Origin of the sequence: uncultured Bradyrhizobium sp. (assembly GCF_947648125.1) — a bacterium.
GTDB lineage: Bacteria > Pseudomonadota > Alphaproteobacteria > Rhizobiales > Xanthobacteraceae > Bradyrhizobium.
This window is the reverse complement of record NZ_CANSMR010000007.1, coordinates 283,367-327,963: the sequence shown is the minus strand read 5'-3', so window position 1 is coordinate 327,963 and position 44,597 is coordinate 283,367. Positions and strand designations below refer to the sequence as shown.

43 protein-coding genes, 1 tRNA gene and 1 riboswitch (1 of these 45 cut by a window edge) are annotated in these 44,597 nt (G+C 65.3%); of the genes, 10 read left to right on the top strand and 34 right to left on the bottom strand.

All coding sequences use genetic code 11. The features are described from left to right. Window positions 1-268 precede the first annotated feature (268 nt). The 9 genes from Q0030_RS16220 to Q0030_RS16180 all read right to left on the bottom strand — a co-directional run bounded on the left by Q0030_RS16220 (window position 269) and on the right by Q0030_RS16180 (window position 11,977). Window positions 269-1,249 carry a FecR domain-containing protein gene (locus tag Q0030_RS16220; RefSeq protein ID WP_298368784.1) on the bottom strand — a complete coding sequence of 327 codons (981 nt, stop codon included), beginning with the start codon at window positions 1,247-1,249 and terminating at the stop codon, window positions 269-271. Between the two features lie 62 nt (window positions 1,250-1,311). Further along, window positions 1,312-1,854, bottom strand: coding sequence for a sigma-70 family RNA polymerase sigma factor (locus tag Q0030_RS16215; protein ID WP_298368782.1), 543 nt, complete (start codon window positions 1,852-1,854; stop codon window positions 1,312-1,314). Further along, window positions 1,851-2,576, bottom strand: a complete 726-nt coding sequence (locus Q0030_RS16210) for an STN domain-containing protein (protein WP_298368779.1) — start codon at window positions 2,574-2,576, stop codon at window positions 1,851-1,853. The genes Q0030_RS16215 and Q0030_RS16210 overlap by 4 nt, the downstream gene beginning before the upstream one ends. Window positions 2,577-2,706: 130 nt before the next feature. Beyond that, entirely contained in the window at window positions 2,707-4,191 is a 1,485-nt protein-coding gene (locus Q0030_RS16205; RefSeq protein ID WP_298368776.1) for a PepSY-associated TM helix domain-containing protein, read from the bottom strand. Window positions 4,192-4,193: 2 nt separating this feature from the next. After that, the gene (locus Q0030_RS16200) at window positions 4,194-6,473 is read right to left on the bottom strand and encodes a TonB-dependent siderophore receptor (protein WP_298368773.1); all 2,280 of its coding nucleotides are present in this window, start codon (window positions 6,471-6,473) and stop codon (window positions 4,194-4,196) included. Between the two features lie 105 nt (window positions 6,474-6,578). Next, a riboswitch (cobalamin riboswitch) is annotated at window positions 6,579-6,775 on the bottom strand. A 225-nt stretch (window positions 6,776-7,000) separates the two neighbouring features. Continuing rightward, a complete protein-coding gene (locus Q0030_RS16195) occupies window positions 7,001-7,930 on the bottom strand; it encodes a GTP-binding protein (protein WP_298368771.1) in 930 nt (309 codons plus the stop codon). Window position 7,931: 1 nt separating this feature from the next. After that, window positions 7,932-9,449, bottom strand: coding sequence for an amidohydrolase family protein (locus tag Q0030_RS16190; RefSeq protein ID WP_298368768.1), 1,518 nt, complete (start codon window positions 9,447-9,449; stop codon window positions 7,932-7,934). 126 nt (window positions 9,450-9,575) lie between these two features. Beyond that, window positions 9,576-9,968, bottom strand: a complete 393-nt coding sequence (locus Q0030_RS16185; RefSeq protein ID WP_298368765.1) for a hypothetical protein — start codon at window positions 9,966-9,968, stop codon at window positions 9,576-9,578. Window positions 9,969-10,120: 152 nt separating this feature from the next. Continuing rightward, a complete protein-coding gene (locus Q0030_RS16180) occupies window positions 10,121-11,977 on the bottom strand; it encodes an ABC transporter ATP-binding protein/permease (protein ID WP_298368762.1) in 1,857 nt (618 codons plus the stop codon). Between the two features lie 193 nt (window positions 11,978-12,170). On the opposite strand from Q0030_RS16180, the gene rpmE reads away from it, so the two are divergent. Beyond that, the gene (gene rpmE, locus Q0030_RS16175; RefSeq protein WP_016845230.1) at window positions 12,171-12,398 is read left to right on the top strand and encodes a 50S ribosomal protein L31; all 228 of its coding nucleotides are present in this window, start codon (window positions 12,171-12,173) and stop codon (window positions 12,396-12,398) included. A gap of 558 nt (window positions 12,399-12,956) precedes the next feature. On the opposite strand, the gene Q0030_RS16170 is transcribed toward rpmE, so the two are convergent. The 3 genes from Q0030_RS16170 to Q0030_RS16160 form a co-directional block, all read right to left on the bottom strand. Then, window positions 12,957-13,265, bottom strand: a complete 309-nt coding sequence (locus Q0030_RS16170; RefSeq protein WP_298368760.1) for a hypothetical protein — start codon at window positions 13,263-13,265, stop codon at window positions 12,957-12,959. Window positions 13,266-13,414: 149 nt separating this feature from the next. After that, window positions 13,415-13,645 carry a DUF1127 domain-containing protein gene (locus Q0030_RS16165; protein WP_298368757.1) on the bottom strand — a complete coding sequence of 77 codons (231 nt, stop codon included), beginning with the start codon at window positions 13,643-13,645 and terminating at the stop codon, window positions 13,415-13,417. A gap of 553 nt (window positions 13,646-14,198) precedes the next feature. Continuing rightward, on the bottom strand, window positions 14,199-14,537 hold the full coding sequence (locus tag Q0030_RS16160; RefSeq protein ID WP_298368755.1) for a hypothetical protein: 339 nt from the start codon (window positions 14,535-14,537) through the stop codon (window positions 14,199-14,201). A 292-nt stretch (window positions 14,538-14,829) separates the two neighbouring features. On the opposite strand from Q0030_RS16160, the gene Q0030_RS16155 reads away from it, so the two are divergent. Beyond that, window positions 14,830-16,020 (top strand): helix-turn-helix transcriptional regulator, encoded by a 1,191-nt coding sequence (locus Q0030_RS16155; RefSeq protein WP_298368752.1) that lies wholly within the window; start codon window positions 14,830-14,832, stop codon window positions 16,018-16,020. Window positions 16,021-16,062: 42 nt separating this feature from the next. On the opposite strand, the gene Q0030_RS16150 is transcribed toward Q0030_RS16155, so the two are convergent. Together Q0030_RS16150 and Q0030_RS16145 are read right to left on the bottom strand one after the other, a co-directional pair. Further along, window positions 16,063-16,680: a LysE family translocator gene (locus Q0030_RS16150; protein WP_298368749.1), complete on the bottom strand. Its 618-nt coding sequence runs from the start codon at window positions 16,678-16,680 to the stop codon at window positions 16,063-16,065. 168 nt (window positions 16,681-16,848) lie between these two features. Then, complete coding sequence (locus tag Q0030_RS16145) at window positions 16,849-17,475, bottom strand: FMN-binding negative transcriptional regulator (protein WP_298368747.1); 627 nt, start codon at window positions 17,473-17,475, stop codon at window positions 16,849-16,851. 98 nt (window positions 17,476-17,573) lie between these two features. Here Q0030_RS16145 and Q0030_RS16140 point away from each other — a divergent pair, with 98 nt between their 5' ends. Continuing rightward, window positions 17,574-19,133 carry a PLP-dependent aminotransferase family protein gene (locus Q0030_RS16140; protein ID WP_298368825.1) on the top strand — a complete coding sequence of 520 codons (1,560 nt, stop codon included), beginning with the start codon at window positions 17,574-17,576 and terminating at the stop codon, window positions 19,131-19,133. Here Q0030_RS16140 and Q0030_RS16135 read toward each other — a convergent pair. Both Q0030_RS16135 and Q0030_RS16130 read right to left on the bottom strand, forming a co-directional pair. Continuing rightward, the gene (locus tag Q0030_RS16135; protein WP_092123179.1) at window positions 19,111-19,623 is read right to left on the bottom strand and encodes a DUF1465 family protein; all 513 of its coding nucleotides are present in this window, start codon (window positions 19,621-19,623) and stop codon (window positions 19,111-19,113) included. The genes Q0030_RS16140 and Q0030_RS16135 overlap by 23 nt on opposite strands. Window positions 19,624-20,096: 473 nt before the next feature. Next, window positions 20,097-20,288 carry a DUF1192 domain-containing protein gene (locus tag Q0030_RS16130; RefSeq protein WP_139486805.1) on the bottom strand — a complete coding sequence of 64 codons (192 nt, stop codon included), beginning with the start codon at window positions 20,286-20,288 and terminating at the stop codon, window positions 20,097-20,099. Between the two features lie 120 nt (window positions 20,289-20,408). Between Q0030_RS16130 and Q0030_RS16125 the strand changes: the two genes are divergently transcribed. The 3 genes from Q0030_RS16125 (at window position 20,409) to Q0030_RS16115 (ending at window position 24,662) form a co-directional block, all read left to right on the top strand. Next, window positions 20,409-20,597, top strand: a complete 189-nt coding sequence (locus Q0030_RS16125; RefSeq protein WP_298368739.1) for a hypothetical protein — start codon at window positions 20,409-20,411, stop codon at window positions 20,595-20,597. A 69-nt stretch (window positions 20,598-20,666) separates the two neighbouring features. Then, complete coding sequence (locus Q0030_RS16120; protein WP_298368736.1) at window positions 20,667-21,665, top strand: NAD(P)H-quinone oxidoreductase; 999 nt, start codon at window positions 20,667-20,669, stop codon at window positions 21,663-21,665. 120 nt (window positions 21,666-21,785) lie between these two features. Further along, window positions 21,786-24,662 carry an EAL domain-containing protein gene (locus tag Q0030_RS16115; protein WP_050422740.1) on the top strand — a complete coding sequence of 959 codons (2,877 nt, stop codon included), beginning with the start codon at window positions 21,786-21,788 and terminating at the stop codon, window positions 24,660-24,662. 215 nt (window positions 24,663-24,877) lie between these two features. Here the strand turns inward: Q0030_RS16115 and Q0030_RS16110 are convergent, their stop codons facing one another. Then, complete coding sequence (locus Q0030_RS16110) at window positions 24,878-25,135, bottom strand: hypothetical protein (RefSeq protein WP_298368731.1); 258 nt, start codon at window positions 25,133-25,135, stop codon at window positions 24,878-24,880. A 122-nt stretch (window positions 25,136-25,257) separates the two neighbouring features. On the opposite strand from Q0030_RS16110, the gene Q0030_RS16105 reads away from it, so the two are divergent. Next, the gene (locus tag Q0030_RS16105) at window positions 25,258-26,751 is read left to right on the top strand and encodes a sensor domain-containing diguanylate cyclase (RefSeq protein WP_298368729.1); all 1,494 of its coding nucleotides are present in this window, start codon (window positions 25,258-25,260) and stop codon (window positions 26,749-26,751) included. 213 nt (window positions 26,752-26,964) lie between these two features. Here the strand turns inward: Q0030_RS16105 and Q0030_RS16100 are convergent, their stop codons facing one another. From Q0030_RS16100 to glf, 11 genes are all read right to left on the bottom strand, one after another. Further along, the gene (locus Q0030_RS16100) at window positions 26,965-29,025 is read right to left on the bottom strand and encodes a DEAD/DEAH box helicase (protein WP_298368726.1); all 2,061 of its coding nucleotides are present in this window, start codon (window positions 29,023-29,025) and stop codon (window positions 26,965-26,967) included. A 155-nt stretch (window positions 29,026-29,180) separates the two neighbouring features. Beyond that, entirely contained in the window at window positions 29,181-29,774 is a 594-nt protein-coding gene (locus Q0030_RS16095) for an N-acetyltransferase (RefSeq protein WP_298368724.1), read from the bottom strand. Further along, entirely contained in the window at window positions 29,774-30,601 is an 828-nt protein-coding gene (locus Q0030_RS16090; protein WP_298368721.1) for an ABC transporter ATP-binding protein, read from the bottom strand. Before Q0030_RS16090 ends, Q0030_RS16095 begins: the two co-directional genes overlap by 1 nt. A 12-nt stretch (window positions 30,602-30,613) precedes the next feature. Beyond that, window positions 30,614-31,411 (bottom strand): ABC transporter permease, encoded by a 798-nt coding sequence (locus Q0030_RS16085; RefSeq protein WP_298368718.1) that lies wholly within the window; start codon window positions 31,409-31,411, stop codon window positions 30,614-30,616. A gap of 23 nt (window positions 31,412-31,434) precedes the next feature. Then, complete coding sequence (locus Q0030_RS16080) at window positions 31,435-32,898, bottom strand: hypothetical protein (RefSeq protein WP_298368716.1); 1,464 nt, start codon at window positions 32,896-32,898, stop codon at window positions 31,435-31,437. Window positions 32,899-33,481: 583 nt separating this feature from the next. After that, window positions 33,482-33,829 carry a hypothetical protein gene (locus tag Q0030_RS16075; RefSeq protein ID WP_298368713.1) on the bottom strand — a complete coding sequence of 116 codons (348 nt, stop codon included), beginning with the start codon at window positions 33,827-33,829 and terminating at the stop codon, window positions 33,482-33,484. Window positions 33,830-34,054: 225 nt separating this feature from the next. Further along, on the bottom strand, window positions 34,055-34,555 hold the full coding sequence (locus tag Q0030_RS16070; protein ID WP_298368712.1) for an SRPBCC family protein: 501 nt from the start codon (window positions 34,553-34,555) through the stop codon (window positions 34,055-34,057). Beyond that, on the bottom strand, window positions 34,552-34,878 hold the full coding sequence (locus Q0030_RS16065; protein WP_298368710.1) for a metalloregulator ArsR/SmtB family transcription factor: 327 nt from the start codon (window positions 34,876-34,878) through the stop codon (window positions 34,552-34,554). Before Q0030_RS16065 ends, Q0030_RS16070 begins: the two co-directional genes overlap by 4 nt. A gap of 145 nt (window positions 34,879-35,023) precedes the next feature. Continuing rightward, a complete protein-coding gene (locus tag Q0030_RS16060) occupies window positions 35,024-36,325 on the bottom strand; it encodes a sorbosone dehydrogenase family protein (RefSeq protein WP_298368709.1) in 1,302 nt (433 codons plus the stop codon). A 546-nt stretch (window positions 36,326-36,871) separates the two neighbouring features. Beyond that, complete coding sequence (locus Q0030_RS16055; RefSeq protein ID WP_298368706.1) at window positions 36,872-38,143, bottom strand: serine hydrolase domain-containing protein; 1,272 nt, start codon at window positions 38,141-38,143, stop codon at window positions 36,872-36,874. 63 nt (window positions 38,144-38,206) lie between these two features. Next, window positions 38,207-39,415 (bottom strand): UDP-galactopyranose mutase, encoded by a 1,209-nt coding sequence (gene glf / locus Q0030_RS16050; RefSeq protein ID WP_298368704.1) that lies wholly within the window; start codon window positions 39,413-39,415, stop codon window positions 38,207-38,209. A gap of 210 nt (window positions 39,416-39,625) precedes the next feature. On the opposite strand from glf, the gene Q0030_RS16045 reads away from it, so the two are divergent. Continuing rightward, the gene (locus Q0030_RS16045; protein ID WP_298368700.1) at window positions 39,626-40,858 is read left to right on the top strand and encodes a hypothetical protein; all 1,233 of its coding nucleotides are present in this window, start codon (window positions 39,626-39,628) and stop codon (window positions 40,856-40,858) included. A gap of 105 nt (window positions 40,859-40,963) precedes the next feature. Here Q0030_RS16045 and Q0030_RS16040 read toward each other — a convergent pair whose 3' ends face one another. Beyond that, complete coding sequence (locus Q0030_RS16040; protein WP_298368697.1) at window positions 40,964-41,512, bottom strand: DUF488 domain-containing protein; 549 nt, start codon at window positions 41,510-41,512, stop codon at window positions 40,964-40,966. A 12-nt stretch (window positions 41,513-41,524) separates the two neighbouring features. Next, window positions 41,525-41,734: a DUF2945 domain-containing protein gene (locus tag Q0030_RS16035; protein ID WP_298368695.1), complete on the bottom strand. Its 210-nt coding sequence runs from the start codon at window positions 41,732-41,734 to the stop codon at window positions 41,525-41,527. A gap of 134 nt (window positions 41,735-41,868) precedes the next feature. Between Q0030_RS16035 and Q0030_RS16030 the strand changes: the two genes are divergently transcribed. Beyond that, window positions 41,869-42,366, top strand: coding sequence for a hypothetical protein (locus tag Q0030_RS16030; protein ID WP_298368693.1), 498 nt, complete (start codon window positions 41,869-41,871; stop codon window positions 42,364-42,366). Continuing rightward, window positions 42,359-42,568, top strand: coding sequence for a hypothetical protein (locus Q0030_RS16025; RefSeq protein ID WP_076865413.1), 210 nt, complete (start codon window positions 42,359-42,361; stop codon window positions 42,566-42,568). The genes Q0030_RS16030 and Q0030_RS16025 overlap by 8 nt, the downstream gene beginning before the upstream one ends. A 280-nt stretch (window positions 42,569-42,848) precedes the next feature. Here the strand turns inward: Q0030_RS16025 and Q0030_RS16020 are convergent. From Q0030_RS16020 to Q0030_RS16005, 4 genes are all read right to left on the bottom strand, one after another. Next, window positions 42,849-42,924 (bottom strand) — tRNA-Phe (locus tag Q0030_RS16020). 140 nt (window positions 42,925-43,064) lie between these two features. Continuing rightward, window positions 43,065-43,247: a DNA gyrase inhibitor YacG gene (gene yacG / locus Q0030_RS16015; RefSeq protein WP_298368685.1), complete on the bottom strand. Its 183-nt coding sequence runs from the start codon at window positions 43,245-43,247 to the stop codon at window positions 43,065-43,067. 256 nt (window positions 43,248-43,503) lie between these two features. Beyond that, window positions 43,504-44,133: a Maf-like protein gene (locus Q0030_RS16010; protein WP_092123132.1), complete on the bottom strand. Its 630-nt coding sequence runs from the start codon at window positions 44,131-44,133 to the stop codon at window positions 43,504-43,506. A 194-nt stretch (window positions 44,134-44,327) separates the two neighbouring features. After that, window positions 44,328-44,597, bottom strand: partial view of a low molecular weight phosphatase family protein gene (locus tag Q0030_RS16005; RefSeq protein WP_298368681.1) — the 3' portion only. 195 nt of this gene lie beyond the right edge of the window; the window shows 270 of its 465 coding nt (coding positions 196-465); its start codon lies off the right edge, out of view — the gene reads right to left on this strand; it ends in the stop codon at window positions 44,328-44,330.

Sequence of the window (44,597 nt, the reverse complement as noted above, 5' to 3'; positions counted from 1 at the left end):
TCCGCTGCCGCGGCGGCGCGACCCGACGCGGATCGAGGCGAGGACGGCGGGTGGCGCGCTGACGAGACGGCATAGGATGTTCCCCGGGAACGACGGACGGAGGGATGCGCAGATCCGATCTGCGCAGATGCTCGTCACACGGCTTGACCGCATGTCAGGCTTCTCGTCCCCAAGGACGCCATTTGATCGGCGGGACCGAACGACAAAATCGCGACCTGCATCACAATTGCTGCGCACAGGCGATATGCGCTTTCACGGCCGCTCGACATCAGCTCAGCAGCACGATGCCGCCGGGCAGATGCCGCGCCTTCGCGCCGAAAATTTGCTGGAACATGGCGAGGATGCCATCGACATTGTCGATCCGGAACCGGCCGTTGACGAGACGGCGTTCCAATTCCGCGTTCGTCACCATGACCTTGCCCGATCGGTAACGGTTGATTTCCGTCACGACGTTGCCGAGCGGAGCGTCATGAAAGATCAGCATTCCGTCGCGCCAGGCTGTCACCTCGGCCGGATCGACCGACATCGGCGCGGCGAGACCACGCGCTGCATAACTGACCTGCTGCCCCGCACGCAGCGCCGCGACGGAGCCGTGACGGGCGACCTGCACCTCGCCATCGAGACATGTCACGCAGGTGCTGCGCGGCTCATGACGGACGTTGAACTGCGCCTGGCGCGCACTCATCTCGCCGTCGCCGGCAACCACGCGAACTTCGCGGCTCGCCGAAGCCGCTGCGATCACGGCTTCCCCGGTCAGGATCTCGATGCGATCGAGGCTCGCCTCGCCCGACTGAACATTGACGCTGGTTCCGGTGTTCAGCGTCACCTTCACACCGCCATCGATCGTGAGCTTGCGCTGCTCGCCGGCAGCGGTGCGATAATCCGCCATCACATCCTGCAGCGATGGCCACAGTTGCAGCGGCGGCGACACCACGAGATATGCAGCGGCCGACGTCGCCAGCGCGCCGCCGAGCACCGCCCGCCGCGTCATGCGTGGCTGCCGTCTGATGTCCGCCAGCATGGAATCGCCGCGCCGCTTCAACAGGTTGGCGCCGGCCGGGCCGAGCTGATCCCACAGCAGGCTGGCCTGTGCGAGCGCCTCCGAATGAGCGGTGCTCTGGCCTCCCCAGTGCCTGGTTTCCTCGATGTCCCGCCGGGTGGCCTGACCCGAACCAAGCCGCTGGACGCGTGCAAGCGCCTCGCTCTCGATCGCGGTCAGCTCCTCCGACGGTTCGTCGCTACGTGTCATCGATCGGGCGTTTCTCTTGGCAGCACTTCCATCCAAATACGCAACACTCTGACGCTCTCCTATCAGGACGTTTCCCGCGGTGCCGGACCGAAACGCCTTGTGACCTTTTTATTAAACCGCCTGGCGCAATGCTCGAGCGCGGCTTTCAGCTCAAGTTCCACCAAACGCTGCGAAACCCCGAGGCGCGCGGCGATTTCCCGCAGCGGCGTGCCTTCCAGGCGGGATGCGAGCAGGATCGTCCGGCGGCGCGGCGTGAGTTCCTCGAGCACCTGCTCCAGGTGTGCAATCTGCTCCCGGGATTCGACCTCGCGCTCCGGCCCGGGCGCCGCGTCGGCGATCTCGAGCATCGGCTGCACCTCGAATCGCTTGATCCGGCGCGTCTCCTGGCGCTCCCGGCTGATCGCAAGATTGAGCGCGCTGCGCAGCAGATAGCCGATCGGGCTGTCCACCACGCCCGGGCCGTTCTTGTCGCGAAGATGCAGCCACGTCTCGTGAAGGGTTTCGCGGGCTCTCTCGTCGCCGAGACGCCGTGCGAGGCGGCGCCGAAGCTCGTCGTAGCGCTCGACGAGCACCTGCCGAAGCGTGGTCGAAGTGGTTTCCGTCATCGCGCGACCAACCCCGGGCGCCTCGGGTCACGCGCAGCACAGTCGCCGGTCTCGGAAGGCGGCCGCGGCGAAACCGCCATCATGACGGGCTGCGGCATGTCCGGTGGCGGCGGCCGGCCGATCACGACGGCACGCAACATGGCGGCGATCGCCTGGTCACGCGCGCTGTCATCGGTCGAGCCGAGCAGCTGGGGCTGCAGCACCTCGCCGGCATGCCCGATCCAGAATTTGAACTTGATCCGATAGCCGCCCGGCGCGGTCAGCGCGGAACGGCAGAATGCCTCCTCGATACTGCTCTGGACGGACGCGAGATAAGGCATGAAACCGTGTATCGACGCCGTCTGCGGCGTAGTGGCCGCAGGCACAATCGTGAAGGCGTTGGCCGCGGCATAGACCGCGACCAGACCGGTGCCTTCGAGCAGGCGCTGCAACGCCATGTCGGGCGTCATCGATCCCTTGACGGCCTGCGCGCGGCGGCCCCCGGCCAGGGTGGCGTCGTACACGACCTGACGCCCCGTGGCCGCACTGTAGTTATCGAGTGCGGAGACCAGCGGCTGGCTGCCAATATCGAAATCAACCGTTGCCGGTGTCGGAACTGATTCAAGGCTTGCGGCCATCGTTACCGTCTGGATATTCCCGGCAACGAGAGTGCCTATGACCAGGCCAAGAAGGCGCTGCCACATCCGATCATGCTTCGAGCGCAGCCCGATCTTCCGACCCATTGAACAAAGTGAATGAGGCGCCGCCTTGATCCTCAAGCCCCAGCCGAACGGCACGATCTATCGGTGATCGCCAAAGCCGTTCGTCAAACCCCGCGGCAGGCGCAACATAGAAACAGATTGTGACAATCTGCTAACAAGGGCGGAGACCTCGCGCGGGCCGCACCTTGCGCGGCCGCAGCCGGCGCCAGCCGATCACGATACCGCTGATCGAGACGATCGTGCCGACCGCCGACAGCAGCCAGACCACGACGTCACGCGCCGACGAGATGCGCAGCAGAACGGGGAAATCCAGACTGTGTAGCGCATTGAACAACCAGCGATAGGACCGGCGGCTGTCGTCGCTGCGGTCGAGGATCTCGGCGGTGACCGGAGAGATGTGCAGCCAGGTGTGGGCGGGATCGTCGAAGCCGATCCGCAGCACGGGAAGCTCGCGCACGTGGTGCAGCGTGTACCAGTAGGCGTCTGGTTCATCGAGCTGTCGCGCCGATATCATCGCAGCTTTCGGCATCGCGCCCCGCGCGGCGGCGGCGATCTCGTCCGGCGAGAGCGTCACGGGCGCGCCGGTCGCGGGATCGACGAGGCTGCGACGGCCGCCGCTAGCGTCGAGGACCATCAGCCGGCGTCCGTCGATCCAGACGAAGCGCGCCTCCACTGCCGATACCTGCGGCGGCGACGGCAAGCCGGCGACGATATCGGGTGTATCATGGCCGCTGTACCCGACCGCGATCTCGCGCGTGAGGCCGCGGCCGGAGAACGCGCCGCCGGGATTGAGCGACAACCAGCCGCTGAATATCCAGGTGAAGACGAAGATGCCGCCGACGAGGCCGGCGATATGATGCCAGGCCATCCAGCCGCGATAGGGCGAGACGGCGCCATTAGCGTAACGGCGCGTCAGCCGCAGGCGAAGGATGCCGATCCAGAAGCCGGTGACCGCGACGACGAGGCAGATACCGGAGATCCACAGCACCACGTCCCGCCACAGCGGACCATCCTTGCGCAACACGGTCGGATAGATCCAGTGCGGGATCGAGCCGAGCCAATTCCAGATGCGTTCCTGCCGCGTGGTGTCGAGCGCGATCTCGCCGGTGCGCGAGGAGACATAGAACTCGGTGCCGTCAGCGTCGCCGAGGCCGATCAAATAGAGCGGCCGCAATGAATCGAAGCGCGCGGTGACCGACCATTGATCGCGCGTCACCGTATCGAGCAGTTGCGGCTGCACAGCACGCGGGTGATGCCGGGCAACGGCAAGCGCCTGATCCGGCGTGATCCGGTCGATGACGCTGCCGTCGATCGCCGAGATGGTGACGGCGCCGCCCTTCCAGCCGGTCACGCGATAGACCGGAACGTCGTCCATCATCGAGAGCCGGAGATCGCGTGGATAATGCTCCGTGCCCGCGATCGCCATCGCGCGATCAGGAGCGACCTGCACTTTGTTCCAGAGAATGACAGGGAGCGCGGACAGGCGCTCGCTGTCGGTGAGGCTCGGAAAGGCCACGTACATCATGACGAGGCCGGAGATGAACCACATCGCAAAGAAGAGACACGTCGCAATGCCGATCCAGCGATGGACGACATAGAGCCACCGCCGCGCTCGCCAGATCAGAGCGTTACGCATGGTCAGAACTTCACATTGACGGACAATTCGGCGGTGCGCGGCATCCCGAGCAGCCACTGCCCCGTCCCGTTCGACGTCACCGCGTAGACCTTGTCGAACAGATTGTAGAGGCGGAACGCAACCGTGGTGCGGTCATCGGGCTTCCACCTGATGCCGCCATTGACCACGTTATAGCCCGGCCGTAGCTGGGTGTTGGCGAGATCGGAGTACATCGCACCGACGATCTGTACGCCGCCATAGACCGACCAGTTGGGCGCGAAGTCCCAGGTCAGCCAGACGTTCGAGACCTGCTGCGGCACGTTCACCGGGACATTGCCGTTGTAGCTGACGACCTTCCCCCCGACCACCTGGCTGTTGTTGTCGTATCTCGCACGCAACAGCGCGAGATTGGCGTCGACGCGCCAGCCATCGTTCAGCGCGAGCCCGATTGATCCTTCGACCCCGCGGGATGATTGCTGTCCGATCTGCAGCGCCAGGCCGGCAGCGGGATTGCTGGGATCTGGAATGGTCAGGCCGGTCTTGACGATCTCGTAAGCAGCCAGCGTCCACTCGCCGCGTCCGTCCCAGAACGACTGCTTGACCCCGATCTCGGTCTGCTTGCCGGTCGCGAGCTGGAAGGTTTTCTGCGAGGTCGACAGCGAGATCAGGTTGCTGACCGGATCGACGCCGACGGCATACTGGCCATAGAACGCCAGATTTTTGATCGGCTCATAGACGAGGCCGGTGCGCCAGCTGGTGCCCGACAGCGAAACGCCAAAGCTATTCCCTGGTGTCCTGTAGTCGGTGCGATCGATATCGGGACGATCATATCTGACGCCGGTGACGAGCGACAATTGATCGGTCAGCGACAGCCGGTCTTCGGCGAACAACGCGTACTGATTGACGATCGAATTGAAGCCGGGCGTGGTCGGAGACGTCGTCGCGAAGAACGAGCCGGGATCGAAGACGTAAGGATTGACCGACGATGCGCCGCTATAGGGCGAGTTGTTGGTGTGGGTAAAATCGATGTGGTTGACGTCGAACCCGGCAACAAACTGGTTCGCCAGTCCGAAGACGTGACCGTTGAAGGTCGCATCCATCCGGTTGCCGACCTGCTTCTGGTCGTGGAATATCTCGATATAGTTGTTGCGGTCGAGCAGCTGGGTCTTCGAATTCCAGGTGTAGTTCTCGATGTCGCGCCAGTGCCGTTCGCTGGTCAAGTAATAGACGGTGTTGTTGACCTTGATGCCGTCGGCGACGTCCCACTCGGTCTTGAACTGGGTCCAGCTGTCCTGGTAGCGGATCGCGCTGTCCAACGCGTTATAGTTCTTGAAGCGCAGCGCGTCCTGGATCGAACCGTTGATCAGCGGCGTGCCGAAATAGCGCGATGGGCTGCGGTCGCCATAATCCTCGGAGAGCGTTAAGGCGAGACTGTCCGATGCCTGCACCCGCACGGCGGCGGAAACCACCGCATTCGAGGTCTTGTCGCGATCGACCCAGCCGTCCGACATGTTGCCGGTGGCGTTGATGCGGTACGACACATTGGGATTGATCGGACCGGTGCTGTCGACCGACAACCGCCGCGTCATGTTGCTGTCGAGCGAGACCTCGGCCTCGTTGTAGGGCGTGCCCTGCGGCTTCTTCGGAACGACGTTGATGACACCGCCGATCGCGCCCTCGCCATACAGCACCGAGGCCGGACCGCGCAGCACCTCAATGCGCTGGGTCGACCAGGTGTCGTAGGGGAACGTCAGGGTGCCTGAGCCGATATAGAAGCGCGTGCCGTCATACAGCGTCATCACCGAATTGCTACCGGCAAAGCCGCGGGTGCTGAACGACAGGCCGCCATTGCCGGGCGCCGGCGTTGCGATGAAGCCGGCCGCATCCTGGGTGACGGCATCGAGCACGTTATGCTGGCCGCGTTCGGCGATGGTCTGCGACGTGACGATCTCGACGCTGGCCGGCGTTTGCAGCGGCGTCAGATTGAGGCGGCTGCCGGTGCCGCCCTGCGTGGTGGCGTTGAGCGTCGGCGATGCCGATCCCGATGCGCCTGACGCCGCGGCGCGCGGCGCACCGCCGGCAGCCGCCGCCGTTGCAGGTCTGGCGCGAGGCCGCGACGACGCCGAGTTGCGGCTTCGCGCCGCGGGCTTGGGCTTTGCGGATGTCGAGGGCGCGACCTCGATCGGATCGAGCGTGGTGGGTGGCGATGTTTGTGCTGACCCCTCGGCCGGCAGCAGCAGCGATGACAGGGAGCAAACGAGACCGAGGCGCCAACGGCGCGCGGCGGGAGAGGACGGAGACATGAAAGGACTCGCGGTAACGTGGCACGTCACCGCGAACGCGGACTGGCGCATTGCCCGAAAGGCAGTGCTCCGATCCCACCAGGACACCCCCGCCCGATGTGCTCGCGTGTGACCACGACTGACGGCAGGTCTCCTGGCTCACGGGTCATCGCCTGTCGACGCCTTCCCGGGCCTGATGGCCCAGTGGCAAATTGACGAAAGGCTCGCCGTTTACAGTTGCGGGGACAGCTGCGGCATTGGGGTTACCCTCGCACCGCATTCCCTTTTGATCCCCGAAGGGAACCGTCGGCAGAAACGATAGGTGGTGCGGGATGGGCTGTCAATTCGATGCGATTGTCGCACACATGCTTTGCGGGATGGTGCTGCGACGATGACACAGCGACATCTGCGGCTGCGCGGAGACGTAACCCGTCATCCTGAGGAGCCGCGAAGCGGCGTCTCGAAGGATGCACGGCCACCAGCCGGGCCGTGCATCCTTCGAGACTCGCTCCGCTCGCACCTCAGGATGACGGAAACTTTGGTTCGCATCACTCGGCTTCGACGCAGTTTTCCATGATCGCATCGATCTCGGCCCGCGACAGAGCGCCCATCTCGGCGATGAACACGATTCGCGTGCGTGGCACGCCGGGCGCCGGCACGCCGCCGGCAGCCAGTGTCGCGCGGCCGCCGGCGAGTTGAAACACCGTCAGCCGTCCGGGCTGCTCGACCGTCTCGAACAATCCTTTCGCCCGCGCCAGCTTCGGCGCCAGCCTGCCGATCGCCTGCTGCAAGCGCGGCAACCGCACCGGCCGCTCCGAGGTCCAGCTCAGCGTCTCGAACCGATCGGATACCGGCCGTCGCGGCGCGGTCTCGCGCGGCGCCGGCAACTGATTGAGGTCCGCCGGAAACAGCAGCGCTGCCGGCACCTCGCCATGCAGCGCATCGACCACCACGGCCGCCGGGCGCACCGCGCGTACGGCATCGCGGATCGCGGCACACGCGGCTGCATCGGCCAGATCAACCTTGCTCAGCGCCACCACGTCGGCCGCCCGCAGCTGCGACCGCAGCAGCGCATCATCCAGCGTAGCCACGGGCTGCGTCGCGTCGACCACGCACAGCACGGTCTCCAGCGGCGCCTCCTTCCAGATCACCGGATCCATCAGGTTGCGCACGACGTCGGCGGGATCGGCGATCCCGCTGGTCTCGATCACGATGAATTCGGGACGCGGATCACGCCGCAGCAGGCCAGCGAGCGTGCGCAGCAGGTCGCCTTCCAGCGTGCAGCAGATGCAGCCATTGCTCAGGCTGACTACGCCATCGCTGGCGCCCGCGATCAGCTCCGCGTCGATATTGATCGCGCCGAAATCGTTGACCACGGCCGCGATGCGCCGCCCTTGAGCATGCGCCAGCAGATGGTTGACGACCGTGGTCTTGCCCGCCCCGAGAAAACCCGCGACCAGCAGGATCGGGACCGGCACGTCAACCCCCAGTGACCGGACGGCGCACCGGCCGGCCCGGCCGTGCCGCGACGTCGAGGACGCCATCATTGATCAGCGGCTGGCCGCCGACCACGAGATGGCGCACGCCTTCCGCCGGGCGGTTCATCGCGGAGAAGGTCGCGCGATCGCTCAGCGTCTCGAAGTCGAACACCACGACGTCAGCGTCGGCGCCGACCTGCAACCTGCCCTTGGCGCGCATCGCGGGCGTGCTCGCAGACAGAATCTCGGCCGGGATCAGCGCGCATTTGCGGATGCCCTCGAGCAGCGACACCTTCCTCCGCTCGCGCACCCATTCGCGGATGAAGCGGGTGAAGCAGCCGGCCGAACGCGGATGCGAGGTAGCATCGTCGGGCAGCGGCCAGGCGTCGCCGGTATAGGGGCGACCGTCCGACAGCGTCCACGGCATCGCGTCGGACGCGATCGCGCCGCCCGGATACAGCACCGCCATGTCGAGCAGATCGCGATGGTGCTGATTGTTCTCGATATCGAGCACATGCCACAGCACCAGCGTCGAGGGTTCCGCGGCCTGCGCGGCCAGCAGCTCCTCGCGGCTGCCGAAGCGGTGACCGTCGGTCACGCGCTGCACCGAATCATAGCCGAGGCCGTTGCGCTCCTCGAATTTGGGATCGCTGAAGAAGGTCGCGGCCAGCACGGTCGAGCCGGTGCCGTAGGGATAGGCCTCCACCGTGATCGGCAGGCCCTGCGCCTGCGCCTTGGCGATCAGCGCTACGCAGCGCTCGATATCCGTCTTGCTCGACGAATTGAAGTGACAGATGTGCATGTGCGCGCCGGTGGCGCCGGCATAGCCGATCAAGCGGATATAGGCCTCGGCCGCACTCTCGGGATCGATGCGGGACATGTAGGCGACGTGGGTGAAGGTCGGCACCGCATGATCAGCCGCGAGCTGACACACCGCGGTCAGTTCCTGCACGCCGGCGCCCGGCGCGTAGGCGTTGAGAATACCGATGCCGATGCCACCTTCGTTCAGTCCGTTGGCAAGGCGCGCAAGAATGCCGCCGACCTCGCCCTCGGTCGCCACGTTCTCGATCCAGCGGCGATCGCGCATCGCTGCGCCGAATGATTCCAGCGAGCTTTCCGAATTCGAGCCGGTCATCGCGCCGATCCGCGCGAACGCCCAGTTGGCCGCGGCGCCATAGTTCAGCACCCGCCCCTTCTCGGCCTGGCGCTTGTACCAGGATGCCACCGGCAGCACGCCGGCCTCGAGGTCGAGCGATGTCGTCACCCCGTCGAACGCCTGCATGCGGTCGGCCGGAATGGTCTGGCCGTGCGCGTGCAGGTCGATGAAGCCCGGCGCCACCACAAGGCCGGTGGCGTCGATCCGCCGCTCGGCGCCGCCAAGGCCGGTACCGACCGCGGCGATCCGGCCATCGACAACCGCGACGTCGCCGACCGCATCCATCCCGCTGGCCGGATCCACCACCCGGCCGCCGCTGATCACCAAACCACCCATCTCGCCACTCCCCGCATTGTCCGACACCGACCGGTCTCTATTCGAGCACAGAGAAGCGCATCGCACTCATCGCAGCAACCCGGCAAGGGTTGTGGCGACATGCTCTGGCGGAATATCCGCCGCGCCGTGATGGCGATTGCAGAGAGCCCCTCCTTACGTTCCGGTCGCACGCCGCGACGGCAGCCCCCGCCAGAGATCGTTGCCGGGCTTCATGCGGCTCGCCACGAGTTTCGGCGGCGTACGGTCCCTGGCGATCGCCGCTTCGACCGCGCGCTTGAGCCTGACATTGTCGATCTGGGCCAGGAATCGCCGGATGACGGCATCCTGATCCGCGCCCCGACCGGAGATCGCCGCGCATAGGTCGGCGGTCGTCCTACGGAAGAAGTGGAAGGCGTCATCTGCCGCACCGCCCAGCCGGTCGACCTCGCTGGCCACGCCGAGCGCGTACATGCGATCGTCGTCGTCGAGCGTCACTGCGAAGCGCAGCACGGCAAGCTGCCAGGCGCGGAGCAGCTTGCTCTCCGGTTCGGTCGCATCCTCGCGCATCAATCGAACACCCCGCGCGCCGATGCCCCTTCGGCTGTCGAGGGAGGTCCGGCGCGGCGCGACTATCCTTGCGCCGGAATAGGTTTTCGAGGGGAGCGCGCGCTCGATCGCATAGGAATCGCATAGGCGAAGCGCACAGAATCCCAATTCGCTCAAATCCCCTCAAACTGCAGCCGCGCCAGCCGCGCATAGAGGCCGCCCGCGGCGACCAGCTCGGCGTGGGTACCCTGCTCGACGATCCTGCCCTGGTCCATCACCAGAATGCGGTCGCAGGACAGCACGGTCGCCAGACGATGCGCGATGACAAGCGTGGTGCGATGGCGCATCAATTCCTCCAGCGCGGTCTGCACCAGCGTCTCGCTCTCGGCGTCGAGTGCCGAGGTCGCCTCGTCGAGCAGCAGCAGCGGCGCATCGCGCAGGATCGCGCGCGCGATCGCGATGCGCTGGCGCTGGCCACCGGACAGCGTCACGCCGCGCTCGCCGAGCTGGGCATCGAAGCCGTCGGGCAGCCGGCGCAGGAATTCGGTGGCATGCGCCAGATCGGCGGCACGCTCGACCTCGGCGTCGGTGGCATCGGGCCGGCCGAACCGGATGTTGTCGCGGGCGCTGGCGGCGAACACCACGGAATCCTGCGGGACCAGCGCGATCCGCGCACGCACGTCGGCTGGATCGGCCTGCCGGATCGGCACGCCGTCGAGCGAGATGGTGCCCGATTTCGGATCGTAGAAGCGCAGCAGCAGGTGGAACAGCGTGCTCTTGCCGGCGCCGGACGGACCGACGATCGCGACCTTCTCGCCCGAGCGTACAGCCAGCGACACGCCGTCGACCGCCAGCGCGTTGGGCCGGGTCGGATAGGCGAAGCTGACATTGTCGAAGCCGACGTCGCCACGCGCGGGCTGCGGCAGTGCGCGCGGCGATGCGGGAGCTGCGATCTGCGGCCTGACGCGCAAGATCTCGAACAGCCGCTCGGCGGCGCCCGATGCAGCCGATACCTCGCCCCAGACCTCGCTGAGCTGACCGAGGCCGCTCGCGGCGAAGGCCGTATAGAGAATGAACTGGCCGAGCCGGCCGGGGCTGATGGCGCCGATCAGCACGTCGTGCGAGCCGACCCACAGAATCACGACGACGCTGGCGAACACGATGAAGATCACGATGAGCGTCAGCACCGCACGCGCCTTGGTCGAACTGCGCGCCGCCTCATAGGCCTGCTCGACCTCGCTGGCAAAGCGCGTCCGGGCGAGCCGCTCGCCGGTGTAGGCCTGCACGGTGCGGATCGCATTGACCAGCTCGCTCGCATAGGCGCTGGCATCGGCCAGCGTGTCCTGGGCGTTGCGGGACAGCCGCCGCACCCAGCGGCCGAACGCGACCAGCGGAATCACGATCATCGGAATCGCGAGCAGCACGAAACCCGAAAGCCGCGGGCTCGTGATCACCATCATCGCCGCGGCGCCAAAGAACAGCATCAGATTGCGCAGCGCGATCGACACCGAGGCGCCGACCGCGGACTTGATCTGGGTGGTGTCGGCGGTGAGCCGCGACACCAGCTCGCCGCTCCGTGCGGAATCGAAGAACGAGGGCGACAGCGAGATCAGGTGCGCGAACACGTCGCGCCGGAGATCGGCGACGATGCGCTCACCGATCGTCATGACGAGGTAGTAGCGCGAGGCGCTGGCACAGGCGAGCACGGCGACGACCGCGATCATCACGCTGAAATAGCTGTTGATCATCGCTATGCCTTCGGGCGTGAAGCCGAGGTCGATCATCCGCCGCACCGCGACCGGCACGATCAGCGTGGTGATCGCCGCGATCGTCAGCGAGATCAGCGCGAGGATCGCCCGTCCCTTGTAGCGCGCCACATAGGGCGCGAGCGCAAGCAGCGGCCGCAGGCGGGCACGGCTCTTCGCCGGCTCCATGATCTGGCTCTCGATGAAGGCTTCCTCATCGAGCAACGCATCGCGCGGCGGCTCGGTGGGGCCGCGAGGGGTCTCAAGCTGTTCGGCTACACTCATTCTCTAGACCGGTTCTATTACCCCCCACATAGGCCCGCCGACCCCCGGCTGGCAAATCCGGTAAAGTCCCAATCCGGTGATGGGCTTAAGCCCTTTCTTGGCTTGTTTTGGCGGGCACCATGGGTTATAGAGCCGCCCAAATCCCGTATCTGATGCATCTTGAGACGGGCGCTGGCGCGCCGAAGGAACTGCCATGAAAGCCGATATTCATCCGAATTATCATACGATTAAGGTCGTCATGACCGACGGCACCGAGTACCTGACCCGCTCGACCTGGGGCAAGGAAGGCGACACGCTGAACCTCGACATCGACCCCAAGTCGCACCCGGCCTGGACCGGCGGGACCCAGCAGCTGATGGACCGCGGCGGCCGTGTCTCGCGCTTCCAGAAGAAGTTTTCGGGCTTCCTCAAGAAGGACTAAAGTCCGCTTCGGGATTCCCCTTGCGATCAAACGCAAAACGCCTCCGTTTCGGGGGCGTTTTTGTTTTGGGCTGGTGCGAATTGGCTGAGCGAGCGCCACCCTCTCCACGCGTCGTCCTGGCGAAAGCCAGGACCCATAACCACCGCATGCGGCGATGAACGGGATCGTGGCCCGCAACAATTGAGAATTGGGGTAATGGGTCCTGGCTTTCGCCAGGACGACACTGAATGTGCGGCACCAGCTCGAGCGAGTTCGGCGTCATCGCCCGGCCTTGACCGGGCGATCCAGTATTCCAGAGGCAGTCGTTATTGAACCGATGGGCCGCGGCGTACTGGATCGCCCGGTCGAGCCGGGCGATGACAGTTGTGGTGGGGATGCAGCTTCGCGTTCTCGCGACATGATTTGCCCGAGCCTTGCTCTTCGTTCCGCCCTCTCTCTTGAAGAGGGCGCAGGGAAAGCCGGGTGCCGATCGCATCCATGGGCCCCGAGCATTCTGCCTTCATCGCGTTTGACGTCCGAACCCGCGTCGGTCCCGTCCACACGGCATTTGACGAAATCTCAATGTGATGTTCGACCGTTTTTCCATCGAACGTGTAACTGCCCCTTGGTCAACCATCGACCGGAAAGGCTCAATACGTTCTTGATCGGCAAGCTTGCCGCCAACACCGCCGGCTGGGCCGAAGCCACGCGATCACGAGCCAGGCGAATGCAAAACACGATCGCCCGAAGAGTTCGAACGACCATGCCGGCCGGTCGCGGCTTGCGCTCCTTTAGCCAAAAGTTTTCATACCAGGAACTATCAGCTTGAAAGACACGCATCGCGAGGTCGAGATCTCCGGGAATGTGGTGCGAATAACGGGCTGGCATGGCGCTCTCCCGAGCATTCAGACGAGGCCAATCATCACGGCCTCAAGGGACTCAAAGCGGAGGCGGGCACCGAGGAACGGTGCGTCTGGGCGTGTCCAATTCCGGTCATCCGTCGGCGCCCGATATCAGACATTCATCGGAGAGATGGATCACAGGCCGCGCGGGTCGATCGTGCGGTTCGAGGCGACGTAGTCGATCTGGTCACGCGCGATGCCGATATCCATCAATTCCCTGTCACTCAAATCGGCCAGGGAAGCGCGCAGTTTCTGGCGTTCGCGGCGCTCCTGAAAGGCATCCCAATATTTCCAGACGAAGCTGGCGACATGCCGGGTCGGTCGAGATGTCCGGTCCAGCCAATTTGTGGCGTGCGTCGTGCTCATTGCGGTGTCTCCTGCGACGGTGTTTCTTCCGACACTGGCCCGCTGTACGGGATGATGTTGCCGATCTTGATCTCGATGTCAGTTGTGCCCGTGTCGTGTCTCTTCTGGGCATCGGGACCACGTATGCTGCCACCGCGGCTCCTCGCCATTGGTGGGCCATTGTGCCCAGTCGCGGGACCGTGACATCATTCATGTTGATGAGGCTCGCAATTCATGTTGATGAGGCTCGCAGCAAATCTGGAGCAGACGTGCAAACTCACGATCCGCCACTGAATGGTGCCGGCCATACAGCCAAACGCTCAAAAGATTTGAATGGGAGAGCCCCTCAGTTGGGGGACAAGAATTGCGAGGACTACTTCCGTAGATGAGCTTTCGCACGTTGCCTGCGATTGCGCCATCCACCCGAAGCGGTGGCCAGACGCCATTCGCGAAGGATGTCCAAGACAAGATTACGGTGACAGTGCACTTAACTCGCGGGTGGCGAATCAAGTGCACTGTCACCGTGACTCGCGACCGGTCACCACATCCGGATTGCGAAAGCGGGTCGCGGCGATCAGAGATCGACGCCGACGGTAATGTTGCGGCCCGTCAATTCCGCAATGGTGCGCATGTGCGCGACGAGCTTTGCAAAGGCCGGGTCCTTCGACACCCCCTCCTGAACCTTGCCGTACACCTCCCAATTGGAGTAGCGCGTGACGGCCAGCCACTCCCCGGCCCACGCGCCCGTGTGGAATCGCGACAATCGGAGGAATTCGGCGCCATGTCTTTCGAAGATCGCCTTCGCCTCCCTGGCGGCCGCGATCATTTCCTCGGACTTGTCGCTCTTGAACCGGGTAAATTGTGCAATCGACATTGAAATATCCTCCTTGGTAAATTCGTTTGTCTTGCTCATTCGCCAACCGTGCACTGATCATCACGACACGAGCGCCCGACTTCCCTCTCACGTCAGGATTACTGTCGCATCTTCGCGCATGGGGACTGCGTATGCTGCCAGCGCGGCTCCCGCCGCCATGGGTGGGCCATTGTGCCTGGTCACGCCCCTGTGGCATCATTCATATAGATGAGGCCTTCAGCAAAGCTGGTGCAGACGTGCAATTTCGCGATCCGCCGCTGAATGGCGCCGAATAAAGAGCCGAACGCTCAGAAGATTTGAATGGGAGTGCCCCTCAGTTCGGGAGTCGCCCTTGCGAGAAGACATTGCTTCCGTCACCGAATTTTCGCACGTTGTCGGCGCCATTTACGATTGCGCCATCGACCCGAGACAATGGCCAAATGCCATTCGCGAAGTATGCCAGGCAACCAATTGTGCCGCCGGGATCATTGGGGCTCATGATCTCAACACGCTCTCCGCGCTCATTCGCGAACACTGGAATTACGAGCCTGAGTGGCTCGAGAAAATTCAAATCTGTGCCACCGAGCTGGCCGGGCTTTGGGACGGCGTCGCCGACCTCCATGAACGGCCGATCGATGAACCACTGACCGCTCTGCGCGATATTCCGCAGCAGTTCGTCCAGTCTCGCTACTACCGCGAATGGGCGGAGCCGCTGGGCTTCATCGATACCATCCAGATGACCCCGCTGCGTCAGCCCAGCCGGATCGGCGCCTTCGGGGTGTGGCGTCACAAGAGCCTCGGCCAAATAACGGAGCGCGATCTGGCGATCATGAGACTGCTGGCGCCGCACATCCGGCGCGCAGTGACGATCAGCGATGTGCTCAATATGCAGGCGATCGAAGCCGAAACGCTGCGGGCTTCACTTGATCTCTTCCAGGCAGGTATCGTTCTTCTCGATGGTGAAACAAAAATCGTCCATGCCAATCGTGCGGCTGAGACTATGCTCAAATCCGGATCTCCGATCAGTTCCCATCGGGGCGAGCTGCGAACCGGGTCGCCCCAAACATCCGCCGCACTTCGGACCGCCGTCGCGACCGCGGCCGCGAATGAGGCTGCGGTCGGCAAGCTCGGAATCGGCCTGCCGGCGCCGCAGGCCGACGGCTCGCCCGCTCTGATTCATGTCCTGCCGCTTACAGGCGGCAATCGAGGCAAACGCATCGCGCTACGCGCGAGTGCAGCCTTGTTTGTTACATCGGAAATGCGCACTGCTATCCCCGCGGAGTCCTTGGCATCACTTTTTGGTTTGACGTCCGCGGAGACGCGCGTCCTCGGCTCCCTGCTCGCCGGCCGAACGCCGGCGGAGACAGCAAGGACCATGGGGACAGCAATGACCACTGTTCGGACCCATATTGCAAAAGTGTTCGAGAAGACTGGGACCTCGCGCCAATCCGAATTGATGCGCCTCGCGGCTCAGTTCCTGCCGCCGGTCATGCATTCTTCCGAAGGTGGACTGCCCACGCCCAAAATCCGATCTACGGACTAATGCCGCCGATTCGACGAGGCAATCGACGCGGGGCGAAAGCGCCTAGCGATCCTGAAACGCCAGCCGAGCCCCGAGCGCGACCAGGATGCTGCCGCCGATCCGCTGCATGATCCGCTGTGACCTCCGGGAGCGCTGCAGCTTCGCCATCACGGCGCTGGCGAAAAACACGCAGACGATATCGACCGCCGAGAACGTCAGGTTGACTGTCGTGCCGAGCAGGAACAGCTGGGCCCAGACCGGCACGCTTGCCGACGCATCGACGAACTGCGGCAGGAATGCCAGGAAGAAGATCGCGGTCTTCGGATTGAGCACCTCGACGACGATGCTTTGCGCGAGGGCGCGCTCCGCAGAGAGCGGCGCCAACACGGGACGCTTGGCGTTGTCGCGATCGCGAAATAGCGACAGCCCGAGCCAGACCAGATAGGCCGCACCGGCAAGCTTCATCGCCATGAAGAGCGGCGGCACCGCATGAAACAGAAGCGCGAGGCCAGCGGCCGCGGCAACGACATGAACGTAGCCGCCGAGATGCAGGCCGAGCGAGGCCATCAACCCGGCACGCCGGCCGCCTGCGAGGGTGCGGGCTGCGGCGTAGAGCATGGCTGGCCCCGGAATCAGCGCGAAGGTCGCGGTCGTAACCGCAAAGGCAAGGTACAATTCCATGTACAGGCTCAATCTCTCGACGATAAGAAGAGGCGGAGCGGTCGCGACTTCCTTCGCCGTCATTGCGAGCGAAGCGAAGCAATCCATCTGTCCGCATATGCCGATGGATGGATTGCTTCGTCGCTATCGCTCCTCGCAATGACGGCCTCCAATTTTGTTCAAGGCGTCTCAGCTCGCCGGAATCATCGCGGCGACCTCGCGGTCGGCGGGATCGTCGCTGGCGCCGAGGCCCGCGATGACACCGGTGCGATCCTCGAGCTTGCGGTTCTGGCTCATCTTCTTCTTGGCGTCGATCCGTGTGATCGGCATCCGGAAGCCGACGATGCCGCGCAGCTGCGCCTTGATGAAATCATCGGGCGCATCGCTGACCTGCCAGACTTCCTTGCGCGTACTCTCGTGCAATCGGGTCAGGCGCGTTACGACATCGAGCAGCCGGTCCGCATCCTCGAAGAACTCGGCCGCGCCGTAAGCGTGGACGGCGAGGTAATTCCAGGTCGGCACCACCTTGCCGTGCTCGGCCTTGGTCACATACCAGGACGGCGTCACATAGGCGTCGGGCCCGGTGAAGATCGCCATCGCCTCACCGATCGCAGGCAGCTTCCATTGCGGATTGGGCCGCGCGACGTGACCGTACAGCGTGCCGTAATCGCCCTCGTTTTCACTGAGGATCAGCGGCAGCGGCGTTCCGATCAGCCCGTCCGCGGTCGCGGTGACCAGTGTCGCGAGCTTTGAGGCCCGCATTGCGGCGTGGATCGGGCCGAGCTCATCCATCTTGAAATGCGGCGGCAGGTACATGGGAGACCTCTGGCAAACCTCATCGAATTGTTGATCGCACAATAGCGCGGAAGTGGCCTATGATAAGAGCCACTTTCGATCACAATGACTGGTCCACTATGCCCCGCCTGCGCGCCACCATCAGCATCCCCTCGCTGCGGGCGGTCGACCGCGCCGCCGGACAGGTCGGACGCCGGATCGCGCAGGCCCTGCGCGCCGCCATCGCCAACGGCGAACTGAAGGCCGGCGAATATCTACCGTCGACCCGCGCGCTGTCGACCTCGCTCGGCGTGGCGCGCGGCACGGTGACGGAAGCCTTCGAGCAATTGCAGGCCGAGGGCTATCTGGAATCGCAGGTCGGCGCCGGCACCCGTGTCGCGGCGACGCTTGCCGAGCAAGCGCAGCCGGTTCGCCCGCCGGCTAGCCGCAGCCCGAACACGCCTGCGCCGATCGAGTTGCCGCCGCGCGCGATGCGGCTTGCCAGGGTTGCGGCGGCCTTCACGCCGATGCCCGAAGTCCCGTTTGCGATCGCGGTCCCCGGCGGCGCGGTCGCGCCCGACGACAATTGGCGTCGCCTCGGCAACCGCGTGCGCGCATCGCGCGCCGCGGCGCCGGCAAGCTACGGCGATCCGCGCGGCCTGATGGAGTTGCGATCGGCGATCGCCGACTATGTCCGCAAATCCCGCGCGGTACATTGCGAGCCCGGGCAGGTCGTGATCACGGCCGGCACGCAGCAGGGCCTTTACCTCGCCGGCCGCGTGCTGCTGTCAGCGGGCGATCGGGTGTGGGCCGAGGATCCGGCCTATCCCGGCATGACGGCCGTGCTCGACGATCTCGATCTCGTCACCACGCGCGTGAGTGTCGATGCGCAAGGCATCGACATCGATGCGGCGATCGCCGCCTGTCCGGATGCACGCGCGGCGTTCGTGACGCCCTCGCACCAATATCCACTGGGCATGCCGATGAGCATGGCCCGCCGCAACGCGCTAGTGGCGTGGGCGCAGCGAAGCAATGCGTGGGTCGTCGAGGACGATTATGACAGCGAGCTGCGCTATGCGGGTCATCCCTTCCCGTCGATGCAGGGGCTCGCGCCGTCGCGCGTGATTTATCTGGGCACGCTGAGCAAGGTGCTGTTTCCCTCGCTGCGGCTCGGCTACGTCGTGGCGCCTCTGCCGCTGATCGACGCCTTCGCCGGCGCGCGGGCGCTGCTCGACCGGCATTCACCGACCGCCGACCAACATGTGCTGGCGGCCTACATGCGCGAGGGGCTGTTCGAGGCGCATATCAGGCGCATTCGCGGCGTCTACGCCGCCCGCCGCGCGACGCTGATCGCAGCCATCGAACGACACATGCCTGACGACGTCACGCTGCAGCCAAGCGATCAGGGCATGCATCTGTTGCTGTGGCTGCCGCAAGACTTCGACGATGTGCAACTGGCGAAGACAGCACTTGCCGGCGGCATCGTCGTGCGGCCGATTTCACCGATGTACGAGGCAGCAGCGCGCCCCGGCCTCATGCTCGGCTTTGGTGGATTCGAACCGGAGGAGCTGGCGGCCGCCGCAATACGGCTGCGGCGGATAATCGATCAGCAGACGGCAAAGCGGCGGGCCAAGCCGCGCCGCACTGAGGCTTCACACGGATTTGACGGTTCGGATCTTACTGCTCGAACGCAGCCTTGAGCCGGTTGAGCTGCGGCACCAGCGGGTTGCCGATCGACGAGCGATCCGGCGCCGGCGCGTGGATCGTGGTGTCGAGGCGGCGGACGCGCGCCTGCAGATCCATCGAGCGGGCGATCAGCTGCTGCAATTGCTCCGGCAGCTTGGTCACCATGTCGACCGGGCCAGGATCGGCGGCCGACAGCTTCACCTTGGTCTTTTCGCGATTGGCCTGGGTCAGCGTCATCTCGCCTTCCTTGACCGCGCGATGCAGCAGCAGCCAGGACGCGAGCTGCATCAGCCGCGTGGTCAGGCGCATGCTCTCGGTGGCATAGGTCAGGCTGACGGAGCGTTCCAGCGCTTTGGCCTCGGCACGGCCGTCGCCGTCGAGATAGGCGGCGGTCTGCTCGACCAGGTCCATGCCTTCCCGGAACAGCACGCCAAATGCCGCAGAATTGGTCAGCCGTTCACTGAACAGCACAAGCCCGGCTTCGTTCTGGGAACGATCCGCCATGGTTAACGCCCTCACACCATCGTAACGCCCGCTGGCATCTGACGCGCCAGCTTATGATGAACAAATCATTGCGCGGGCGCGCCGCAGAGTCCAGCCGCAACCGGATTTATGGTTTCCAACGGATAGGACGCACAAAAAAGAGCCGCCGTTTCCGGCGGCTTTTGAAGTTGATAACAGGGAGGCGTCAAACAGAGTGGACAGGAGCCACTCGGTGTCCAAACAAGGACAATGCAGTCATAATCGAGAAAGCTTAACCGATCGTAAATGAACGGATTTCTTCAGTCTTTGTTTGCCATGTCGGCCATTGACCTAGTTTGGGACAGGTGCAGGCCGGCCGTAGCTGCGTAGCCCGGATGAAGCGTAGCGAAATCCGGGAACGGTCGATCCGCGGATAGCGCGGCCCCGGATTGCGCTTCGCTCCATCCGGGCTGCGGGACTCGCTTGTCCGGGACGACGCTTGCGATGTCGAAACGCTACGACTTGAAGAACGCGTTCGCGGCGTCCTTCGACGCGCGCTTCTTGGTCATCGCTTCCTTCAGGCGATCGACTTCGGCATTGAGCAGCGCGATGCGCTCGGTCAATTCCTCGACCGACAGCAGCGAGAGATCCTGTCCGATCTCGTGAGTGATCTTCTTCCGCGGCCGGTCCTCATCCTCAATCGGCATGTGTCCTCCCCGCGATCATGATCTGGCGCTTTGGTAGCATCAAAACCGACGCAATTGAATGGAGGCTCGGCAACGCCTTGTACGGCGGCAGCGCACTGCGCGACGCCGGCATGGAGCATCGTGCCCGACCTCGCGGCGCGCGTGCTCGGCGCGTTCGGCCGAGATGATATCGTGCCACGCTGGCCCAATGGCCCACTCGCTCCGCTGCTGGATTGCGGCGCCGGCACGCCGGTCGCGAAGCTCGGCCCGCTGGTCGAGAAAATCAGCCCCGAAAAAGCCGACCATCTGGCGAGGCGGTTCGGGGCTTAATGGCGTTTCGCTTCGTTCGAAAAGGCGTTATGCCATTCGCCAATCCACTTCACTGACCAGGGACGAACTATGCCAAACCTGCCCGCGCAAATGACCGTCGTTGCCATCAGCAAGCCAGGTGGCCCCGAGATGCTGGTGCCGGAAACCCGCGCGCTGCCAGCGCCGAAGGCCGGCGAAGTCCTGGTCAAGGTGGCGGCCGCCGGCATCAATCGCCCTGACGTCGCGCAGCGCTCCGGTTCCTATCCGCCGCCGCCCGGCGCGAGCGATCTGCCCGGCCTCGAGATCGCGGGCGAAGTGGTCGCACTCGGCGAAGGCGCAAAGCACAAGATCGGCGACAAGGTGATGTCGCTCGTCGCCGGCGGCGGCTACGCGCAATATTGCATTGCGCAGGACGCGCAGGCGATGACCGTGCCGTCCTCGCTGTCGATGCAGGAAGCCGGCGCCATTCCGGAAACGCTGATGACCGTGTGGCACAACGTGTTCGAGCGTGGCGCGCTCAAGGCCGGCGAGACGCTGCTGATCCACGGCGGCTCGTCGGGCATCGGCACGATGGCGATCCAGCTTGCCAAGGCGTTCGGCGCCAAGGTGATCGTCACCGTCGGCTCGCAGGACAAGGCCGACGCCTGCCTCAAGCTCGGCGCCGATCATGCGGTCAATTACAAGACCGAGGATTTCGTCGAGGCGGTGAAGAAGGCCACCGGCGGCAACGGCGCCGATGTCATCCTCGACATGGTGGGCGGCGACTATATCGACCGGAACTATGACGCTGCCGCGGTCGAGGGCCGCATCGTCCAGATCGCGTTCCTGTCGGGAACACCGAAGGCCACGGCCAATTTCGCCAAGCTGATGGTCAAGCGGCTGCACCACACCGGCTCGACCCTGCGCCCCCGTAGTAATGCGGACAAGGCGGCAATGGTCGCGGCGATCGAGGCCAAGGTGCTGCCCTTGTTGCGCGAAGGCCGCGTCAAACCGCTGATGGACAGCACATTCCCGCTGGAAAAGGCCGCCGATGCGCACCGCCGCATGGAGACCAGCGAACATATTGGCAAAATTGTGTTGGTGGTTTAACTCTCGCAGCGGAAGCAGGGGCGGAAACCCTTTGATTCCCTTCGCTTTCGTGTCATTTATCGCGCCACCTCCGGGCCGGTCGCCGGGCCCGGGTAGTTTGTCGATCGCGGAGTACTGACAGTGCGTCTGATCAGGTGCCTTGCGCTGCTGGCGCTGGGCCTCATGATGTTTGCCGCTGCGCCTGACGCGTATGCGATCGACGCGGTCAGCGTGCGCAGCGATGCGCCGGCGATCGACCTCACTGCGGTTCTCGACCATCAGCGCAGCGAAACCGACCGCATCCAGGTCTCCACTGCACCTGGAACCGACGGCATCGTGCGCCGCATCGAAGTTCGCGCCCGCGAAGGCGGCCAGAACTGGGTGGTGTTCGCACTCGCCAACAACACTGACGACCAGCTCGACCGCCTGATCGTCGCGCCGCACTATCGCATCGTGTCATCCGGCCTGTTGTGGCCCGACCTCGGTCTGTCGCGCATCGCCACCATCACGCCGTCGGTCGGCGATCGTCCCGAGCGTCAGGAGAGCCCGACCGCCGACGTGTTCCGCATCACGCTCGATCCCGGCGCTGTCGTCACCTATGTCGCGGAACTGCGTACCGACAAGCTGCCGCAGCTCTATCTGTGGGAACCCGACGCCTACAAGGACAAGGTCAACTCGTTCACGCTGTACCAGGGCATCGTGATCGGCATCTCGGGCCTGCTCGCGCTCGTGCTCACGATTTTGTTTGTGGTCAAGGGCAGCATCATGTTCCCCGCCGCCGCGGCGCTGGCCTGGGCGGTGCTCGTCTATATCGGCGTCGACTTCGGCTTCTGGGGCAAAGTGCTCGACATGTCGAACAACGCCGAGCGCGTCTGGCGCGCGGCGGGCGAGGCGATCCTCGCGGCGACACTGCTGGTGTTCCTTTTCGCCTATCTCAATCTCAGTCGCTGGCACGTCCGCTACTCGCACATCACGATCGGCTGGCTGGTCTTCCTCGGCTCGCTGGTGGCGCTGGCGCTGTTCGATCCGGCGGTCGCCTCCGGGATCGCGCGCATGTCGCTAGTGATGATCGCCTTCGCCGGCTTCGCGCTGATCGTCTATCTCTCGACCCACGGTTTCGACCGCGCGGTGCTGTTGATCCCGACCTGGTTCCTACTGGTGGTGTGGGTGGTCGCGGCCGGCATGACGGTCGCGGGTTCCGTCACCAACGACATCGTCGGCCCGGCGCTGCTCGGCGGCCTCGTGCTGATTGTGATGCTGATCGGCTTCACGGTGATGCAGCACGCCTTTGCCGGCGGCGGCGCCACCACCGGCGTGGTCTCCGATGTCGAGCGCCGCGCTTTGGCGCTGACCGGCTCCGGCGATCTGATCTGGGACTGGGACGTTTCCGCCGACAAGGTGTTCACCAGCCCGGAGACCGAGGCGCTGCTCGGCCTGAAGCGTGGCACGCTGGAAGGCCCCGCGGCGAAATGGCTCGAAGTGCTGCACCCGCTCGACCAGGACCGCTTCCGCGCCGCGCTCGACAGCGTGCTCGACCAGCGCCGCGGCCGCCTGGTGCAGGATTTCCGGCTGCGCACGCCCGACGGCCACTTCATGTGGTTTGCGCTGAAGGCGCGGCCGGTGGTCGGCTCCGACGGCGAAGTCTCGCGCGTGGTCGGCACCCTGACCGACGTCACCGAGTTCAAGAACTCCGAAGAGCGGATGCTGCATGACTCCGTGCATGATAATCTGACCGGCCTGCCGAACCGCCGGCTGTTCATGGATCGGCTCGGCGCGGTGGCGAACCTCGCCAAGACCATGCCGAACCTGCGGCCGACCCTGATGGTGATCGACCTCGACCGCTTCAAGCAGGTCAACGATTCCGTCGGCATCGCGGTCGGCGATTCCATCCTGCTGACGCTGGCGCGCCGCCTCACCCGCATCCTCAAGCCGCAGGACACGCTGGCGCGGATGGCCGGCGACCAGTTCGGCCTGATCCTGCTGTCCGAGCAGGACCCGGCGCGGATCACCAACTTCGCCGAGACCATCCGCAAGACGATCCGCGCGCCGATCGCGTTCAACGACCGCGAGATCTTCCTGACCGCGTCGATTGGCCTTGCGCTGTCCGATCCCGCGGCGCCGCTGACCGACGAGATCATCAAGGACGCCGAGCTTGCGATGTATCATTCGAAGCGGATCGGCGGCGACCGCATCGACGTCTACAAGCCGGCGATGCGGGCGCGGAAGACCGACCGCCTGACGCTCGAGAGCGACCTGCGCCGCGCCATCGAGCGGCAGGAGATCACGATCCTGTACCAGCCGATCGTGCGGCTGGAGGATCGCGCGATCGCGGGCTTCGAGGCGCTGGCACGCTGGGACCATCCCAAGCTCGGCCGGATGTCGCCGTCGGAGTTCATCAATGTCGCCGAGGAGACCGGCCTGATCGTCGATCTCGGCATGTTCGTGATGGACCAGACCGCGCGCCAGCTCGCGGTGTGGCAGCGCGCGATGCGCGCACGCGAGCCGATCTTCGCGTCAGTGAACGTGTCGTCGCGGCAATTGCTGCGCCACGATCTGATCCACGATATCCGCACCGTGCTGTCGCGCTCCTCGGTGGCGCGCGGCACGCTGAAGCTGGAGCTGACGGAATCGCTGGTCATGGAGAACCCGGAGCACGCCGCCCAGATGCTGGCGCGGATCCGCGAGCTCGGCACCGGGCTGTCGCTCGACGATTTCGGCACCGGCCATTCCTCGCTGTCCTATCTGCAGCGCTTCCCGTTCGACACCATCAAGATCGACCAGTCCTTCGTCCGCACCACCAGCCGCGGCACCCGCCCTGTGATCCTGAAATCGATCATCGCGCTGGCGCACGATCTCGGCATGGAAGTGGTCGCGGAAGGCGCCGAGACGGATTCGGATGCCGTCGAGCTCTACCAGCTCGGCTGCGAATACGCGCAGGGCTTCGCCTTCGGCGAGCCGATGGACGCCGATGCCGCCACGCGGCTGCTCACCGAGGAACGGCTGGAAGCCGCGAGCTAAAGCGCGATCAAGTAAGTTAGCATCGGTCCTGCCGCAGACTCACTGCACCTCTCCCGCTTGCGGGGGAGGTCGCAACGCATCGAAGATGCGTTGCGGGTGGGGGCTCTCTCCGCGATGCGACTCGTGCAGAGAGCCCCCACCCCAGCCCTCCCCCGCAAGCGGGAGAGGGAGCGCACCGTGTCTGCGGTGACTGTCCGACCTCGTCGGATCGCGCCTTAGCGCGGCTTCGGCATGCGCTTGAACTTGACGCTCTTGCCATCGGCCTGACGCGTGGCGATGTAGCCGCCGTCGAGGCAGGCTTCGCGCTGCGGCATCTTCTCCTGCGGGCTGCGTAGGGTTTCCCACCACGACGCCCGGTGCGCAGCGCGCGGCAGCGCCGCATCGATGATCGCCTCGATCTCGTCGAAGGTCAGCACGAATTCGGGCAAATGCTGCTTCTTCAGATAGTCCCGCAGCGCGTCGTAGTCGTTCACAACATCCTCGATGACAAAAAATCAGGTCCCGGCAACCACCCGTTAACCCATTCGGCGGCCGCTGTCGCCATTTAAGGCGACAACAAGATTTCCCGTTGCATGACGGCGCTTTGGAGCGGGACATGCCATTTCGACGGGGAAACGAGGCAAGGCGGCGCTGGCGGCTATCGGCAAAGCTGCTGATCGCTGCATCCGTTGCGACCGTCCTCGGCTTTTCCGCGGTCTGCGCCGGCGTGATGTTCGACATGCGCCGCGGCGAGGAACAGCTGGCCCGCCGGACCCTGGAGAATCTGGCGTCAGGCATCGAGGCCGACATCAGCCGCAACCTCGAGCTCTACGACCTGTCGCTGCGTGCGGTCGCCAGCAATCTGGAAATGCCGGAGATCCGCGGCGTCAGCAAGGAACTGCGCCAGCTGATCCTGTTCGATCATGCCGCGACCGCAAAGCATTTCGGCGCGATCCAGGTGTTCGACACCGAGGGCAATCTGACCATCGACGCGGCGAGCCTCGATCCGCAGCCGGAGAACCGCAGCGACGAGGAGTATTTCGCCATCCAGCGCGACCATCCCGACAGCGGGCTGTATGTCAGCCGGCCGATGCTGCATCGCGGGGCCTACGCCATCGTGCTGAGCCGGCGCATCACCGGCGAGGACGGCCGTTTTCTCGGCGTCGCGGTCGGCTCGATCCGCTTCAGCTACTTCCACGATCTGTTCGGGCGGCTGAACCTCACGCCGGGCGACACCATCACGGTGCTGCGCAACGACCGCACCATCATCATGCGGACGCCGTTCGATCTCGACGTGATCGGCAAGAACCTCGCCGACCAGCTGGACTGGAGATCCGAGAACCTGAAGGTGGGCGGCGCGTTCTCCGGCATGGGCCCGGTCGACGACACGCCGCGCCTCTATGTCAGGCGCAGCAGCAGCGGGCCGCTCTACGTGGTGGTCGGCAAGCCGCTCGAAGCGGTCTTCAATCTGTGGCGCACCGAAGCGATCCGCATCGGCACGATCATGGCCGTTCTGGTGCTGTTCGTGCTCAGCGCGACACTGGTGCTCGCCCGCGAGATCGTCCGCCGCGCCGACGCCGAGGACAAGCTCGAGGAGCTCGCGACCACCGACGCCCTCACCGGCCTGAAAAACCGACGCAAGTTCGACACCGAGATCGACCGCGAATGGCGCCGTGCCGGCCGGTACGGCCAGCCGGTCGCGCTGTTGATGATCGATGCCGATCACTTCAAGGCCTACAACGACACCTATGGGCATCAGGCCGGCGACCAGGTGCTGGTGGGAATCGCGATCTGCATTTCGGATGCGGTGCGCCGCGCCGGCGATTGCCCGGCACGCTTCGGCGGCGAGGAATTCGCCGTGCTGCTACCCAACATGCCCGCGCTCGAGGCCTTCAAACTGGCCGAGACCATCCGCGGCAAGGTCCAGCAATGGTGCGAGGGTGAGCTGATCACGACGGTGAGCATCGGCGTCGCCAGCATGCGGCCGCTCGCAGGCCAGCAATGGTCCGACCTGATCGAAGCTGCTGACAAGGCGCTCTACGCCGCCAAGGCCAACGGCCGCAACCAGTCGGTTCTCGCCACCGTGCCGAAGATCGCGCTGGTGGCGTGAGTTCGGCTTCGTACGTTAAACAGCATATTCGGTGTCATCACCCGCGCATGCGGGTGATCCAGTATTCCAGAGGCGCCGGCGCTTGAGCCGAGAAGCCGCGGCGTACTGGATCGCCCGGTCGAGCCGGGCGATGACAGGTGTTGGTTGGGACGCGGCCTTGTATTTTGGCTCTTAGCGAAGTGTTGACCGAAGTGCTGCGCGACCGGCGCCAGTTCAGCCGCGGTGCTTCTTCTTTGGCTTCTTGCCGAACTTCGGTTTCGCGGGCGACACGTCTGGCCAGTGTCCGGCCTGGCCGGACTTGTTCCGATGTTGCTTTTTCTTTCCGAACCTTGGCTCGTCGCCAGATTTCGGCTTCGCGCCTTTGCCGTCCCGGTCGAAGCGGAACGCGGCTCTCGATTCCTGTTTTGGCGCGTAGTCCTCGCGCGAACGGCCCGCGCCTTCGTTCGAAAACGCTCTCGCCTCGCGGTCCGGCTTGCCGCGTCGCTTTGCGGCCGCATCGTCACGCGGCTCGTCGCGGCGCGGTGCGCTGTGGCCGCCGTCATCCTTGTCGCGCCAAGCATCGTGCCTGGGCTTGCGCGCCGGCTTGTCCGCGGGGGCCTGCCGCTGCGGAGCGTCCGCCAGCGGCTCGATGCGAATGGTGTCTTCCTTGTCCGGACGCTTGATCTTGACGGCGAAGGAATCCGCGACCCGCGCGGCGATCTCGAACTCGGTGGTCGTATCCGAGATCTTGATGGCGCCGATGTCGTGCTTGTCGATGCCGCCGCGACGGCAGATCATCGGCAACAGCCAGCGGGCTTCGGCATTCTTTCTGCGTCCGATCGAGGCGCGGAACCAGACGGTGGCCTCCTCCATGCCGTGACGCGGGGACAACTTACCCGTCTTCGATCGCGGCCCGGCGGGACGATCGTCGCGCCGCGAGGTGCGCTCGCCGCGGCGATCGTCGCGGTCGCGGCCCCGGCCCTCGCCGGGATCGAGAATGTCTTCGGGCGCAGGCAGCCGCGCGCGATAGAACCGGGCCAGCGCCGCGGCGATCGCCTCGGGCGACCGTTCGGCAAGCAAGGCTTGCGCGAGCACCTGATCGTCTGATGTCACCTCCTCGGAGAACACCGCGTCGTGCAGCAGGCGGTCATGGTCGAGCTTGCGGATCTCATCCGCCTGCGGCGCAGAACCCCACACCACATCGATGCCGGCGTGATCCAGCAGCAATTCGGCGCGCCGCCGCCGGGCCGGCGGCACCAGCAGGATGCTGACACCCTTGCGGCCGGCGCGGCCGGTGCGGCCCGAGCGATGCTGCATGACCTCCGGGTCTTTCGGCAGATCGGCATGAATGACGAGATCGAGGCTCGGCAGGTCGATGCCGCGTGCTGCCACGTCGGTCGCGACACAGACCCGGGATCGTCCGTCGCGCAACGCCTGCAGCGCCTGGGTGCGCTCGTTCTGGGTCATTTCACCCGACAGCGCGGCCACGGAGAACCCGCGCTCCAGCAGCGCCGCCTGCAAATGCCGGACGGCTTCCCTTGTGTTGCAGAACACCAGCGCGCTCGGCGCCTCATGGAAGCGCAGCAGGTTGACGACCGCGTGCTCGACATCGTCGGCGGCCACCCGGATGGCGCGGTATTCGATATCGGCATGGCCGCCCTCGTCGCCCGCGACCTCGATCCGAAACGCCTGCTGCTGATACTGCTTGGCCAGCGCGACGATGCCGCGCGGAAACGTCGCCGAGAACAGCAGGGTGCGGCGGGTATCCGGCGTGGTCTCGAGGATGAATTCCATGTCCTCGCGGAAGCCGAGATTGAGCATCTCATCGGCCTCGTCGAGGACGACGACCCGCAATCCCGAAATGTCGAGACGGCCGCGCCGCAAATGGTCGCACAACCGGCCGGGCGTGCCGACCACGATGTGAGCGCCTGCGGCAAGCTCGCGCTGCTCACGGCGCGGGTCCATGCCGCCGACGCAGGAGACCACCCGACCGTCCGCATGCTCATAGAGCCATGCGAGCTCGCGCTGAACCTGCAAGGCGAGCTCGCGGGTCGGCGCGACGATCAGCGCCAGCGGCGCGGCCGCCGGCTCGAACCGCTCGGCGCCGTCGAGCAGATCCTTTGCCATGGCCAATCCGTAGGCAACGGTCTTGCCCGAGCCGGTTTGGGCCGAAACGAGCAGATCACGGTCAACGGCGTCGTCCGCGAGCACGGCGAGCTGGACGGGGGTCGGCTGTTCGTAGTTGCGCTCAGCCAAGGCGCGGGCGAGCGGCGGACTTGTGGTCGGAAAGGGCACGGGATGGGAAACCTTGATTGGTCCGGGTGCAGAACGTCGAGCGGGACGACCTGAAGCTGCGTACCCGGCAGGCGGCACAGCCGCATGACGATTTGGGGTGCTTTACGCCAAGAACAACCAAATCACCATGCCCTCGCAGCGGAAAAAGCCGCGGATCAGGCCGGTTGCCCGATCGGGGGCCGGCTGCCGGCGATCCGGTCCATCAATCCGGACAGCCGCGACGGGGGCGGGCTGGCCGCGGCGATCAGGCCGCCCGCTCCGCGCAGCGCGCCGAGCACCAGTTCGCGGGCCAAAAGACGGTCACGCTCATACGGACCGGGCATGCGGAGCGCGCCGGTCTGCGCTGCCGAGAAGCCGAAGCGGCTGTAATAGGCGGCATCGCCGACGAGGATGACGGCGCGGTGGCCGAGCCGATGCGCCCGCTGCAAGGCCTGCCGCATCAGCGCGGCGCCCATGCCGAGACACCGCGCCTCCTCCGCCACCGCGAGCGGGCCGAGCAGCAGGCAGGCGTGACCGGTGCCGGTCACGACGGGCCACAGCCGCAATGTGCCGACCAGGTGGCCGCCGCGGCGCGCGACAAACGCGAGGCCGCGCGCAGGCTTGCGGCCCTCGCGCAGCCGCTCCGAGGTCTTGGCCAAACGGCCAGGACCGAATGCAGCGTCGAGCAGACTGTCTCGCGCCGCCACGTCCGAACGGCGTTCCTGACGGATCGCAACCGGTTTGTCGTTCGGAGAACCAAATGAGGACATCACGCGACCCTCGCCAGATAGATGAAGACCTCGTCGAGATCCCGGCACTTGAAGCGCTCGGCGAGCTCACCCGGACGTCCCATCGCGACGACGCGGCCGTGGCTCATGATCACGACGAAGTCGCAGAGCTGCTCGACCTCGGTCATGTTGTGCGAGGACAGCAGGATGGTGGCGCCGCGGCGCTTCTGATAGGCGCGCAGCCGGCTGCGCACCCACTCGGCACGGTCAGGGTCGAGCGATGCCGTCGGCTCGTCGAGCAGCAGCACGTCCGGATCGTTGATCAGCGCCTTCGCCACGGCGACGCGGGTCTTCTGCCCGGCCGAGAGCCGCCCGGTGACGCGGTCGAGCACGTCGCCGAGCTCGAAATCCTCGATCAGTTCCTCGATCCGCGCCTTGAGATTGGCGACGCCATAGAGCCGACCGAACACGGTCAGGTTCTGCCGCACGGTGAGCCGCCCCGGCAACGCGACATAGGGGCTTTCGAAATTCATCCGGCTGAGCACCTTGTGACGCTCGGTCGCCATGTCGTGGCCCAGCACCATGGCGCGGCCGAAGCTTGGCACCACCAGGCCCATGATCATGGCGATGGTGGTGGTCTTGCCGGCGCCGTTGCCGCCGAGCAGGCCGACGGTCCAGCCCTTCGGCACGTTGAAGTTCACGTCGTCGACGGCCCAATGGCTGCGGTACTTCTTGCAGAGGTCCTCGACTACGATGGCCGGCGCCTCATCGATACCGAGGCCAACAGGTGCATTGTCCTGCGCGGGCGTGGCGTCTGGCGACACCGATGTCAGACGTCTGCGGGGCAAAAAGCGTTCGATGCGGCTCATGGATGTCTCCCCTTACTCGCCCATGGTGAGCAGGCCGCCCTTGTGGCGAGCGCTCTGCAACAGGGCAACGAATGTGGCGAAGCCCATGCCGAGATAGACGGCATTGAGCGCGAGGCATTCGATCATCAGGTCGGTGCGGAAGGTGCCATCGAGCAGCACGGCGCGCATGCCCTCGAACACATAGGTCGGCGTCAGCGACCAGGCGACCGGGTGCAGCCAGAGAGGCAGCGCCTCGACCGGGTAGTAGACGCAGCACAGCGGCAGCAGCACGATCATGATCGAGTAGGCGAGGCTTTCGGCGCCGAGGCCCTGGCGGATCACGAGGCCGGCGACGACGAGCCCGATCGCCCAACTGGTCAGCACGAGGTTGAGGAAGAACAAGATCAGCCCCGGCCCCATCGCATAGACGTTGAAGCCGAACAGCAGCAGCGTCAGCAATGTCACCGGCAACGTACCGATCACCAGCCGGATCAGGCTCATCAGCATCAGCGAGGCCGCAAGCTCGGCCGGCTGCAACGGGCTCATCATCAGGTTGGCGAGATTGCGCGACCAGATCTCCTCCAGGAAGGTGAAGGTGAAACCGAGCTGGCCGCGAAACAGCACGTCCCAGAGCAGGACGGCGCCGAGCAGCAGGCCGGCGGTGGAGGCCATCGCCGACTTACTCTGATAGAGGTAGGTGTAGAGGAAACCCCACACCAGCATCTGCATCGCCGGCCAGTAGACGATCTCGAGCAGCCGGAGCCATGACGAGCGCAGGATGTAGTGATAGCGCGCCGTCATGGCGGCGATACGGTTCAGTGACGAGCTCATAGCGCGCACCCCTGTTGCCAACATCAATCGATCTCGCGGCGGATCGGGCGGCGCTTGCCGACCTTGGGCGGGAACGCGAGCAGCGCGTTGGCCTGCACCCGGACCGGATGCTCGAGGCAGGCGGCGAGCAGATCCTCGAGGTGCGCGACCGAGCCGTGCAGCCGCGACATCGGCGTATCCTGGCCGAGCACGACGCGCGCCTCGACGAGATCGACGCCGCGCTGCACGATCTCGAACTGCGCCAGATGCAGGTTACAGTCGAACATCCAGCGATAGGTTGCATCCAGAATGCTGCCGGCCGGGACCTTGCGGCCGTCGCGGTTGACGAAGGCATCGTTGAGCCGGCCGTCGATGCTGGCGATCTGCGACCAGTTGATGTCAGACGGCGCAGGATTGGCCGGCTGGGTGATGTAGTCGCCCTGCACGTAGCGGATGAACGGCATCGCCTCGTTGAGCAGGTTGGTGATCACGGCGATGCCGGACTGGCCGGGCGCCTGCGGCTGCATCGTGACGGGGTCGAGCACGTCGAGATGCACGGTGTCCTCGCAGACGTGATACTGGCCGTCGGGCATCTCGAGCGCGATCCGCGTCGCTTCCTCGGAGGAATATTCGTCGAGCACGAGCACGCCGAGCTGGCGCGACCATTCCGCACGGGCGGCGCGCGAGGAATATTCCGAATGCGTCACCGCGAGATTGAGCGAAGAGCGGAACTCGTCGACATGCGGCATCAGCGCATCGAGGCTCGACGGATAGAGCGACAGGATCTTCGGCCCGAGATAGCGCAGATGCTGGGCGACGCGGGCCGGCGGGATCAGGTTCGAGATGAAAGCGGTCGGATAATCGCCGCCGATCGAATCGAACCACCACGGCACGGTGTAGACGTGAGCCAGCAAATCCTCGGCGCGGTAATTGCCGCCGCTCTGCATTGCGAACTGGCGGACGCCCTGGATGGTGTCGGTGATGACGGCGTCATAGTCGACGCGGATCAGCAACGTCTGGCCGGACGAGCCCGATGAGCGCGTCGGAAACAGGTTTTCCGGCTTGTACTTCTTGTTGACGCACTGGTCGGGGAAGGCCGCGACCAGCTCCGGCTTGGTGATGACAGGGATCTTCTGGATGTCGTCATAGTCGCGCAGATGCTCCGGCTTGAAGCCGGCCGCATCATACTTGGCGCGGTAGACCGGAATGTCGCGGTAGGCGAGCTCGACCAGCTCCTTGATCCGGGCGAACTGCCGCGCGCGGATTTCCGACACCGGCAGATAGGGATGACGCATGCATTCGCCGAGATAGTTGGCGGTGGCCGCGACCAGCTCGGGTGCTGCGTCATTGGAGGGCTGAAAATCCGGGCGGGTGTGCTCGGTCTCCCAGAACTGGCGCTGCGGCGCGCCGGCCGCATCGGCGGGAACGAGCGACGCGGCGGCTTGATCATGCTCCGGCACCAGAGCAAGGCCGTCATCGGAAACACTGATTGCAAGGGAGGACGTCATCTTCAGCTCCATGATCGACGGGAGGACCGCCCGTTCATGGCGCTATCAATGGCTCGCGGCGCTGGCTCCCGCCGTGACGCGCGTCACACGCGGTTGCACCTCCGCGCAAGCCGATACGTAGGGCGGGTTAGGCGAAGCCGTAACCCGCCTCTGCTTCAGCGCATCGCGTTGCGGCGGGTTACGCTCACGCTAACCCGCCCTACAGGACTGATTGCCTTTGCGCGGCTATTTCCCCCACGTCGCTTTCCTGATCCGCCCCTTGCCGCCGCATTTCTTGCAAGGCTCGGGATAGATCTTCCGTCCCGGCTCGCTCGGCTGCTTCACCGCTGGAAAGCCCGTCCCGTTACACGCGTCACACTTCTCTTCATCGGAAACAAGGTGCTTCACCATCAACCGTCCCGGATAAGAATCCGAAGCCCGCGGGCGCGGGCTTCCGCCACCTATTGAATACGAACGGCGACGGGTCGCGGTTTCAGCTGCATGGCTGCTCTGCGCAGCGACCTGGCAGAGAGATCACGGGAACGACAACGGCACGATCGCCGTTGTCGATCTTCTTCTTGACGCCACGTCACCTCACGCCACGTCACTTCGCCTTGAGCGCCTTGTCGTGGCTCTCGAGTGCGGATGCCATCAGCTTCGGCAGTTGCGCGGCATAGACCTCGATGAAGGTGGCATCGCCACAGGCCTCCGGATCGCGCGCGGCCTGCTCGGCGACGCGCGCGGCCTTGGCCTCGCATTTCGCGAACACGTGCCAGAACCAATCCGGGCTCTTGCCGAGCGCCGGCTTGTGCTTCTTGATGACGGCGGCGCCGACCGCACTCATCGCGTTGACGACGCCGGCGCCCAGCGTGCTGATGGCCCGCGCGTTCAGGATATCCTCGCGCGATTGCGCGGTGGCATTGGTCGCGGTCGCTCGTCCTTTGGCCGGCATGCTTTGAGCTCCTTGTCGATCCCGTCAGCAGGCGGAGCATCGGCCGCGGAAGTTGAGGAAGGTTCAAGGGGCATGGTTGAAAACCGCTATGGATTTCATTCCGGTTTTATGCGCTTCCGAGCTATCGGCCTGGAGGGATTTTTGAGTTCCCGCCAGGCGTGCGATCCGTCAGGAGCCATTACCCATTCGCACGCGGCTACAAGAGCAATGTCGCGCTCTATCCGGCTACTGCGACCCTTGCGCGGCGCGCGCCGCGAACATCGCGAGCAGACGGCCCCAATCGCCTTCGGTATCGAACACGCGGCGCATCTCGGCAGCGCGCGCCCCGTAGCGGTCGAGCTTGCGGTGCTCCAGCTCGACGCGGGTGGCGTCCTTGCCGTCGGCGATGAAGCGCACCTCGATCTCGGTCTTCAAGTTCGGATCGTACTGCCAGTCCGCCGTGATGTCCCACGACAGCACGAGGCGCGACGGCGGCTCCCAGAGCAGCACGCTGCCCCAGTCGCAGGTGCTGCCGTCGTCGCCGCGCTCGTACCAGCGGCCGCCGACGCGGGGCTCCATGATCGCGTCGATCGCATTGGTCTTGCCGATCTTGTAATGCGCGAGCGGCCACCACGTGCCCATCTGCTCGGTGAAGACGCGCCAGGCCACCGCCGGCGGCGCCTCGACATTCATCACCTTGCGGACGCTGTAGGGATCGTAATTGTCGGAGGTCGCTTGCGTCGTCATCGGGATCTCCTCTCTCTTGCGGCTTCGCGTTCGGCCGCTTGCTTGAACGAAGTGAGCGTCTTGTCCCAGAATCCGTCGAGCCAGCCGCGCAGGCTCTCGAGCCCGCGGATGTCGATGGCGTAGAGCCGCCGCGTGCCTTCGATCCGCACCACGGCAAGGCCCGCGTCCTTCAGCACCCGAAGATGCTGCGAGACCGCCGGACGGCTCACCTTGAGGCCATCGGCGATCTCCTGCACCGATCGATTGCCCTCGCGCAGCCGCTTGAACACCAGGCGGCGGGTCGGATCTCCCAGCGCGTCGAGCGCGCGTTCTGCGCTGATCATGATCGCATCGTCCGTTGTCGAAATAAGCGTAAGCTATTGCTTACGGTAAGTCAATACTAACGGATTGTCGCAAATGAAACGACGCGGCTCCGATCGATCGAAGCCGCGCCGTTCAAGCAGTTTTGGCGGTAGTGTGAGGAGCGACCTACGCCCCCGTGACGCGCCAGATCACGTTGCCGACATCGTCGGCCACGAGCAGCGAGCCGTCGGGGCCGAGCGCGACGCCGACCGGTCGGCCGTACGACACCTTCTCGTCGGGCGCGAGGAAGCCGGACAGGATGTCGCGCGCGGGGCCTGAGGGGCGGCCGTTCGTAAACGGCACGAACACCACCTTGTAGCCCGACAGCGTCGAGCGATTCCACGAGCCGTGCTGGCCGATCGCCATGCCGTCGGGGAAACCCGGCAGCGTGCCCGCCGGCATCCAGCACAGACCGAGCGATGCGGTGTGGCCGCCGAGCGCGTAGTCCGGCTGGATCGCCTTGGCGACCATCGCCGGATCCTGCGGCACGCGATCGTCCACAGTCTTGCCCCAGTAGCAATAGGGCCAGCCATAGAAGCCGCCGTCGCGCACCGAGGTGAGATAATCAGGCGGCGTCTCGTCGCCGATGCCGTCGCGCTCATTGACGACGGTCCACAGCACATTCGTGGTCGGCTCCCATGCGAGCCCGACCGGATTGCGCAGGCCGCCGGCGAAGATGCGGCTGGTGCCGGCGGCGAGATCAAGCTCATAGATCGCGGCACGGCCCTCCTCGACCGCAAAGCCGCCTTCCGCGATGTTGCTGAGCGAGCCGACGCCGGCATAGAGCTTCTTGCCGTCGGCGCTCGGCAGCAGGCTGCGCGTCCAGTGCCCGTCGGGCTTGAAGGTGACGAGCTTGCGTCCCTCCGCCGTGATGCGATCGGCGCCCGCGGTGTACGGAAACGCGACCACGCCGTCGGTGTTGCCGACATAGAAGGTGTCGCCGATCAGCGCCATGCCGAACGGCTGGCGTAGCCCCTCCATGAAGGCACCGCGGCTTTCGGCGACGCCATCGCCATCGCGGTCGCGCAGCAGCGTGATGCGGTTGGCGCTGACGCCGAGGGCGGCGGCGCGGCGCATCGTCGCCTGCATCGCATAGTGGAAGACACTGCGCGGCGTTCCTGCGATTTGCGTCGCCTCCGCGATCAGGACATCGCCGTTCGGCAGCACGTTGATCCAGCGCGGATGATCGAGCCCGGCGGCAAAGGCGTTAACCTTGAGCCCTGGCGCTGCGGTCGGAAGCTGGCCCTTGTCCCAGCCCCTTGCCGTCGGCATCTTGAGCGTCGGGATCGCGCCCTGCGACTTCGCCGCCGGGATTTGCGGCGCGCTGCCCCAGGCCGGTGCGGGCTCGGCGCCCTGCATCCGCCGCCACGCCACGGCGCCGGCCCCGATCGCCGCGACGACGCGGGCAAAAACTCCAGACGTGCTCATGAACTTCCCCTGTTATTCGCGTCCCGTTATTGCGCCCTGCCAGGCCGCCGCAGCCCGCCGCAGCATTCGCATAATGCCGGCCCTGATGACAGTAGTTATACGATCTTCGCATCCGCCATCGAATCGACGAGACTGGCTGTACGCTCCCTTGTCAGAGCGTTTTCCTCCCTGAGACCTTGCCCGCCCCGGTCGGCGGGCTTCCTTTTACGAACCGCCCGCCCCTTCGAAGCACCGCGGGCGCGGCCGGCTGCAGGGCGTTATAGCCGGAAACGCATAGCGGCCCAGCACCGAATGCATTCGACCGGGCACAGCGACGGCACGACCGGGCTGGCAACCGGACACGTATGGCGCAGTCAACGGCACCAACCATCCGACGCCGAGCTCGTCGCAGGGCGACGTCGGTCCCGAAGTGAACAACAATGGTATGCTGACCGGCGTCTACCGGCAGTGGTAGCCCACGCAAATCTGAAGACCCGTCGCTCGGTTTGAGCGATGGGCCTTCTTGCCGTTCGGCGGATGTCATGAACGAGGCCGCAGCGATGCGGCTTACTTCACCATCGCGCCGTAGACGATGTCCTGCACGTTCTCGCGATAATATTTGCGCAGCTCGCCGGGAGCAGCGGTTCCCACCACCACCACGAGACGCTCCTTCGGATCGCAGAAGAACTGCGTGCCATAGGCGCCGTTCCAGGTGAACTCGCCAGGATTGCCCGGGACCGACGCCAGGCCCTCGCTGGTCCGCACCGCGACCGCCAGCCCGAAGCCGAAGCCGCCGCGATGCGGCTCAACTGCGGCGACGTTGTTCTTGATCTCGGGCCCGAGATGGTTCGACGTCATGAGGTGCACGGTCTTGGGGCTGAGGATGCGCTTGCCGTCGAGCTCGCCGCCGTTGAGCAGCATCTGTCCGAAGCGGACATAGTCGCCGACGGTGGCGAACGAGCAGGCGCCGCCGCAGTCGAACTTGGTCGGCGTGTCGAGCAGCTTGATGGCTTGCGGCTTGCCGGTGAGCGGATCGTTGGCGAACGGACGCGCCAGACGCACACGTTGGGCGTCGGTCGGGTGGAACGTCGCTTCCTTCATGCCGAGCGGCTTCCAGACATTGGCCGAAAGATAGTCGCCGAGCCGCTGGCCGGAAACCTTCTCGACGACGGCGCCGAGCACGTCGATCGAGAAGCCGTATTCGAACTCGGTGCCGGGCTGGTGCACCAGAGGCAGCTTGGTGATGCGGTCGATGAAGGCCTGAGTGTCGCCCTCGACCGCCGGCGCCGTGCCGTCGGGGTAGAGCCGCGCCAGCGCGCTCGAGCTATCGGGCCGGCCGCCATACATCAGGCCGGAGGTGTGGCGATAGAGATCGTGGATGAAGATCGGCCGGGCCTGCGGCTCCATCGTCAGCGAACCGTCGGCCTGCTGCACGCCCACCTTCATGTCGGCGAACGCCGGATAGAACTCGGCGACCTTCGCCTGCAGCGGCAGCCGCCCCTGCTCCATCAGAGTCAGCCCCGCGACCGCCGCCATCGGCTTGGTCATCGAGGCCAGCGCGAACACGGCATCGATCGGCATCGGCGTGCCCTTGACCGGATCGAGCTGGCCATAGGCCTTGTAGTGCACGAGCCGGCCGTCGCGCGCGATCGCCACCACGGCACCAGGCACGCGCTTGGCCGCGATCTCGCGCGCGAAGAACTCATCGAGCCGCGCCAGCCCCTGATCCGAGAAACCGGCCTGATGTGCCGAAGCTTCCGGCAGCGGCGGCGCGGCATGGGCGATGTTGAAGGCAAGACATGTGGCGGCGGCAGCCGCGGCAATGGCGATCTTTCGCATTGTTTCCTCACCGGGACCGCGGGCGATTGTTATGAATTCGCTGCCCGCTGCGGCAGGCTTAGATCACGCCGGCAAGGGCGACAAGGCGTGGCGGCGCGCGGCGGTGTCGCCGGGGCGCATGTCTGCGCCAGCGAAGAACGGCTCGACCTCGTGCTCGAACGTTTTCAGCGCGGCGCCGATCGCCTGGTGCATGTCGAGATATTTGTAAGAGCCGAGCCGGCCGCCGAAGATGACGTTTGGATGCGATGCCGTCATGGCATGATAGGACGCGAGCATGGCGCGGTCGGCGGCGGTGTTGATCGGGTAATACGGCTCGTCGGTGCGGCCGGCGAAGCGGGAATATTCGCGGTAGATCGTGGTCCGCGTCCCGGCATGCGCGCGCTCCGGATGCAGATGCCTGAACTCGTGGATGCGGGTGAACGGCACCTCGGCGTCGGCATAGTTGATGACGGCAGCCCCCTGGAAATCGGCGACGTCATGGACCTCGCGCGCGAAGTCGACGGTGCGCCAGCCGAGATGACCGCAGGCATAGCCGAAGAAGCGGTCGATCGGTCCGGTATAGATCACGAGCTGGTGCGGGTTGATCCGGTCCGCGACGTCGAAATAGTCGACACCGAGGTGCACCGCGATTCCGGGATGATCGAGCATCCGGCGGAAGATCGCGGTGTAGCCGTCGAGCGGCATGCCCTCATAACGGTCGGCGAAGTAACGGTCATCGAAGGTGAGGCGGACCGGCAGGCGGCCGATGATGTCGGCCGAGAGCTCGCGCGGATCGGTCTGCCACTGCTTCTGCGTATAGCCGCGGATCAGGAGATCGTAGAGCGTGCGGCCGACCGAGGCGATCGCCTTGTCCTCGAGATTGCCGATCCCGGAGGCACCATGCGCCGCCGCCTCCGCCGCGATCACGGCACGCGCGTCGCCCGGCGACATGATGCGGCCGAACGCGGCGCACACCGTCGCAAGGTTGATCGGCATCGAATAGACGCGGCCGTTCGCCACCGTGAAGACGCGGTGACGGTAGTCGGTGAACTCGGTGAAGCGGTTCAGATAGCGCCAGACGGTCTCGGAATTGGTGTGGAAGATATGCGTGCCGTAGCGGTGCACCTCGACGCCGCTGTCGGAATCGACTTCCGAATAGGCGTTGCCGCCGATATGCGGACGGCGGTCGAGCACGCAGACCGAGCGGCCGAGCCTGCTCGCCACCTGCTCGGCGATCACGGCGCCGAAGAAGCCGGCGCCCACCACGACGACGTCGAAACTCTCAAGCTGCATGTGGCCCCCGCCCCGCGCGGGCCCGGGCGGTAGCCCGCCGCGTCATCCCGACGGAGCTTCAACGGCGCGGGAGCCGACTTCCGGCGAAGATTTTGGTTAAGGCCGCGATAATTCCGTGCCCGGAACAGCGGGCTCGGCCGTTCAACTGACAGCATGCGAGGCGCTGGGTTTATCCGCGCGCGCAGCAACAGCATCATACGCGGGGGCCCGATGTCCGTAATCTGCGTCCTGTATTCCAGCAACACCACCTATGATTCGCTGCGCGGCATCCTCGCGATGGCGGCCGCCGAGCTCGACCGGCTCGGGCATGAGGTCAAGATGCTCGACCTGCTGGCGCCGGATTTCTCGGCCCGGCTCAATGCGCTGTTGCCGCGAAAGACCGAGACGATGGCGCTCGGCTTCTCCGGCATCGGGCTCGATATCCACACCAAGGACGGCCGGCTGTTCTGGGACGTCGCCCAGATCCCGGTCTTCACCTGGTTCTGCGACCACCCTTGCTATTTCGCCAAGCGGCACGGGCTCGAGAGCCGCTATGCCGCGCATGGCTACGTGTTTCCCGACCACGCCACGTTCAACCGCGATCATCTGGGCGCCAACGGCGCCATGTTCGCGACCCATATGGGCATCCCCGATCCCGGCTTCTTCGGCGGCCTGCCGCCCGAGCAGCGCAACGGCCGGCTGATCTTCGCCAAGTCCGGCTGGAATCCGCTGGCGCTCGAGCGCGGCTGGCGCAAGACGATGCCGCCAAAACTGTTCGCGCTGCTGTTCGATGCGATCGCCGAGGCCCGCGGCAAGACCTGCGGCGCGTTTCCAAAAATCATCGTCGACGTGGCCGAGCGGCATCTGGTCTATCTGAAGCCGGGCGGCGACCTGTTCAACGTGATCCTGACCCGGCTCGACAACTACACCAGAGGCGTCCGCACCCGCGAGGTGGGCGCGGTGCTGGCCGACTATCCGGTCGATTTCATCGGCGGCGGCTGGAGCGATCTCGACGTCAGCGGACGCTCGGCCCGCGTGCTCGGCGCGATGACCTTCGATGCGATGCGCGAAGGCCTCGGCAGCTATCTCGCCGCGGTCTCGCTCAATCCCAATATCGACCTGTCGGTGCATGACCGGGTTTTCTTCGCGCTCGGCGCCGGCACGGTGCCGGTGTTCGACGCCAACCGCTTCTCCGCGGCGGAGATGCCGCATCTGGCCCGCTACAGCTTCGGCCAGGACACGACAAGCGTCGCCGCCGCCGTCGAGGCGCTGCTGGCCGATCCCGTCGCGGCGCAGGCGGCGACCGCCACCACCATGAGCGAGCTCTATCCGCGCTTCTCGATGCAGCGGTCGGTGCAGGACATCCACGAGATCACGATGTCGATCGCGGGCGCGGCCGGCGCCAACCTGTTGCCGGCTGAGCCGGTACCGGCAGGCGTCTGGACGCCGAAGCAGGCAGCCTGACCGCACGCTCGCCATTGCATGGCTGCGTCGCGCCGGGTGTTGTGCCGCGCGCGACACGAAGCGAGCCGCGCGGCGCGATGCGGACGGTCGCAAGCTTCGCCCCACTCATAAATCCAGTTGATCCGTCGCCGGATAGACCACCGTGGCGTCGCTCTGCACGACAGCGCCTTCGGTGAGGCGGGCGGGCTCGAGGCGCCCCTCCCCCATGAGGTGGACGACGGTCTCCCCGGACGCAATGAGGTAGTCGGCGACGATGCGGCGGTGGCAGCGCCACCACACGGCTTCCGAACACATGATCGCGCAGCGCAGCCGGTGGCCCTCCTCGCGCAGGTGCTGCAGGCCTGCATGAAACTGCGGCGACAACGCGTAGTCGGCGTAGTTGTGGAAGCTCTCGTTGCTCCAGAATCCGTTGACCGAAGGCGGCACGCTTCGCGCCTTGCCGCGGAGCCCGCCGAGATCGGCCAGATGCTCATACGCGATGCCCGCGGCCGCCAGCGATGTAGGGAGCGTGTCCTTGTTGAACTGCGGATTGGTGCGCGATCTTGGCACCGTTCTGATGTCGACAACGCGGTCGATCTTGGCCTCGGTGAGGACGGTAACGAAATCCTCGAGACTGCGGTTGGAATGGCCGATCGTGAAGAACGGAAGCGCCACGCCGTGCCTCTGTCACGCGCGATGCAGCGCGCTGCCCTTGTGGGCCGCGACGTGATCGGTCTTGTCGCTCTTGATCTCGTATTGCGGATCAGCCTCCGAGGCGCGGTGGGTGTGCCCCTTGTAGTCGAAATCGCTGGTGTGAACCGCGATGATGGTGCCCGAGACCCGTCCGGCCTCGGAATTCCAGCTGACGTGATCGCCGACCTTGAATTTCCGGGTCATGGTCCTTCACTCACGTTGTCCTGGTCATCTTGTCGGCGATGCCGCAGCTCCGGCCCGGTCGAGCACACCAGGTCCGTTATGCCCAGCAGCCACCATATCAGGCTCAGCCTGACCGCCGCAGCATAGTCGGCTTCATGGCAATCGGCGACGCCGATACAGGTTCCTGCCGCTCGCGCTTCGCCGAGCGAAGAACCGCCTGTACCAGCCGCGCGCAAGATCGCGGGGCCGCCCAGCGGTCAAAGGTTCAGGTTGTATTTTATTTATTACACACGTATATTGAGCATGCGATCAAAAGTGGAGGGGCTATGCCGCTGCACCATAACGTTGATCCGAAATTTCCTTATGACGGTCCTGATTTCGACGAGTTCTGCATTGCGGAGAATGGATACCTGAAGGCGTCGCGCGATCGCAGCCCGTGCATCTCCTGCGCCCTGTCCAAGCTTTGCCAGGCCGGCTTCGAGAAGCAGGTGCATCTTGCCGTCGAAGGAAAGGATCCAAGCCTGACTAAGGACTGCGAGCTGACCGCAAGCGACCTGACGGCAGAGCGGCTGCTCGCCGGATTGACCGAGGAAGAAATCGCGTTTGTGAAAACCTACATTTCAAGCCTGGCGGAGGAGTGCGGAAATGGCTGATACAGCATCGATGCAACTCGAAGCGAAGAAGCAGCTGGCTGCGAAGGCGGATACCGTGGCCAAGCATCAACTCGAGGCGAAGCGCCAGCTGGCCGAAAAGGCGGCGCTGACCAGCAGGCACCAGCTCGAGGCCAAGAAACAGCTCTCCGAGAAGGCCAATCTGGTCGCCAGGATGCAGCTCGCGACGAAGAAGAGCAGCTGATCGCGCGTTTCGGTGCAAGCTCCCGCACGATGAGAGACGACACCGGATCAGGTACGACCGCCCGCCGGGCTGAACGAATTCAACCCCGTCCAACCGAAGGAGCGGCCGGGCGTCATGGCGATCGCGACGGGAGCCGCCATGGCTGCCTGCGAAAGCGTGTTGGTCTTGCGGGGTGGGCGAACGGTGCCCAGGAGCGGGATCGAACCATCCGGCTTCGCCCTTCGGGCTACGCCGGGACGAGTCTTCGTGCGGATCGCTCGTACGGCAGCACTGAGCTGAATGGTGCCCAGGGGCGGGATCGAACCACCGACACTGCGATTTTCAGTCGCATGCTCTACCAACTGAGCTACCTGGGCAAACCCGCAGGACCGAAAAGGCCGAAGCGAGCGGGCGGTTTATAGAGAGGTCGGGGCGCTGTGTCCACCCGGCTTCGCGAAACGCTTCGCCGGGCGCCGCCCGCCCGGCGTTGTTTCCCCAACTTGTTGGGAAATCTTGGCTATTCCGGGTCCTCCACGTCGTCCTCGCGGCCGGGAACGACATAGCGGCCGCTGAGCCAGCGGTTGAGGTCGACGTCGCGGCAGCGCGACGAGCAGAACGGGAGAAAGGCCTGCTGGGCGGGCTTGCCGCAGATCGGGCAGGCGCGCGCGGTGGCCGGGGGTGTTCGGGCTTGGTCAGTCATGGCTGGGACGGAGTTTACACCAGTTGGCAATTGAGGAGGCGATCGCTTGTTCCGTGCCGCGCGTCGCTCCCTTCCCTTCTCCCCTCTTGTCCGCCGAAGCCTTGGCGAAGGCGGATGTGGGAGAAGGTGGCGCGCAGCGCCGGATGAGGGGTCTCTATCCGCGGAGGTAGACCCCTCACCCGGAATTCAAGCTGACGCTTGAATTCCGACCTCTCCCACAAGGGGAGAGGTGCACCGTCGATGCGGATACATCAGCTCACACCGCGACGGCGTTGAGCCAGCCGTGGCGGATCGGAAAGCCTTCGCCGCCGAGCAAGGTGACGGTCTCGTAGAGCGGCAGGCCGACGACGTTGGTGTAGGAGCCGACCATCTTGACCACGAAGGATCCGGCGATGCCCTGCACGGCATAGCCGCCGGCTTTGCCGCGCCATTCGCCGGAGCCGATATAGGCCTGGATGTCGTCGTCGCTGAGCCGCTTGAAGCGCACCCGCGTCTCGACCAGGCGCTGGCGGAACGCCTCGCGCGGCGTCACCACGCAGATCGCGGTGTAGACGCGGTGATTGCGGCCCGACAGCAGCCGCAGGCACTGCGCGGCCTCGTCGACCAGATTGGCCTTGGGCAGGATGCGGCGGCCGACCGCGACCACGGTGTCGGCGGAGATGATGAAGGAGCCGCGCAGATCGTCGTCGAGCTGCACCGACTTCAGCGCCGCGTCCGCTTTCGCACGCGCCAGACGGTTGGCGCAGGCGCGCGGCAGCTCGCCCCGCCGCGGGGTCTCGTCGACATCGGCCGGACGCAGCGCGTCGGGCTCGATGCCGGCCTGGTTGAGCAGGGCCAGCCGCCGCGGCGAACCGGAAGCAAGAACGAATTTGGGACGGCCTAGCATGCGGGCTTTGGGCTGAATCGGGGGGACGGACGCGGGCGGAACCTATCGGATGGGGCATGGATGCACAACCTTGGAACCGGCTGCGAATCGCGCTTCCCCGTGGCCGACAAGGCCCCATAAGCACAGCTGTTTGTCAGTCTGGCGACAAGGGGCGGACTTTGCGAATCGGAACACGCGGGCCTCTGCCCTGAGCCTCACAAGTTCGCCACACCGGCCTTGGTGAAGCGGCGGCGGATGCGCAGCAACAGGCCGTCGCAGACCTCGCGATAGGCGGCGAGCTTCTGCTCGCGGTTGCCGCTGGTGCCGGTCGGATCAGGGGTCGGCCAGTACTCGACAGCGGCGGCGAGCGTCCGGGTCAGATCCAGCGCCTTGTGGTGCGCCTCGGGCGATAGCGTGATGATGAGGTCGAAGTTCAGCCCTTCCCAATCCTCGAGCTCCTCGAAGGTCTGCGGCTTGTGGCCGGA

Coding starts and splice junctions, on each gene's coding strand:
- Q0030_RS16105 (WP_298368729.1), top strand. CDS start 25,258: ATGCCATTTCGACGGGGAAACGAGGCAAGGCGGCGCTGGCGGCTATCG.
- Q0030_RS16060 (WP_298368709.1), bottom strand. CDS start 36,325: ATGAGCACGTCTGGAGTTTTTGCCCGCGTCGTCGCGGCGATCGGGGCC.
- Q0030_RS16140 (WP_298368825.1), top strand. CDS start 17,574: ATGCCCCGCCTGCGCGCCACCATCAGCATCCCCTCGCTGCGGGCGGTC.
- Q0030_RS16095 (WP_298368724.1), bottom strand. CDS start 29,774: ATGTCCTCATTTGGTTCTCCGAACGACAAACCGGTTGCGATCCGTCAG.
- Q0030_RS16180 (WP_298368762.1), bottom strand. CDS start 11,977: ATGAGTGTAGCCGAACAGCTTGAGACCCCTCGCGGCCCCACCGAGCCG.
- Q0030_RS16120 (WP_298368736.1), top strand. CDS start 20,667: ATGCCAAACCTGCCCGCGCAAATGACCGTCGTTGCCATCAGCAAGCCA.
- Q0030_RS16200 (WP_298368773.1), bottom strand. CDS start 6,473: ATGTCTCCGTCCTCTCCCGCCGCGCGCCGTTGGCGCCTCGGTCTCGTT.
- Q0030_RS16150 (WP_298368749.1), bottom strand. CDS start 16,680: ATGGAATTGTACCTTGCCTTTGCGGTTACGACCGCGACCTTCGCGCTG.
- Q0030_RS16055 (WP_298368706.1), bottom strand. CDS start 38,143: ATGCGAAAGATCGCCATTGCCGCGGCTGCCGCCGCCACATGTCTTGCC.
- Q0030_RS16215 (WP_298368782.1), bottom strand. CDS start 1,854: ATGACGGAAACCACTTCGACCACGCTTCGGCAGGTGCTCGTCGAGCGC.
- Q0030_RS16185 (WP_298368765.1), bottom strand. CDS start 9,968: ATGCGCGAGGATGCGACCGAACCGGAGAGCAAGCTGCTCCGCGCCTGG.
- Q0030_RS16025 (WP_076865413.1), top strand. CDS start 42,359: ATGGCTGATACAGCATCGATGCAACTCGAAGCGAAGAAGCAGCTGGCT.
- yacG (WP_298368685.1), bottom strand. CDS start 43,247: ATGACTGACCAAGCCCGAACACCCCCGGCCACCGCGCGCGCCTGCCCG.
- Q0030_RS16205 (WP_298368776.1), bottom strand. CDS start 4,191: ATGCGTAACGCTCTGATCTGGCGAGCGCGGCGGTGGCTCTATGTCGTC.
- Q0030_RS16090 (WP_298368721.1), bottom strand. CDS start 30,601: ATGAGCCGCATCGAACGCTTTTTGCCCCGCAGACGTCTGACATCGGTG.
- Q0030_RS16030 (WP_298368693.1), top strand. CDS start 41,869: ATGGCAATCGGCGACGCCGATACAGGTTCCTGCCGCTCGCGCTTCGCC.
- Q0030_RS16045 (WP_298368700.1), top strand. CDS start 39,626: ATGTCCGTAATCTGCGTCCTGTATTCCAGCAACACCACCTATGATTCG.
- Q0030_RS16220 (WP_298368784.1), bottom strand. CDS start 1,249: ATGACACGTAGCGACGAACCGTCGGAGGAGCTGACCGCGATCGAGAGC.
- Q0030_RS16065 (WP_298368710.1), bottom strand. CDS start 34,878: ATGATCAGCGCAGAACGCGCGCTCGACGCGCTGGGAGATCCGACCCGC.
- Q0030_RS16035 (WP_298368695.1), bottom strand. CDS start 41,734: ATGACCCGGAAATTCAAGGTCGGCGATCACGTCAGCTGGAATTCCGAG.
- Q0030_RS16210 (WP_298368779.1), bottom strand. CDS start 2,576: ATGGGTCGGAAGATCGGGCTGCGCTCGAAGCATGATCGGATGTGGCAG.
- Q0030_RS16075 (WP_298368713.1), bottom strand. CDS start 33,829: ATGCCGGCCAAAGGACGAGCGACCGCGACCAATGCCACCGCGCAATCG.
- Q0030_RS16165 (WP_298368757.1), bottom strand. CDS start 13,645: ATGAGCACGACGCACGCCACAAATTGGCTGGACCGGACATCTCGACCG.
- Q0030_RS16170 (WP_298368760.1), bottom strand. CDS start 13,265: ATGCCAGCCCGTTATTCGCACCACATTCCCGGAGATCTCGACCTCGCG.
- Q0030_RS16070 (WP_298368712.1), bottom strand. CDS start 34,555: ATGACGACGCAAGCGACCTCCGACAATTACGATCCCTACAGCGTCCGC.
- Q0030_RS16145 (WP_298368747.1), bottom strand. CDS start 17,475: ATGTACCTGCCGCCGCATTTCAAGATGGATGAGCTCGGCCCGATCCAC.
- Q0030_RS16085 (WP_298368718.1), bottom strand. CDS start 31,411: ATGAGCTCGTCACTGAACCGTATCGCCGCCATGACGGCGCGCTATCAC.
- Q0030_RS16160 (WP_298368755.1), bottom strand. CDS start 14,537: ATGAGCAAGACAAACGAATTTACCAAGGAGGATATTTCAATGTCGATT.
- Q0030_RS16010 (WP_092123132.1), bottom strand. CDS start 44,133: ATGCTAGGCCGTCCCAAATTCGTTCTTGCTTCCGGTTCGCCGCGGCGG.
- rpmE (WP_016845230.1), top strand. CDS start 12,171: ATGAAAGCCGATATTCATCCGAATTATCATACGATTAAGGTCGTCATG.
- glf (WP_298368704.1), bottom strand. CDS start 39,415: ATGCAGCTTGAGAGTTTCGACGTCGTCGTGGTGGGCGCCGGCTTCTTC.
- Q0030_RS16080 (WP_298368716.1), bottom strand. CDS start 32,898: ATGACGTCCTCCCTTGCAATCAGTGTTTCCGATGACGGCCTTGCTCTG.
- Q0030_RS16135 (WP_092123179.1), bottom strand. CDS start 19,623: ATGGCGGATCGTTCCCAGAACGAAGCCGGGCTTGTGCTGTTCAGTGAA.
- Q0030_RS16130 (WP_139486805.1), bottom strand. CDS start 20,288: ATGCCGATTGAGGATGAGGACCGGCCGCGGAAGAAGATCACTCACGAG.